The organism is Pseudomonas sp. Pseusp18, assembly GCF_059506005.1.
Window position 1 is genome coordinate 579,288 of the sequence record NZ_CP169240.1, and the last position, 56,561, is coordinate 635,848.

The window sequence follows — 56,561 nt, forward strand, 5'->3', positions numbered from 1 at the left end:
GTTGTTCGGCCTTGGCGCGGAAGATGCTCAGGCAATCTTCGATCAGGGCATTGAGGTCGAACTGCACGTCGTCCAGCTCGATCTGTCCGGACTCGAGTTTGGAGATGTCGAGAATTTCGTTGATCAGCGTCAGCAGTTCGTTGCCGGCGCTATGGATGGTTTGCACGTAGTCGCGCTGCTTGACCGACAGCGGTGTGCCCAGCAGCAGTTCGGTCATGCCCAGCACACCATTCATCGGGGTGCGGATTTCGTGGCTGATTTTCGCCAGGAATTCAGCTTTGGCGTTTATTTCGGCATTGCTGGCAGCCAGGTCGCGACTGACGCTGAAACGGTCTTCGGTGATGCTACGCTGTCGCTCGCCCAGGGCCACACTCATCAACAGGCCACTGATACAGATAAACACCAGAAGGGTGATGATCAGGCCTTGCGGGGCGACAAGGGTCAGCCCCTGCAGCGCCGGCAGGATAATCAACGTGCCAAGGTTGAACACCACCATGGCCGCCACGAACAGGCGGGCCGGGCGATAACCTTTTTGCCAGTGATGGGCGCTGACGAACAGCATGCTCAGGCCGGCCAGGGCAACCAGTGCGTACGTGATCAGGTTCAGCGGCAGGGTGTTGACGAACAACAGCAGCAGGCCGCAGGCCACGATGAACAGGATGTCCCCCAGCAGCAGCTTGTTCAGCGGGTGTGGGCCGAGCGGGGCGAAGAAGCGGTAGGCGAACATCAGGCCGCAAGGTGCGGTCAGCAGCAAGGCAAGATAGGCACCGGGTGTTTGTACGACGGACCAGTTCGGCAACCATGGGCGGGCCAGGTTCAGCAGCAGCACCAGGCTGAGCAGCAGCAACCCTTCGCACGCTGCCAGCCAGAGGCTGCTACGCGAGCGGGTGTAGGTGTAGCGGGTCAGGTTATGCAGGATCAGCATCCCGAGACAGCCAAAGAGCAGACCGTAGATCAACGTCTGGTTCTGAGTGGCTGCGCTCATGACCGCCGATTGCAGGGTGATGTAAGGCCGAAACTGGTGTTCGGAGACCAGTCGCATATAGATGTCGAGGGTTTTGTCGCTTTGTGGCAGCGGCAACATGAAGTCGTTGCTGGGCAGGGGGCGCTCAGCCTGAGGCTGCCCGGTGCCGGTATTCAATTGATCGATCAGCTGGTCGCCGTCGAGCACATACAGATTGAGGTGCGACAGGTCGGGGGCGAACACCCTCAGCAACTGTTCGTGTTTGCCGGGTGCCAGCCTGAAACGCAGCCACAGCGCACCCTCGGGCCCGGCTGCGGTGAGGCGGTCGAGTTCGACGGGACTGAATTGATTGGTGTAGCGGCCGGAGCGGATGTCGCTCAGCTGTAGATCGCCCTGTTCGTCGAGCAATACCGCCCAGCCACTGCCTTGCGTGGCCTGGGCCGGGAGCATGCAGAGCAAGGTCAGCAGAGTGACGGTGAAGCCTATGGCAATCCTGAGCCAGCGCACGGCGAAATCCCTTCGTAGGTTGATGCCAGATTATAACTATGCGCGGCGCCGGAATAGTCCGGCAAGGGCTGCAAGCCCCTGCCTGGCCGAATGGATGGCTTATTCCTGATTTTCGCCACGCTCGCGGGCAATGGCGCGGTAGCCAATGTCCTTACGATAGAAGCAGCCTTCCCAGTCGATTTTAGCCGCCAGTTTGTAAGCCTGCTGCTGGGCTGCGTCGACGCTGGTGCCCATGGCGGTTGCGCACAGTACCCGACCACCGGCCGTCACCACCTGACCGTCCTTGAGTGCAGTGCCGGCGTGGAAGACTTTGCCTTCCAGTGCCGCGGCTGCATCCAGACCGTTGATGGCAACGCCTTTGGTGTAGTCACCCGGGTAACCGCCAGCGGCCAATACGATACCGACGCTCGGACGTGGATCCCACTGTGCTTCGACCTTGTCCAGCGCTTGCGCCAGGGCCGCTTCGACCAGCAACACCAGGCTCGACTGCAAGCGCAGCATCACCGGTTGAGTCTCAGGATCGCCGAAACGGCAGTTGAACTCGATAACTTTTGGGTTACCAGCCTTGTCGATCATCAAGCCGGCATAGAGGAAACCGGTGTAGACGTTGCCTTCCTCGGCCATGCCGCGCACGGTTGGCCAGATCACCAGGTCCATGACCCGCTGATGGACTTCGGCGGTGACGACCGGTGCCGGGGAGTAGGCGCCCATGCCGCCGGTATTCGGACCGGTGTCGCCGTCGCCGACGCGTTTGTGGTCCTGGCTGGTGGCCATCGGCAGTACGTTCTTGCCGTCGACCATGACGATGAAGCTGGCTTCTTCGCCGTCCAGGAACTCTTCGATGACCACGCGGGAACCGGCATCGCCAAACGCGTTGCCAGCGAGCATATCGCGCACCGCGTCTTCAGCTTCAGCCAATGTCATGGCCACGATCACGCCTTTGCCGGCGGCCAGGCCATCGGCCTTGATCACGATCGGTGCGCCTTTTTCACGCAGATAAGCCAGGGCCGGCTCGATCTCGGTGAAGTTCTGGTAGTCGGCGGTCGGGATCTTGTGGCGTGCCAGGAAATCCTTCGTGAAGGCTTTCGAACCTTCCAGTTGCGCGGCACCCGCGGTCGGGCCGAAGCAATCCAGGCCACGGGCGCGGAACAGATCGACAACGCCTGCTACCAGCGGCACTTCCGGGCCGACGATGGTCAGGGAAACGTTCTTCTCGGCAAAGTCAGCCAGCTGCTCGAGGGCCAGCACGTCGATGGCGACGTTCTCGCACTTGGCTTCAATGGCTGTGCCTGCGTTGCCCGGGGCAACGAACACTTTCTGCACGCGCGGATCCTGAGCCACTTTCCAGGCCAGGGCGTGTTCACGGCCACCGCTGCCAATGATCAAAACATTCATTTCAAAAACCTCAAAAAACTATGAGTGGCGCTGCAAACCCCTGTGGGCGCTGTAGGAACTGTAGGAGCTGTCGAGTGAAACGAGGCTGCGATCTTTTGACTTTGCTTCAAAAGCCAGATCAAAAGATCGCAGCCTCGTTTCACTCGACAGCTCCTACGAGCTCCTACGAGCTTTTACAGGCTCCTACAGGGGGAGCGGTCTATCAGTGACGGAAGTGGCGCATGCCTGTAAAGACCATGGCGATGCCGGCCTCGTCGGCAGCAGCAATCACTTCAGCATCACGCATCGAGCCGCCTGGCTGGATCACCGCAGTGATGCCGACCTTGGCCGCATTGTCCAGACCGTCGCGGAACGGGAAGAACGCATCGGATGCCATCACCGAACCGGCGACTTGCAGACCGGCGTGTTCAGCCTTGATCGCGGCGATACGCGCGGAGTTCACGCGGCTCATCTGGCCGGCGCCGACACCGATGGTCTGACGGTTCTTGGCGTAGACGATGGCGTTGGATTTGACGTACTTGGCGACTTTCCAGGCGAAGATCAGGTCGTTGATTTCCTGCTCGGTTGGCGCGCGCTTGGTCACCACTTTCAGGTCTTCGCTGCCGATCATGCCGATGTCGCGGCTCTGTACCAGCAAACCGCCGTTGACGCGTTTGTAGTCCCAGGCCGGAACGCGGTCAGCCGACCACTCGCCGCAGGCCAGCAGGCGTACGTTGGCTTTGGCGGCCACGATGGCGCGGGCTTCTGCGCTGACGGATGGGGCGATGATCACTTCGACGAACTGACGCTCGACGATGGCCTTGGCGGTTTCAGCATCCAGCTCGCGGTTGAACGCGATGATGCCGCCGAACGCCGACTCGGTGTCGGTGGCGTAGGCCAGTTCGTAGGCTTGACGGATGCCGCCTTCGGCGTCCGGGCTCACGGCCACGCCGCACGGGTTGGCGTGCTTGACGATCACGCAGGCCGGTTTGACGAAGCTCTTCACGCATTCCAGTGCGGCGTCGGTGTCGGCCACGTTGTTGTACGACAGCTCTTTGCCTTGCAGTTGGGTCGCCGTGGCGATGCCGACTTCGGCAGGCTTGGCTTCAACGTAGAACGCCGCGCTCTGGTGCGGGTTCTCGCCGTAGCGCATTTCCTGAGCCTTGATGAACTGGCTGTTGAAGGTGCGCGGGAATTCGCTGCGGCCTTCTGTGCTGAGGGTTTCAGCCGCCTGGTTCACGGTGCCCATGTAGTTGGCGATCATGCCGTCGTAGGCCGCGGTGTGTTCGAAGGCCTTGAGCATCAGGTCGAAACGCTGAGCATAGGTCAGGCCGCCGGCCTTGAGGCTTTCCAGTACGTTGGCGTAATCGCTGGCATTCACCACGATGGCCACGTCTTTGTGGTTTTTTGCCGCCGAACGAACCATGGTCGGGCCGCCGATGTCGATGTTCTCGATGGCGGTCGGCAGGTCGCAGCCTGGCTTGTTAATGGTGGCTTCGAACGGGTACAGGTTGACCGCTACCAGATCGATCGGCTTGATGCCGTGCTCGCTCATGATGGCGTCGTCGATACCGCGACGACCGAGGATCCCGCCGTGGATTTTCGGGTGCAGGGTTTTCACCCGGCCGTCCATCATTTCTGCGAAACCGGTGTAATCCGCGACTTCCACTGCGGCAACACCATTGTCGCGCAGCAGCTTGAACGTCCCGCCGGTGGAGAGGATCTCTACGCCCAGGGCTTCGAGCTCTTTGGCGAATTCAAGGATCCCGGTCTTGTCGGAAACGCTGATCAAGGCGCGGCGGATCGGCAGGCGGGTAGTCTGGTCGGTCATCTCAATTTCCATCAAAAGCAAAGGAGTCAGCAAAAAAGGCGACCGGTTTTACGCGGGCGCCTTTCTGGTTTGATTGAATGCTTACAGCAAATCGTACTGCTTGAGTTTCTTGCGCAGGGTGCCCCGGTTCAGTCCGAGCAGCTCACTGGCCTTGGTCTGGTTACCCTTGACGTAGTTCATCACGCATTCGAGCAGGGGAGCCTCGACTTCGGAGAGCACCAGGTTGTACACATCCGTGACGGCAGCGCCCTCAAGGTGGGCGAAATAATTGTGCAGCGCCTTCTCGACACTCCCGCGAAGGGTCTGACCTTCTTCGCTCGGTGTATTGAGGTGCTGTTTCAAATTCACGTTGTCGCTCACGGGTGTTGTTCCACTCACTAAAGTCTCGGTCATCATCGTCATGCGGCCACCCCTTCTCCGTCCCCTGTCAGGCTCTTGTAGCGTTCGGCGAAGAAGCCCCGAACGTAGGCGCATTGTGCTTCCGTATCTTCCAAACGATTGAAGTGGGCGCGAAACTCCCTGGCGCCCGGCAAGGTTGCGAGATACCAGCCCACATGCTTGCGAGCTATGCGCACGCCCATGACGTCGCCATAGAAGGCATGCAGCGCGGCCAGATGCTCAAGCAGAATACATTCCACCTCGATCAGTTCCGGTGCCGGGAGTTTTTCACCGGTACGCAGATAATGGTCGATTTCACGAAAAATCCATGGCTGCCCCTGGGCAGCCCGACCCACCAACAGGCCATCGGCACCGGTCGCGTCGAGCACGTACCGGGCTTTCTCGGGCGAATCGATATCGCCATTGGCGAAGACCGGAATCGACACCGCCTGCTTGATCGCGGCAATGGTGTCGTACTCAGCTTCCCCGGTGTACAGGTCGGCACGCGTGCGGCCATGTACGGCCAACGCCGTGATGCCTGCCTGTTCGGCGATCTTCGCCACCGTCAGACCGTTCTTGTTCGCCCGGTCCCAGCCGGTGCGAATCTTCAGGGTGACCGGCACATCGACCGCAGCCACCACGGCCTGCAGGATCTCGGTCACCAATGCTTCATCTTTCAACAGTGCAGAGCCGGCGGCCTTGTTGCAGACCTTCTTCGCCGGACAGCCCATGTTGATGTCAATAATCTGTGCGCCCAGTTCGACGTTGGCTCGGGCCGCATCCGCCAGCATCTGCGCATCTCCGCCGGCGATCTGTACCGAGCGGGGCTCGGGATCGCCTTCGTGGATCATGCGCATCCGCGATTTGCGGGTGTTCCACAAGCTCATGTCGCTGGTGACCATTTCCGAGACTACAAGTCCTGCGCCCAATCGTTTGCACAGCTGACGAAAGGGCTGGTCGGTGACACCCGCCATGGGGGCGAGGATCAAGCCGTTGTGCAATGTATATGGACCGATGCGTACCGCCGACATAGGACTTCCCTGTTGTGGGGCCGGATCATGAGAGTTCGAAAAAGGGTTGGCATGATACCCGCTCTCGATGACTGGATAAAGGCTGAATTGAACAAAATCTGAACAACTAATTCGTTATCGCCAGCGGTTTGGTTTGAACGGCTAAAGTCAGGAAACCGCCGTCAAGCCTGCAACGCTTGAGTGTTTCACTCGGGCGAATGGAAGCTCAGGCTGTAGTTCACCGCTTTGGGGCCTGGGTCGAGAATGTCCAGCGCGATGTGGATCGGCGTTTGCGGCGGCATTTCGGCCAGGCCTTCGAGATCGCCGTTGAGGTACTCGCCGGGCTTGAAGCGACGGCTGGCGATCAGGTGGCCGTTGAGGTCGGCAAAGCGCAGCTCCAGCAGCGGGAACGGCTGGGAGAAGGGTGCACGGTTGTAGATGATGGCATCGACCACCAGCGCACCGTTGAAGTCCGGGTGGCTGCGGACCACCAGATTGCTGCTTTTGACTTTCGCGATGTCGACCTTGGACGGCACTGTGCAGCCGATGTGCGGGCACAGTTGCTGGAACCACGGACGATACTGGTCCTGGCGCGCCAGTTCATCGAAGTGGTAGGCGACGTATTGGCCAACGAGGCCGGCGGCGCCGAGCAGGATCAGCAGCAGCCAGAAAAAGCGCCGACCCCAAGGGGAGCGGCGTTTTTGCCAATCCAGTTGCAACGGATCGTCGGTCAGGTCCTGTAGCACTTCAGCGCGCATGGCCGGTTCGCTGCGTTCGCGTCGCTTGCGCAGGGGCTCGACGGAGGGCAGGTCATCGTCGATCTCATCGTCATCGGTTTTCGCCGACAGGCTGCCAAAAGGGATCGGGGCGTCGAGCGGGTCATGCAGGCGCAGTTGCTGTATCTCGGGCTCATCGTCCAGTGGCACGGGCTCCATGGACAGCGAAGGCTCGGTGCGCGAGTGTTTGCTTGGCTCGATCGTCGATTCGACCATCGGTGCTGGTGTCAGCGCGTCGGCGGCTTGCGCGCGATCGGCGGCCGACTCACTGAAGAGACTGTCGGGCCAAGGGGCTTCGTCGTGTTCGGTGCTGTCGCGATGAGCGCTGAGGCTGTCTTCGCGGGGGCGACCGAATTCCGTCGTCGGCTGGATTTCCCGCTGTTCGAGCCGGGCGAGTTCTTCGTCCAGATCCAGGCTGTCCAGGTCCATTTCGGCCGCGGTCCATTGCTTTTGGCTGATGGCTCGCTGCACTGGCGGTTCTACGGGCGCCGATGCAGCCGGTTTTACCGCTTCCTTGCCGGCCCGTTGCTCAAGCAACTGCCTGGCGGCGTTGAACACCTGCAAGCATGAGCCGCAACGAACCACTCCCCGGGCCACGCTCAACTGAGCATGGCTGACGCGGAAGCTGGTTTGGCAATGCGGGCACTGGGTGACGAAGCTATCGGTCATGCGGCAATCCGGTTTATGCAGGCGCTCATTCTAGCGCCGACGGCCAGTGATGCGTACCCAGCCGTCGCGATTGGCGATCGGATCCAGATCGAAATCCCGGGCATAAGCGGCAGCGACCTCTTCGCCCTGTTCGGCGAGGATGCCCGACAGCGCCAGGCGACCGCCGGGCTTGACCAGGCTGGACAGTTGCGGCGCCAGGGACACCAGCGGGCCGGCAAGAATGTTGGCCACCAGCACGTCGGCTTGAACCTGCGGCAAATCTTCCGGCAGATAGAGCGGCAACAGCTCGTCGGCAATGTTGTTGCGTCCGGCGTTGTCGCGGGAGGCCTCCAGGGCCTGCACATCGATATCGGTGCCGACGGCTTGTTTGGCGCCCAGCAACAGGGCGGCAATCGCCAGAATTCCCGAGCCGCAGCCGAAATCCAGCACGTTGCAGTCTTTCAGGTCCTGGCCATCGAGCCATTCCAGGCACAGCGCGGTGGTCGGGTGAGTGCCGGTGCCGAACGCCAGGCCCGGATCCAGCAGCAGGTTTACCGCGTCAGGCTCGGGTGCGGCGTGCCAGCTCGGGACAATCCACAGGCGCTGGCCGAAGCGCATCGGCTGGAAGCCATCCATCCAGCTGCGTTCCCAGTCCTGGTCTTCGATCACTTCGCTGTGATGCTCGGGCAGCGGGCTGCCGGTCAGCAACTCGAGGTGGGCCAGTACGCTGGCGGCGTCGGTGCCGCCTTCGAACAGGGCCAGCAGGTGTGTGTGCGACCACAGCGGGGTGGTGTTGAGTTCCGGCTCGAAGATCGGCTGATCTTCGGCGTCCATGAAGGTCACCGACACGGCGCCCACTTCAAGGAAAGCGTCTTCGTAGGTTTCGGCTTGTTCTGGGCTGATGGCGAGACGGACTTGCAGCCAAGGCATGGCGGGCACCTTTGAAAAATATAGATTGCAGCCTAGCGGGCTGCGAGAAGCGCGCAAGTTTACGCGAGCGCGCGGCAGAAGACGACCGGGTTGCCATCCAATAGCGGAGACGTCGGTCTCTGTGGCGAGGGAGCTTGCTCCCGCTGGAGCGCGAAGCGGTCCCAAAATGGCAGATACGGCTCTGTCTGACACCGCTCGGATGAATGGTCTTGCGGCTGCTGCGCAACCGAGCGGGAGCAAGCTCCCTCGCCACAAGGTTTCTGGGCGGCATCTTCAGAAACAACAAAGCCGCCCGAAGGCGGCCTTGTCATGTTCCGGCTGAAGCTTAGTGCTTGTCGCCAGCCAGCTTGTGCTCGAGGTAGTGAATGTTCACCCCCCCTTTGCAGAAGCCTTCGTCACGGGTCAGATCACGGTGCAGCGGGATGTTGGTCTTGATCCCGTCGACAACGATCTCGTCCAGCGCATTGCGCATGCGCGCCATGGCTTCGTCACGGGTTGCGCCGTAGGTGATCAGCTTGCCGATCAACGAGTCGTAGTTCGGCGGAACGGCGTAGCCACTGTACAGGTGCGAATCGACGCGAACGCCGTTGCCGCCTGGTGCGTGGAAATGCTTGACCGTGCCTGGGCTCGGCATGAACGTTTTCGGGTCTTCGGCGTTGATCCGGCATTCCAGCGCGTGACCGCGGATGACCACGTCATCCTGGGTGAACGACAGCTTGTTGCCGGCGGCGATGCTGAGCATCTCCTTGACGATGTCGATGCCGGTGACCATTTCCGATACCGGGTGCTCTACCTGGACACGAGTGTTCATCTCGATGAAGTAGAAGCGGCCGTTTTCGTACAGGAACTCGAAAGTGCCGGCGCCACGGTATCCGATGTCGATGCAAGCCTTGACGCAGCGGGCGAGGACTTCTTCGCGCGCGTTCTCGTCGATGCCCGGTGCCGGCGCTTCTTCGAGAACCTTCTGGTGACGACGTTGCAGCGAGCAGTCGCGGTCGCCCAGATGGATGGCGTGGCCCTGACCGTCGGAAAGTACCTGAACTTCCACGTGGCGTGGGTTGGTCAGGAATTTTTCCAGATAGACCATCGGGTTGCCGAACGCTGCGCCCGCTTCGGAGCGGGTCAGTTTCGCCGAGGAGATCAGGTCTTCTTCTTTGTGCACCACGCGCATGCCACGACCACCACCGCCACCAGCGGCTTTGATGATCACCGGGTAACCGACTTCGCGACCAATGCGCAGAGCGGTTTCTTCGTCTTCAGGCAGTGGGCCGTCGGAGCCCGGGACGGTTGGAACGCCAGCGGCGATCATGGCGTGCTTGGCCGATACCTTGTCGCCCATCAGGCGGATGGTATCGGCTTTCGGGCCAATGAACGCGAAACCGGAGTTCTCGACCTGTTCGGCAAAGTCGGCGTTTTCCGCAAGGAAACCGTAGCCTGGGTGAATGGCGGTTGCGCCGGTCACTTCAGCGGCGGCGATGATGGCCGGAATGTGCAGGTAGGAGTGAGCGGCGGAGGCCGGACCGATGCAGACGGATTCGTCTGCCAGGCCCAGGTGCATCAGCTCTTTGTCGGCCTTGGAGTAAACGGCGACGGTCTTGATGCCCATTTCCTTGCAGGCACGCAGAATCCGCAGGGCGATCTCACCGCGGTTGGCGATCAGAACTTTTTCCAACTTCGCAGTCATCAAAGGCTCTCCGCGATTCAAACGATGGTGAACAGCGGTTGGTCGTACTCAACCGGCTGGCCGTCTTCGACGAGGATGGATTCGATCACACCGCTGGCTTCAGCTTCGATGTGGTTCATCATCTTCATGGCTTCGACGATGCACAGGGTGTCGCCTTTCTTCACGGTCTGGCCAACTTCAACGAAGGACGGCGAGGACGGCGAAGATTTGCGATAGAACGTGCCGACCATCGGCGAACGGGCAACATTGCCGTTCAGCGTTGGAGCCGCTGGAGCCGCAGGAGCAGCGGCAGCAACCGGAGCGGCGGCAGCAACTGGTGCCGGTGCCGGTGCATGCATCGGAGCCGGTGCGTAGTACTGCTGAGCCGGCGTCTTGCTGTGACGGCTGATGCGTACGGACTCTTCGCCTTCCTTGATCTCAAGCTCGTCGATGCCGGACTCTTCCAGCAATTCGATCAGTTTCTTAACTTTACGGATATCCATGAATCATCAACTCCCAAGGGTCGGTCAGGGGCGTTTAACGCTTGTTGTTCAAGCCGTTGCCTGTCTTTCAAGCTGCTCTAGTGCGGCCTCCAGGGCCAGTCGATAACCGCTGGCGCCAAGGCCGCAGATCACTCCCACCGCTACATCGGAGAAGTAAGAGTGATGGCGGAAAGGTTCGCGTTTATGCACGTTAGACAAATGCACTTCGATGAATGGGATGCTCACCGCCAGCAGCGCGTCACGTAACGCGACACTTGTATGCGTAAAAGCTGCTGGATTGATCAGAATGAAGTCCACACCTTCGCCGCGAGCAGCGTGGATGCGGTCAATCAATTCGTACTCGGCGTTGCTTTGCAGGTAAAGCAAATGGTGGCCGGCATTGCGCGCCCGCTGTTCCAGGTCCTGGTTGATTTGTGCCAGGGTGGTTGCACCGTAGACGCCCGGTTCCCGGGTACCGAGCAGGTTCAGGTTAGGGCCGTGCAAAACCAATAGGGTCGCCATCTGCTGCTCCTTTGTAATCTGTGTGCAATTGTCAGAACCCGGCGACTATGCCGCAAAGCCTTTGTGACTGTCCAGTTCTATGCAATAGGCAGCACGATGGCCGATGTTTGCGCGAAATATGTGACCGGGTGATTAAATCCGGTCATTTGCTTTCGCAACACGTTCGGCGAAGTCCATGGCGTTTATCTCGCCGATCACTCGCACATCGATGCGTTCGACGCCGTCCCTGCCGAAAAACATCAGCGCCGGAGGGCCGAACAGCTTGTAGCGGTCGAGCAGGGCGCGCTGTTCGGTGTTACTGGCGGTGATGTCGAAGCGGATCAGTCGATAGCCTTTGAGACGTTCGACGACGTTGGCATCGTTGAGCACTTCGTGTTCGATGACTTTGCAACTGATGCACCAGTCGGCGTACCAGTCGAGCAGCAGCGGCGCGCTAGAGGATTTGGCTTCGGCAAGGACACGATCCAGTTCGGCTGGAGTGGTGATGGTTTGCCAGGTGCTGGCGATTTGCGGTTGCTGCTCGTTGCTGGCGACGATGCGCGGCTGGCCAATGGGGTTGAACGGATCGGACTGACCGCTGAACGCGCCGTACCAACAGGCCAGTGCATAAAACAGCAGGAACATCCCCAACAATTGCCCCAAGCGTTTTCTCGGCGGTTTATAGACGAATTCCAGCGCGCCCATGAACAAACCGACGCCACCGGCGAGCAGGCCGATCAACAGCAAGGTGATCTGGCCCGGCAATACCCGGCTGAGCAAACCGATCGCCAGCCCCAGCAGCAGCACACCAATCGCGTTTTTCACGTAGATCAACCACGGCCCGCTTTTCGGCAACCAGGCCGCGCCGCCAGTCGCTACCAGCAACAGCGGCGCGCCCATGCCCAGGCCGAGCATGAACAGTTTCAAGCCGCCACCCAGCGCATCGCCGCTGGCGCTGATGTACAGCAGCGCACCGGCCAAGGGGGCCGAGACGCAGGGCGAAACCAGCAGGCTCGACACCACGCCCAGCACCGCCGCGCCCCACAGCGAGCCACCCTCGGTACGCCCGGCGATCCGGTCCAGGCGGCTGCTGATGGCGTAGGGCAGTTTCAGTTCGAACACCCCGAACATGGCCAAGGCAAACACCGCGAAAAACAGCGCGAACGGCACCAGCACCCAGGCCGATTGCAAGCGCGCCTGAAGATTAAGCTGTGCGCCGAACATGCCCATCAAGGCGCCCAGCAGGGCGAAGCAGATGGCCATCGGCAGCACATAAGCCAGCGACAGGTTGAAGCCACGTAAACCGCCGATCTGTCCGCGCAGGACCACCCCGGAGAGGATCGGCAGCATCGGCAGCACGCAGGGGGTGAAGGTCAGCCCGAGGCCTGCGAGGAAGAACAGCGCCAGTTCGCGCCAGCCCCAGGCTGTGGTCGTGGCACCGCTGCCATCAATACTCAGGCGTTCGGTTTCGGGCGGGTAGCACAGGCCTTTGTCGGCGCAGCCTTGATAGGTCACGGCCAGCGTAAAGGCGCGGGAATCGGTGCGTGGCAGTTCTACGTCGAGAATGCCGTGGTAAACCTCGACATCGCCGAAGTATTCATCGTGCTTTTGTTCGCCCTTGGGCAGTTGAGCCGCGCCGAGGCCAACGTCGGCCGGATCTGCGCGAAACTGGAAGCGATGGCGGTAGAGGTAGTAACCCTCGGTGGCGACGAAACGCAGCTTGATCGATTGTGGCGTACTTTCTACCAGGCTCAACTGAAAGGCTTCGCGCACCGGCAGAAAGTCGGCGCTGTTGTTGATCGAACCCAGGGTGGAACTGGGGCGACTGTCCAGCAACCCGGCGGCGGAGGCCGGGAGGGCGAGCACTAAAAACAGCAGGCAGAGCAAACGGCGCATGACAATCTCGCGTATCGGAGGTGCGGGCATGATAGCTGAGTGTGCAATGTATGCGACTACGCCGATCTCCCGTAGGCGCTGCCAAAGGCTGCGATATTTTGACTTTGATCTTCAACGCTCGATCTGCCGCCAGGATCAACATCAAATGATCGCAGCCTTCGGCAGCTCCTGCAGGGGGGCAACTAGACGCGGAAGGCTTGAACGGCGGTATGCAACCGTCCGCCCAGCACCAGCAAATTCTCCCCTTGCTCACGCCCCTCGCCGATACGCAGCAAGTTATCCCCACCCAATTGATGAATCCGCTCACTGTGATCGCGGATTTCGCTGACGGCGCCGCTCTGCTGGGCAGTGACATCGGCGATGCGCACGGCGGTGTCGGAAATGGTCTGGATCGCTCCGACGATTTTATCCAATGCACCGTCGGCGGCCTGGGCCTGGTTGGCCGTGGCTTCGGCGTGTTCGACTTGGGCGCGCATGCCTTCGACCGATTGCCGCGCGGCGGTTTGCAGGCCGGCGATCAGCGTCTGAATCTCGGCGGTGGCACCGGCGGTGCGTTGCGCCAGTGAGCGAACCTCTTCGGCCACCACCGCAAACCCCCGGCCCATCTCCCCGGCGCGGGCCGCCTCGATGGCGGCATTCAGCGCCAGCAGGTTGGTCTGGTCGGCAATCGAGCGAATCACCGTCAGCACGCCGCCGATGGTCGCCGACTCTTCGGCCAGATGTTCGATCATCTGCGCGTTGCCTTGCACTTCACCCACCAGCGCATGCAGCCCGGTGAGGCTCAGGCCGATGACTTTCTGACCGTGCTCCACCGCCAGCCCTGCATGACGACTGGCGTTCGCGGCCTGGCTGGCGTCACCGGCGACTTGTTGAATCGTCGCCTCGAGTTCGCCGAGGGAGTCGCGGATCAACGCGGTGTCGCCGGCCTGATGCTCGGCGCCGCTGTGCAGGTCATTGCTCAATTCGGCCAGCGTCCGGCTGCTGCCGGCGACCTGCTCGGCGTTGAGGCGAATGGTTCCCACCAGGTCGACCAGATAGGCGCGCAAGCGATTGAGCGAGGCTTGAATGTCATGCAACTCGCGGTTGGTCGCACCCAGTTGAATGTCGCGACTGAAGTCGCCCTCGGCCCAGATCGAAAGCGCCGGGGCTAGATTGGTCAGGGTTCGGGCCAGGCGTCGCTGCAAGGTATCGATGAGCAATGCGATCAGCAGGATCAGCCCGATCATCACGCCCTGCATCAGCCGCACTTCGCCCTGGATTTGCCCGTGCTGGGCGCGCACTACTGGTTCCAGCCCGGCGGTGGCCTGTTGCACGGCGGTGATTTTCAAGTGAGTCGCGGCGCTGAGGTCGGCGCGTTTCTGGATCTGTTCGCGCGTGCGCGCCAGTTCAGCCGGGTAGCGGGTGAGCAGGCTGTTGAGTTCACGCTTGAGGCTGACGCCGGCATCTTCGGCGACGGTTTTTTCGCCGTTCTCCAGGCCCATCATGGCGGCGAAATCATCGGTGTTCGATTCACTGCTGGCGGTCACCCCCAGTAGCGGCAAGGTGTTCAATTGTTCAGCCTGAATGCGGATGTTGGCGACTTCGCGCTCGACATCGGCGGCCAGTTCGCTGCGCCCGCTGCTGACCAGTTTGTCCCGGGCCAGAGACAACTTGCCCAGATGCTGGGAAGCGGAGAGCAAAGGCGTCAGGTACGCCGCGTTGCCATTGGCGTATTGACTGAGCTGATCGAGGCTGGCGCCGAGCTCGCGTTCAGCTTGCAGCAGCAGGGCTTGTGGATCACCGGCGAGTTTGCCGGCAGCCAGCAAGTCAGTCTTGCTGAACTCTTCCAGGTTCGACAGGCTGGGGCGCAAGGTGTCGGCCAGGCTCGGAGGTAATTCGCCGAGCTCTTTTTGCAGGCTGTCGATGGCCTGGCTGGCGCTGCTCAGGCGCAGGGCATCGCCGCTGGCCAGGTAATCCTCGACGTTGCGCGCCACTTCATTTTGAAACTGCTGAGACAGGCCCAAGTAACGCTCCATCAACAGATAGGGGCGTTCCAGGGCTTTTTGCGACCACCAGAGGGTAGCGCCGAGGGCCACGCAAACGGCGACCAGAAGGAGAGTATTGAGATTGGTCAACAGCTTCAGGCGCATTGCGGACTACCAATGGCAGAATGGTAAGTACCTGAAGTTATTGCGTTTCTGTTACAGCGTTATGACCGAGTCGGTCGATTCCGATGAAAAAGTGGCACTTTGCTTTGACTCCCGCGCGGCTTGCACGCGGTTGCGTCCGGCGTCCTTGGCGCGGTACAGCGCCTCGTCTGCCTGTGTGGCCATCATCAGGCTGTCGGAGCCTTCGTGCAGTTCGACGACGCCGGCACTGAAGGTGCACCAGAGGTCCAGGGGTTGCGCGGGGTAGTGAATTTCGGCAAAGCGCTGACGGATTTCATCGAGCACCTTGTAGGCCGATTCAATATCGGTGTCTGGCATGACAATGGCGAACTCTTCACCGCCGTAACGGCCGATGAAGTCGGTCTTGCGCAACCGTTGCTTGAGGAACAGCGCCAGGCTCTTGATCACCCGGTCGCCCATGGGATGGCCGTGGCTGTCGTTGACCCGTTTGAAGTGGTCGATGTCGAGCATCGCAAAGCTCAGCGGCTTGTTTTCGCGACGGGCACGGAATGAACAGTCTTCGAGCAGCTGCAGAATATGGGTGTGGTTGTACAAACCGGTCAGGCTGTCGCGCACCATCCGCGCTTTCAGATTGCGCGCCCGCGCCGCGCGGTTGCGCACGGTGGTGATCAGGTGTCGCGGCTTGATCGGTTTGGTCAGGAAGTCGTCGCCGCCCTCACTCATGGCGTCGAGCTGCTTGTCCAGATCGTCTTCGGCCGACAGATAAATGATCGGCACGCTGACATAGCGGTCGTTATGGCGGATTACCTTGGCCAGTTCCGTACCGGTGCAGGCCGGCATGTACATGTCGAGGATGATCAGGTCAGGCTGGAAATCCGCCAGTTCGGCCATGGCCTGGATCGGTTCGATCAAGGTCCGTGTGACGATCCCGGCGCTGTTGAGCAGGCGTTCGGTGTGCAAGGCCTGTGCGCGGGAGTCGTCGATGATCAGCACTTTATAAGGTTCGTACTGGGCGACGCAGGTCAGCACTTCGATCTTTTCCAGCAGGCTCGAGGCTTCGAGGGTACCGGTGAGAAACTCCTGGCCGCCGGCGCGCACGGCAGCGAGGCGAGTCGGGGTGTCGGTTTCGTGCAAGCTGAAAAACAGCAACGGCAAGGGCTGCTCCAGGCCTTGCTGGGCTTCGGCCGCCAGTTTCAGGCCGATGCCGGCACCGCTGAAGTCGACGTCCATGACAATCGCCGCCGGTAACCGCTCGACCATCGAGGCGCGGAACGCGGCGACACTGCCCAGGGATTGGGCGCTGAGCCCGAAGAACTCAAGTTGCTTGGCCAGCCGTTCGGCCCGGTCGTGATCCTGCAGCATCACGTAGATCGGCTTGCGCAGCGGTGGCAGAAAGGTGTGTTCGAGCTGATCGCCATGGCGCAGGCCGGTGCGGGACAAGCGCTGCATCAGGCGGTTGAGGTCAGTGATCAATCCGCTGCTCAGGCGTCCGCGATTGGCGTCGACGGCCTCCAGCGACTGGCCGATATGACGGGCCAGCAGGGTGTGTTCCGGTTGTTCGAAACGTTCGGCAAAGCGCAGCAGGCGCAGATTGGCCTCGCTCAGCTCCGACAAGTCGGCGATGGACCATTCGTTGCGTTGCAGGCGTTGCCATATCTCAAGAATCTGACGTGCCTGATGAATTACCCGCTGGGCAAAGTGGTGCTTGAGGCGCTCACGGCTGGGGTCTTCTGGCTCGGTCATATCCTGACTACTAGTTAGGGTGCATGCTGAGATCGACTGGTGGCTCTATGCTAGCACCTCTTTTCAATTGCATGAGTGTCCTGCGTCAATAATCTGCAAAGCGACATCATTCAGTTCCCGACCGACTGGTCGCATAGGCTCAACGCTGTGCTTCATTTATAGTGACGGCTTCGATTGCAGTCATTGTATGGCTCGCTGTGTCCCGCAGGATTTAATGCGCGGCAAATAAGGCACGATGGCGTAGGGTTGTAGTCGAACCGATGAACTCAAGTGATTGAAAGGATATCGCCATGCTGGACTGGAAGAACCGCACGGGCAGCGCGCCTGAGCGTGCCGCTGAACCGAAATCGGCCACCCGCAGTTATTTTGGTGGCCTGTTGTTCAGTCGGGCGCTGGCCACTCTGATTTGCCTTTACCTGTTGGTGGCTATCGCGCTGGGCTGGTACTGGAGCCAGGAGCCCGCGCTGTTCCCGGTTCAGCAAAATGCCCAGGTGGCAGCCGAGAAAGAAGGCAAGCAGATGGTGGTCGGGTACACCACGGTGGAAACCCTCAAGACTGTCGCCGGTACCTTGCTGACCAAACCGGGTGGCTATATTTCCAACGACCGTTTCCCGCCGGGCCTGTGGATGGACAACATGCCGAGCTGGGAATATGGCGTGCTGGTCCAGGTCCGCGACCTGAGCCGTGCGCTGCGTAAAGACTTCGCCCGTTCCCAGTCGCAGTCCGCCGAAGACGCCGACCTGGCCAAGGCCGAGCCGCGCTTCAACTTCGACAACAAGAGCTGGGTGCTGCCATCCAGTGAGTCCGAGTATCAGGAAGGCATCAACTCCCTGAGCCGCTATCAGGCACGCCTGTCGGGTCCTGACCAGAAGAGCGCGCTGTTCTACGCCCGCGCCGACAACCTGAACAACTGGCTGGGTGATGTAGGGACTCGTCTGGGCTCGCTGTCGCAACGGCTGTCGGCCAGCGTTGGCCGGGTCAAGCTCAACACTGCGCTGAAAACCGAAGTCCCGGCGCTCGGTCAGGTGCCGCAGGTTGACGAAGAAGTCGTTGAAACCCCGTGGATGCAGATCGATAACGTGTTCTACGAAGCCCGTGGTCAGGCCTGGGCATTGTCCCATCTGCTGCGCGCCATCGAAGTCGACTTCGCCGATGTGCTGGCGAAGAAAAACGCTACGGTCAGCGTGCGCCAGATCATCCGTGAGCTGGAGGCTTCGCAAGAGCCGGTCTGGAGTCCGATGATCCTCAACGGCAGCGGCTTCGGTGTGCTGGCCAACCACTCGCTGGTCATGGCCAATTACATCTCCCGGGCCAACGCCGCGGTGATCGACTTGCGTCAACTGCTCAATCAGGGCTGAGTCATGGTAGATAGCGCTAAAGAGGCCGCCCACCGCGCGGCCTCCGATGCCGAACAGATCGCCTGGGTCGACGAGCAGGACAACCTGCTCGGCGCTCTGGTGCGCTCCGACTTGCGCGAGCGCGGGCTGATCGGGCGCGGCACCTACATCATGCTGTTCAATTCTGCCGGTGAGCTGTGCGTTCACCGGCGCACCCTGAGCAAAGCGATTTATCCCGGTTATTGGGACGTGGCGGCCGGCGGCATGGTGCTGGCCACCGAGACCTACGCCGAATCGGCGGCCCGTGAGCTGGAAGAAGAGCTGGGGGTGAGCGGTGTGGAACTGACCGCCCACGATCACTTTTTTTTCGAGGACACCGGCAACCGGCTCTGGTGTTCGGCGTTTTCGGCGGTGTGGGACGGCCCATTGATCCTGCAACCGGAAGAGGTGCTGGAAGCGCGCTTTATCCCGATCGATCAGGTCCTGCTGGAAATCCAGCAAAAGCCGTACTGCCCGGACTCTTTGGCAGCTCTGAAGCGCTATCTTCGCGCACAAGGGGATGACGTCGCAAAAGAGCTGTAAATTGGCGCCGATTGGCTCTTAGCAAGTCGGCTTTTTGCCGTTACACTGCGCGACCTTTTCAAACTGAACCGGCATTGCTTTTTGTAGGAGCTGTCGAGTGCAACGAGGCTGCGATCTTTTGATCTGGCTTTTGAAGCAAAATCAAAGGATCGCAGCCTCGTTTCATTCGTCAGCTCCTACGCGCATACACAGTGTTGTAACCGTTTCAGTAGCGCTGCCCCTGCCTGAGTGGGGCTTCGCGGTCGATAACCTTGCCCAAGGTTGCGATCAGTCTTTGTCCTCCCAAGAGGATTGCCGGTGGCCAAAAAAGCCGCATCCTTCGCCGCCCTTGGTGGCCTGGTATTTTCCACCGACGCAGGTCGTCATTGCCCGGAATGCAGTAAACCGGTGGATGCCTGCATCTGCAAACAAACCGTTATCCCGGCCGGCGACGGCATCGCTCGCGTGCGTCGCGAAAGCAAGGGCCGTGGCGGCAAGACGGTGACGACCATCACCGGCGTGCCGTTGGCCGAAGACGCGCTCAAGGAACTGGCCACTACGTTGAAGAAACGTTGTGGGACCGGTGGGGCGTTGAAAGACGGGATCATCGAAATCCAGGGCGATCATGTCGAGCTACTCTTGGCTGAGCTGATCAAGCACGGTTTCAAAGCGAAGAAGTCCGGCGGCTAGCAGCCTCTGTGAAAACCACCTGCGGCTTGATCCAGTCCTGATTGCATTCTGGTCTGGCGTCGTCTCCATGGTTTTCACAGAGCCTGTTCATGACCGGTTTCTAAACTCACTGCGGTCAGCGAGGTCTACCCCCTCGTTGACGAAACGTCATTTTCATTCTTTAGACTGCGCCGGCCTGAACTCAAGGCGACGCTCTATGACTTCTTTATAGGGGACTTCGATGTCCGTAAGACGCACACGCAAAGACGATGGCAGCCAATGGACAGTTGCGGACAGCCGCAGTGTTTACGGGATTCGCCATTGGGGGGCCGGGTATTTCGCGATCAATGACGCCGGTCGCGTCGAAGTTCGTCCGAACGGCCCGACCAGTTCGCCTATCGACCTGTTCGAGCAAGTCGACCAACTGCGCAAAAGCGGTTTGTCCTTGCCGTTGCTGGTGCGTTTCCCAGACATTCTGCAAGACCGCGTGCGTCAGCTGACCGGTGCGTTCGACGCCAACATCGAGCGCCTGGAATACCAGAGCAAGTACACCGCGCTGTACCCGATCAAGGTCAACCAGCAGGAAGCGGTGATCGAGAACATCATCGCCACCCAGAACGTATCGATCGGTCTGGAAGCCGGCTCCAAGCCTGAGCTGCTGGCGGTACTGGCGCTGGCGCCGAAGGGTGGCACCATCGTCTGCAACGGTTACAAGGACCGTGAGTTCATCCGTCTGGCGCTGATGGGCCAGAAGCTGGGCCACAACGTGTTCATCGTGATCGAGAAAGAATCCGAAGTCGGTCTGGTGATCGAAGAAGCGGCGTCGCTCAAGGTCAAGCCTCAGGTCGGCCTGCGTGTGCGTCTGTCGTCCCTGGCGTCGAGCAAGTGGGCAGACACCGGTGGCGAAAAATCCAAGTTCGGCCTGTCGGCGGCGCAGCTGCTGTCGGTGGTCGAGCGTTTCCGTGCCGCTGGCCTGGACCAGGGCATTCGCCTGCTGCACTTCCACATGGGTTCGCAGATCGCCAACCTGGCGGACTACCAGCATGGCTTCAAGGAAGCGATTCGTTACTACGGCGAACTGCGCAACCTTGGCCTGCCGGTCGATCACATCGACGTCGGCGGCGGTCTGGGCGTGGACTACGACGGTACTCACTCGCGTAACGCCAGTTCGATCAACTACGACATGGACGATTACGCCGGTGTCGTGGTCGGGATGCTCAAGGAATTCTGCGACGCGCAGAGCCTGCCGCACCCGAACATCTTCTCTGAAAGTGGCCGCTCTCTGACCGCCCATCACGCGATGCTGGTGGTGCAGGTGACCGACGTCGAGAAACACAACGACGACGTGCCGAAGATCGACAACAAGGAAGAACTGCCGGAAACCGTGCAGTGGCTGGTTGACCTGCTCGGCCCGACCGACATCGAAATGGTCACCGAGACCTACTGGCGCGCCACGCACTACATGAGCGATGTGGCCACCCAATACGCCGATGGCAAGCTGACCCTGGCGCAAAAAGCCCTGGCCGAGCAGTGCTACTTTGCCGTTTGCCGCCGCCTGCACAACTCGTTGAAGGCCCGTCAGCGTTCCCACCGTCAGGTGCTCGACGAACTCAACGACAAACTGGCCGACAAGTACATCTGCAATTTCTCGGTATTCCAGAGCCTGCCGGACACCTGGGCCATCGGCCAGGTCCTGCCGATCCTGCCGCTGCACCGTCTCGACGAAGAGCCGCTGCGCCGTGCGGTGCTGCAAGACCTGACCTGCGACTCCGACGGCAAGATCAAGCAGTACGTCGACGAGCAGAGCATCGAGACCAGCCTGCCGGTGCACGGTCTGAATGACGGTGAAGACTATCTGCTGGGGATCTTCCTGGTGGGTGCCTACCAGGAAATTCTTGGCGACATGCACAACCTGTTCGGTGACACCGACTCGGTGAACATCTATCAGAATGCTGACGGCAGCGTTTACCACGCCGGTATCGAAACCCACGACACCATCGAAGACATGCTGCGTTACGTGCACTTGTCGCCGGAAGAGCTGATGACCCACTACCGCGACAAGTGCGCCAGTGCCCGCATCAGCGCCAGCGAGCGCACCCAGTTCCTCGATGCCTTGCGTCTGGGCCTGACCCGTTCGTCTTACCTGTCTTCTTGAGGTAAGGCTCCGCGCCCATCAGGTTGTCTGAAATTTCTCCGTAGGTTGCGGAAATTTCAGATGACCTGGTGCGGGGCTTCTCTTTTTTCACGCGAAATGACCCACATACCTAGCAATCCAAGCGATGTGGTCTTCTTTTCACGTAGGTCATTTCCTAAGTTGTACTTCGGCACTCTACTCGGCCATGTCTCTCAGCGAGAATCCCCGGCCGCCCCTCCTGTAGAGAATCGCCGATGTTCGATCCAGTCAACGAACCGTCATTTCGTCTGGATATAGCGGGTCTTGCCGACCCCTTTGAGGTCTTGGCCTTTACCGGTAGTGAAGCGATCAGCGAGCCTTTTGCGTTCGACGTGGATCTGCTGAACGATGACCCGACGCTGGACCTTGCAAGCCTGCTGTACCGCTCGGCCTTTTTGCACTTCGGGCCGCAGGGGGAGGGCATTCACGGGCAGTTGCTTGGCCTCGTTCAATCTGGTCATGGCGATGAGCCCAGGCTTTGTCGTGTACGTCTGGGCCCCAGGCTTGCTTGCCTGGCCCAGCGCTTCAATCAGCGAATTTTCAGCGATCGCTCGGTGCCGGACATTCTCGCCCAGGTTCTCAAGGAGCACGGCATTGCCGGCAAGGATCGTCGTTTCGACCTGAGCGGCGATTATCCGCCCCGTGATTTCTGCACGCAGTATCGGGAATCGGACCTGCAGTTTCTCCAGCGTCTATGCGCCCAGGAGCGGCTTCATTACTACTTCGAGCACCGTGCGCGTGGGCATTGTCTGGTCTTGGGCGACGGTCCGGGGCAGTTTCGCCGTGGTGAAGAGAGGGGCTTCGAGGATGTGAGCGAACGACCGGGAGTGCATCAGTTCAAGCTTCATGGCTGCGGGCAGATTGCCGAGGGGCAGACGAACCTGCCAACGCTGCGCAGCGGTCAACTGATGCCGTTGTCAGGTCATCCGTATGCGGACTGGAATCGTCTCTGGCTAGTGACCCATGTCGAGCATCAGGGAGGACAACAGCCAGATTTTTTGTATCGCAACCAGCTGCGCGTCGTTGCGCAGGAGGTGCCTTTCATCGCGGCTCATCCCGTTGTGAAACCCAGGATGCACAGCCTGCAAAGGGGATGGGTAGTCGACGTCGGTGAATCTCGCCCCGATCCCAGCAGATCGGTCGCCGTGCAGTTTGACTGGCTATATCAGGGCGAAGGCGCAGCCCCCAGCCACTGTTGGTTGCCGTTGTCTGGCGAGCTGGAAAGCGCGGGTGTCATGCCCTTGAGTGAGGGCACGCAAGTGCTGGTGAGCTTTATCGAAGGTGATCCTGATCAACCCTTGATCAGCGGATTTCTTCCCGGAGCACCGTCCAGCGCAGAGCCGGGCATGGCCGAGCTGCTATCCGCCTCGACCACTGAAACCAGCCGCGCGGTTGATGGTTTATTGGGCTTGCTGCAATCCAGCGAACCCTTGGTACTCCTGTGTTTGCTGCCAGGTGGGGGCAGTTTCAGTCATTGCGCGCAATCCTTATGCACTTGCCGGGCAGCGACGCAGCTTGGCCAGAGCGGTGCGGCATGATTGCCGTTCAGGCGCCCGACTCGACCCCGCAATGGCTGTTGCTCGATGTGCCGGGCGTGCCTCGGGCCGGTGCGATGTTGCGGCAACAGTTTGCTCATGTCCGATGGTTCTGGCTGTTCGAAGGCACCGAGTTTCATCCGTTGCGTGAGCACGGGCCAGTGTTGGTCGACCTTCGCGAATGCCCGGCACTCGCCGAGCTGTACTCAAGTGAGCCGCACACATGGGGCGGGTTGCTGCTGGTCAGTGAAGCCTCTTCATCACAACTGCTGGAGCATTTGCGCCACATGCTCACCGTCACCTTCAGCCTGCATCACCGGGCCTTGTTGTGTTACTACAACCCTCAAACGGCGAGTTACTTTTTCGATGCCTGCGATGCGCAGGAGCTGAGTCGCTGGCTCGGTCCGATCGATCAGCTACGCTGGTTCGGCGGCACTTGGGCCGATCGGGCCATTGGCTGTCTGGGCTGGCAACAGTTGTTCAATCCACGGCTTGCCGTCAGGCCGCTGGCCATCGAAGAAAACCTCAGCTCGCGTCAGCGAGACAGCTTGCAGACCTGCCTGCTGGAGCAGCATGCCTGGCGCTGGAGCCGATCCACCGGCACCGACTACAACAGCTTGTGGGCTCACCTGCAGGAAGGGCTGGCGCTGGGTTTCAGTGAGCGCCCGGTGCTCGATGGCTGGTTATGGCTGCGCTTGCAGCACCCTGACGCCGTGCCGGGGCAACCGTTATCGGGAACCACCCAGCAGGAGCGTCTCGATAGCCTGCGCAACCTGTGGCAGAACGATCAACCCTGAACGGGTTGAAGGTATGTCGCTCGTCATCCTTTTAACCAGCCGTCGTTCTTGCGCAAGTACCAGGCGAATGTGCCAAGGGTCAGGCTGCGCAGCACCATGAACAACAGGAAGGTTATCCACAGTCCATGGTTGCCCAAGCCTTGCAGCATCCAGGCGAAGGGCAGCAGCAGGATCACGGTCAACAGCATGCCGTTGCGCATTTCCCGGGCACGGGTGGCGCCGATGAACAGGCCGTCGAGCAGGTAACTCCAGACCGCAATCAGCGGCAGCGCGGCGAGGTACGGCAGATAGATGAAGGCGGTGTCGCGCACGCTCTGAATGTTGGTCTGCATCTGGATGAACAGGTGCCCGGCGAACAGAAACAGCAGGGCAAACCCCAGGCTTGCCAGCAGCGACCAACCGCACGCCACCACCAGTGAGCGGCGCAGGGCATCGCGGTCGCGAGCGCCGATGGCGTGTCCGCACAGGGCTTCCACGGCGTGGGCCAGACCGTCCAGTGCGTGGGCGGTCAGTAGCAGGCCGTTGAGCAGCAGCGCATTGGCGGCGACCGTGGCATCTCCCAGTCGTGCACCCTGCACGGTGATCAGGAAGAACACCGACTGCAACGCCAGGCTGCGGATGAAAATGTCGCGGTTGACCGCCAACAATGGGCGCCAGCTCTGCCACAACGCCAGCGCGGCCCAGGCAATATGGCCGGGATAAGCGCGCAGGGCTTTGCGGGTCATGAACAGGCCGATCAACGCGCCGGTCCACTCGGCGATCACCGAGGCCCGTGCCGCGCCGACCACTCCCCACTCCAGGCCAAGCACAAACCACAGGTTGAGTGCGATGTTGACCAAGTTGGTGCTCAGCAGAATCGCCAGCGGAGCCCGGGCATTCTGGGTGCCGAGAAACCAGCCGACCAGCGCATAACTGGCCAGCGCCGCCGGCAGCCCGAACAGCCGTGTGTGGAAAAACTCGCGGGTCAGTTGATCCAGCTCCGCCGACGGTTGCATGAAGTGCAACGCGACCCCGCTCAACGGCACGCCCAACGCTCCCAACAGAATGGCCAGGCCCATGGCCAACAACAGACCTTGCAGCAAAATCTGCCGCAACGCAGCGCCATCCCCACGCCCGGCCGCCTGGGCGGCAAATCCGGTGGAGCCCATGCGCAGAAAGCCCATGGCCCAGGCAAGAAAGGTATACAGACTGGCGCCCACCGCGACGGCGCCGAGCTGATGAGCATAGGGCAGGTGACCGATGACGGTACTGTCGACCAGCGCCACCAGCGGTACGGAAATGTTCGAGAGAATCATCGGGGCGGCGAGCGCCCAGACGCGGCGATGGGTCGGACGGTCGCGCCAGTCGGCAATCAGGTTGGACATGCAGGCTCCTTGGGGGCGCCTGCATTGTAGCGACGAACTCGGAATTCGCATCGATCCATTGTGGGAGCGAGCCTGTGGGGCAGCCTTAGTGAATGATCCAGCTCAGCAACCACAACCCCAGCAGCAACCAGATAATCCCCATGATGATCGACGCGTTCATGAAGGCGCGGATCGCCGACCACAGCAGCATCAGCCCGAGGATCAAGGTGATGATGCTGATGATCGAGGTTTCCATGCCCAATGCCTGGGCCAGCCCTTCGACAAAATTGCTGCCGGCGTTGCTCAACAGGTTGAACAGGCCACTGAGGGTGTCGATGATAAAACGGATGACCGAACCGATTGCCTGGCCGAGCCATTCGAAAAAGCTGTCTACCTGCATGTGTACGTCCTGATGGAGTGGTGGCGTGGTTGCCGGATCCGAGCCTTGGGCTATTGATCGTGCTCCGGGGTTCCCGTGGAAGCTGCCGAAGGCTGCGATTTTTTTGAGTATGGCGCAAGTACGCAGACACAACGCTGCCACTTGCCTTCACCCGTCATCCCCCTGAAGCTATACGCCTTCAGGAGAGCCCGATGAACCTTGTTGAACTGACCGAACGCCTGCACGCCATTCGTGACCGCAATGACTGGCGGCAATTTCACAGCCCGAAAAACCTGGCCATGGCCGCGAGCGTGGAAATGTCCGAGCTGGTGGAAATCTTCCAGTGGCTGACCGAAGACCAGTCGCGCCAGTTGCCGGCGGACAAACTGGCCCATGCCGGGCAGGAAATCGGCGACATCGTGCTGTATTTACTGCTGCTGTGCAGCGAGTTGGGGCTGGACATGAATGAAGTGGTACGTAACAAGCTCGCGGACAGCGAACGGCGGTTCAGCTGATGAGCGACCGTCATTTCGATCAGTTGGCGACCCGCTTCGCTGAAAAAATCTACGGTGGCGCAAAAGGGGCGATCCGCCTCGCGGTGCTGCAGGCCGACCTGGCCGAAACCCTGCCGGACCGCCCGTTGCGCGTACTGGACATCGGCGCCGGCCTGGGCCACATGTCGTTGTGGCTGGCCCAGCGCGGTCATCAGGTGACCCTGGCCGAACCCGCCGAGCCGATGCTTGAAGGCGCTCGCCAGCGTTTCGCCGAAGCCGGGCAGACGGCGACGTTCATTCAAGCGCCGTGGCAGGAGTTGCTCGGTCAACTCACCGAACCCTATGACCTGGTGCTGTGCCACGCCGTGCTGGAATGGCTGGCCGAACCCCATGCGATTTTGCCGGTGCTGCATCAGTTGACGAAGCCGGACGGCTGGTTGTCCCTGGCGTTCTATAACCGCGACGCGCTGATCTACCGCAACCTGCTCAAGGGCCATTTCCGCAAGATGCGCAAGAACGACATGGCTGGCGAGAAGCAGAGCCTGACGCCGCAACAGCCGCTTGATCCACGGGATCTGGCAGCGCAACTTGAGGGTCTGTGGCGGGTCGAAACCCAGAGTGGAGTGCGGGTTTTTCATGACTACATGCCGGTGGAATTCCAGGCCCGCGCCGAACTGCTCGACTTGCTGGAAATGGAACTGGCTCACCGCCGTCACCCAAGCTTCGCCGGGCTTGGGCGCTACTTGCACTGGATCTGTCGGCCGATCTGACCGGAGTGCGCAATGAATAGTCGTTCAGGTTTACTGGTGATCTGTCTGGGGTTGGCGGCCTGTCAGGGCAGCAACCCTTACATCGCGACGTCCAATCCCTTGCCACCGGCACCGCCCCAGGCCGCCGGCACTTTCGACCGCAGCGCCTACCCGGCGGCGCCACGGGATTACGGTCGCTACCGCAGCTGGGCCTGGCTCAACGGGAGCCTGCCTGCGGGCACGGCCTGGGCCGATTCGGAGCAGGTGGCCGAAGTCGTCAGCAATGCCCTTGACCAGCGCGGCTTGCGCCCACTGCACGACAACCGCCCGGCGGACCTGTTGGTCAGCGCCGACCTGCATCTGGAAACCCGCTTGCGCCAGGTGCAGGACGGCTCTGGTTACGGTGGCGGCTATGGCGGCGGGTATTACGGCGGTGGTTACAACCGCTATGGCACGGGTTACGGCATGTACAACAGCGTGCCGGTCGTCCGTACTTATCAGGTACAGGTTGTGGTGGTGCGGGTCGATCTGTTCGACGCAAGCACCGGTCAACCGGTGTGGAGTGCCAGTGCCGAAACCAGCAGTCAGGGCAACCAGAGCGAGCGTGCCGATGCCCTGCGCGAAGCTGTCGAAAAGGCCATGTCGGCGTATCCTCCTAGTTAGCTTCCTGTTCAGGAAGCGCCCCGCAGGTGCATGTCTTCAATCGGAGAAAAATCATGTTCCGCCGTCTCGTTTTACTGGCTATCGCCGCGCTGCTCACTGCCTGCGCCGCCAACGAGGTCAATCATGACTTCGATGCCAGCCGCGACTTTGCCGCCTATCGCAGTTGGAGCTGGAAAGAGCCCGCCGTGCAATACCGTCCCGACGACCCAAGGATCAAGAGTGACCTGACCGAGCGACGCATCCGCCAGGCCGTTGCCGATCAACTGGATCAGCGTGGCTTGCGTCCGGCCGCCGCCGGCGCCAAGGCAGACCTTAAGGTGCAGACCTACCTGATCGTTGAAGATCGCCAGCAACAAGTGACCACCTCCTATGGTGGCGGTTATGGTGGCCCATGGAACGGTTATTGGGGCGGGCCGATGTACAACGAAACCCGCAACGTCAGCTACAAGGTGGCGACCATCCAGATCGACCTGCTCGATGGCAAGGACGGCAAACTGGTGTGGCGTGGCAGCGACGAGCAAACCCTCAGCCGCACACCCAAGCCAGAGGACCGCAGCAGTACGATACGCCAGACGGTCGGGCGCATATTGGCTAACTATCCACCGCGCTGAAAACACCACAGCCCCCAAGGAGCGAGCCTGTGGCGAGGGGGCTTGCCCCCGTTGGGGCGCGAAGCTCCCCTAAAACCAGCAACCACAATCTTGAACTTAGAAAGTGGTGACTGGTTTTACGACTGCTTCGCAGCCGAACGGGGGCAAGCCCCCTCGCCACACGAGCCCGCTCCCACAATAAGCCCATTCCCACAGGGAGTTTTTGTTGGTGGGATGGCTAGTTGCCAGCAATCCGGCAAACCCTTGTCTACACTGCTGTTCATCAATGGAGGTAGCCCTCGGCGGTGCGCCGGCAAAGGAGTGCGCCATGTCTCCCTGCTTGCAGTTTCGTAGCCCGGCCCGGCAACGGGGAGCGATCGGTTTGATGGCAGTGCTGACCCTCGGCATGGCCCTGGTGTTCCTGCTGATCGTGGTCGACAGTGGCCACTTGTACCTGGAAAAACGCAGCTTGCAGCGGATAGCCGACATGGCCGCACTGGAGGCTGCCACGCGCAACGGTGATTGCGCCGTGGGTGCCACAGCCACCGCTTATGCCACTGCCAGCGTAAATCGTAACGGCTTCACCCTTCCTGACCCCACGCGCAGCCTGGCGGTAGCCTGTGGCACCTTGAGCCTGGACGCCAACAGTCTTCGGGTTTTTGTGGCTAACCCAAGCAGCAGCGAAGCCATTCGGGTGATCGTCAGTCATTCGGTGCCGCAGAGTTTCGCCGGTGGCGTTGGCGCCCTATTCGGCGGTGCGCCGGCCGGGGCCACCCTCAACCTGACGGCGACCGCCGTTGCGGGGCTGCCGCCACCGCTGGCTTCGCTGACCCTGCGCACCACGGCGCTGAGCATCGATAGCAGCAAGTCGGCCACCCTCAATGCGCTGTTCGGCGGTTTGCTCGGCGGCAGTCTGAACGTGTCCGTGGCAGGGTGGGATGGGTTGGTGAACACCAACATCAGCCTGCTGGGTTACCTTGACCGACTGAAGGTCGACCTCGGCCTCAACGCCGCCGGGTATAACCAGGTATTGGGCGCTTCGGTGGCCGTCAGCCAATTGATCCAGACCGCCGTCAATGTGCTGGACCCCGGCGGCACCCTCGGCGCGACGGCGACCATTGTCGGTCTGCAAGCCCTCAAGGTGGCCGCTGGCTCCACGACTGTGGTGTTGGGCAATCTGCTGCACGTCGAGAACGGCAGCGACGTCTCAACGTTCGCGACGACTGTGAGTGTGTTCAACCTGATCGAAGGCGTCGTGCAACTGGCCAACAAGAAAAACGGTGTGGTGGCGACAGTGCCGATCAATCTGGCAGGGCTGGCGCAAATCACCGCTCGGGTGCAGGTGTTGGAGCCGCCGCAACTCTCCGCGATCGGCAATCCGAAAAACGCCGCGCTGGATCCGCTGGGGCCCAATCGGATCTACGTGAGAACCGCACAGCTTCGCACGTTGTTGTCGATCGACTTGCCAGCGCTGGACGCCATCGCGGCGCTGGTCAATGCCGCGGCGGATCTGGCAGGACCGCTGACCAACACCCTCAACGCCTTGCTCAATCTCGACCTGGTGGCGGTGCTCAATTCACTGACCTGTGCCATCGGCGTGCCCTGTCAGACGCCCGACGTCATCGTGCTACCGGGGCCGATACGGCTCGACGTGGCGCTGGACGTCGCCAGTGCCGATAGTTACGTCACGGCTTACAGCTGCGTCAGCAACACCAACAAAACCCTGACCACCAACACCAGAACATCGCTGGTGAACCTGAAAATCGGCCGGATCGATGCCGCCAGTATGTTCGGCAGCAACACCGCACCACCGACGGTCACGGTGCAGCCGTTGAAACTGATCGATATCGGCATCAAAACCTGTCGCAGGTTTTTGTTCGTGCCCATCACCTGCGATCCGCGTGTGCCAGGCATCGGTGGTGGCATCGATGTCGTTGCCGACACCAGTGTGGCGGCGAACACCAACATGCCCCATGTCTACTCCGCACCACCGGCCAACAGCCTGCCGGACATCAACCAGCCGCCGTTTTACTACTCATTTTCCACCAGCAGCATTGTCAGCAACTTGCTCAACACCCCGGTCAACCTTCATGTCGATATGTATGGCCCGTCAGGCAGTCTCGTCGGCGGTCTGGGGGCGATCCTGAGCAGCGTGACCAGTTTGCTGGTCAGCGCAATCAACGGCGTGCTCAACCCGTTGCTCGACAGTCTGATCAACACTGTGCTGATAAGCCTTGGGGTCGACTTGAACAAGGTTGACGTCGGCGCCAACCTCAGTTGTCACTCAGGGCGCGCGTCGCTGGTGATCTGATCGCCCGTGACAATCGGCAACTCGATACAGAATCGCGCGCCTTCGGCTGCGTTTCTTACGCTCAACCGTCCGCCCATGTTCTCGACGATGCCGTAACTCACCGACAACCCGAGCCCGGTGCCGACGCCCACCGGTTTGGTGGTGAAGAATGGCTCGAAAATCCGCTCCAGCAACCGTGGGTCGATGCCGCCGCCGTTGTCCTCGACCCACAGCCGCACTGAATGCTCATCACGTTCGGCGTACAGCGAAATCCACGGTTTAAACGCCGGGTCGGCCTCGCGTTTGCTCAGCAACGCATCCCGTGCATTGACCATCAGGTTGATCAGCACCTGTTCCAGCTGATCGACGTAACCGCGCACCTGCACATCAAAACCGCTCTCGCTGACCCGCAGCTCGATGCCTTTGCCACGCAGGCCTTCGGACAGCAGCGCCAGCGTGCCGTCGATGGCTTGAACCGGATTGAACGGCTGCTGCTCGACCTCCGAACGCCGGCCGAACACCCTCATGTGATCCACCACCCGCGCGGCGCGCTGGACTTGGGCGTCGATGCGATTGAGCTTGTCAGTCAGGTAATCGATTTGCGCGTCGCCATTGCTCAGACGCTTGAGCACATTGACGATGGCCATGCGCATCACGTTCAGCGGCTGATTGATTTCATGGGCAAGCCCGGTGGCCATTTCGCCGAGGGTGGCCATTTTCGCGCTCTGGGTAAGCTGCTGCTGGGCGCGCCTGACCTCAGTGTTGTCGCGGCCCACGGCTTGAATTTCCAGCAAACGACCCTGGTCGTCGAACACGCCGCGATCCGACCAGACCCACCAGGCGTGTTCCCGTCCCGGCAGTTGCAGGTTGATCTCCGCAGTGCTGACCGGGAACTCCGGGCTCAGTCGACTGAGGCGCTGGAGGAACGCTTCGCGCTGCTCCGGCGACATCCAGCTGCCCAGGTTCACCCCCGGCAGCTGCTCGGGCTGGCATTCCAGATAGGTCGCCAGAGGCCGGTTGCCGAAGGTCAGCGTCAGGTCGGGGCGGTAGCGGCAGATCATCGCCGGGGAATCTTCCACCAGAATCCGATAGCGCTCTTCACTCTGTTTGACTTTCTCGGTGGCCAGGGTCGCCTCGGTGACATCCAGCCACAGGCCCACGGCTTCCACCGGCAACCCGAGGTCATCGCGCAGCAGTTTGGCTTCGTCGAGCAGCCAGTGGTAATCGCCGTGACTGTCGCGCAGTCGATAACGGGCGCTCACCGAACCCTCGCGCAGCAGTTGCCGGGTACGCTCGAAATAGCCGTCGCGGTCTTCGGGATGGACCCGCTCCACCAGCGAGCCTGCGGCGCAGTCGGCGAGCGACCAACCGAGCAGCGGCAACAGGCTGTCGCTGAAAAACGTCGGTTGCAGCGCACCTTCGACATAGCGCTGCACGTAGATCACCGCCGGTGAACTGGCGATCAAGTTGTCCAGCCGGGCATGGGCGGCAGCGGCGTTCTGCTGCTGGTTTTTGATGTCGCTGATGTCGAGCATGAAACCCACCAGCCGGCGGTTTTTACCGATGCCCAACGCCTGGCCTTGCAGTCGATACCAGATCGGCGTTTGTGTCGTGTCGGGGCGATGCAGACGTACGCACAACAGCAACGGCGCGCCTTCGTCCTGCAAGGATTGCAGGCGAATCGTCAGCTCTTCACGGTCGGCGGGATGAATCTGTTCGAGCCAGTCGTGCAGCGGAAAACGAGCGCTCGCAAGGTTCAGCGTACTGGCGAGCGACGGCGCCAATTGCACTTCGGCATGGTCGCTGAAGACCTCCCACCAACCGGTACCGAGCAAGGCTTGTAGAGATTCCAGCCGTTCCAGTTGCAGGTGGTGCTGATGCTCGCGCAAGCGCTCAAGCAGCGGGCCGGCCAGGGCGGCGGTGAGTTGCAACCAGTCGCGCTCGCTCAAGTCGGGAGCACGTTCTTGCACCGGGTAGAAACCACAGAGCAACCACGCGACCACGCCCAGGGCATTGCGATAGGGCACCGCGAACCCTTCGGCATTGCCGAAGATGCTTTGCAGGCGTGGGTGCTCGCTGGGTGTCAACTGTTGGGGGACTGAGCCATTCAAACTGTCGAGGCCGGTGCCCAGGTGTTGATGGGTTTCCCACAACCTTGGTGCATCGAAGGCCGCGTACTGCTGGTGAATCAACCAACCCTCGGCCTGTTCATCGAGCAAGGCCATGGCCATGCACGGAATCTGAAAACGCTGGGCCAGGCCTTGCAGTTGTTCGGCCAGTACCTCGGGCAGGCGCGTCAGGCTGCACAGGCGCAACTGCTCGCTGACCTGCGCCGCGAGCAACTGGCACTGTTCACGACTGCGCGCTTGTCGACGTTCGAGCAACAGATCGCCGATGTCGATCAACTGCAACAACCATTCTTCGCCCAACGGCTGCACCCAGCCGCGCAGGTGCAGCGGTTGTCCGGCGAGGCTGAAAAAATCCAGGTCCAGGCTCTGTCCTTGCCATTCGGCCGGCGAGCCTTCGACCGACAGGGTGCTATGGGGCATGAGGTAATCGAGCAGGTGCGGTGGTGACTGCGTGTCGGTTATTTGTTGCGCCAGCAGATGACGCAGCGGACCGCTCAGCTGAATCACTCGACCTTCATCATTCAGATGCAGCTGCAAGCCGACACGTTGCACGCTCGCAGGGTCTGGCGTGTTCGGGGTCTGTGGCGGATGGCGATTGAGCAGACGCCCGAAGAGTTTGTCCCCGGAGCTCAAAACTGCAGGCTCGATTGGGCCGTGAGGGTCGCCGGCAGATTGGGCACCGAACCGATTCCCGGCAGCACCAGAAACGGCAGCACTTGATTCAGTTTACTGGTGGGGTAGTTGATGCTGACCGTCAGCACGCCGCCGGTGTAGGTGGCGCTGGCGTCGGTGGCCACGTTGAAGTTCAGTGCGGCGGGAATCCAGGCCAGCTGCCGGGTCAGTTCGGTGGTGGCAACGGTTCGTACGGCGGTGTCGTAATTGGCGGTGCTTGGGTCCAGCGCCACGCTGCGACGCACCGCTTCGGCCGTGGATTTATTGAACGATTGCATCAGTAACAGCGGCAGGCTGTAACTGACCAACCCATAAAACACGGCGAAAAAAATCACGAACACCAAGGCGAACTCAATCGCCACGGCACCTTTTTGTTGGCGGGGGAGGCCTATTTTCATGAGTGCGTCTACCCTGACAATTACTGCGTAGTGTCAGCATAGAATCATTCAGCCAAAACGGACGTTTTTTACCGGATGCAGAGCCTTGTCCTACTCATCTGGCTGACGCTTTGCGCAGCACAGGATGCCCGAGAGCGCCACATCGCCAATGGCCTGACCGTCGGTGCAGGTGTGCTGGCGCTTATCTATCTGTTGTGGACAGGGACTACGTGGCTGGGGGCCGAGGCGGTGCAGGGCGGCTGGGCTTTGTTGTTGGCATTGGCCTTCACCTTGCCCGGTTATGCAGTGCGACGCATGGGGGCAGGCGACGTGAAGCTGATGGCGACGCTGGGTCTTGCGACGGACGGTACGCACCTGCTCGGCGGTTTCATCGGCGCCGGGGTGGCCAGTGTGCTCTGGCTGCTGCTGGCGCCAAGACTCTGGCTGCATATGGGGCAGAGGCTTAGAGCGCGTCTTCGTTACCTGGAGCCTGGCGCGTCAAAAAAACAGCCCTTTGCGCCGTTCGTGCTGGTGGGTGTGCTGCTCACACTGGCCTGGATGCATTAATCGCAGGCGTCCCCTGTTCTATGTACATAGTTGGAAAGTGCGTCTACTTTCAAAACTGTTGTTGTACAGCCTGTGGTGTCGGTGCAGGAGCAGCCAAGCCAGACTTGGCATGGAGTGGCACGTGAACAAGCTTACCTCGGCAGTAAAAGTTCTTGTGGTTGATGATGAGCCGTTGATTGTCGAAGAGCTTTGCGAGTTCATCGAGCTCAATGGTTATCGGTGTGTGCCTTGTGTCTCCGGCCATCAGGCGATCGAGCGTTTCAGCGAAGACGTGAATATCGGCTTGGTGCTGTGTGATTTGCAGATGCCTGACATGGATGGCATCCAGCTTGTCCAGGCGCTGCAGCGGTTGTCCGGCAAGCATCGGGCATTCGAGGCGATCATGCTCACCGGGCATGCGAACAAGCAGGATGTGATCAAGGCTTTGCGTATCGGGTTCGCCGATTACTATCAGAAGCCGATTGATCTGGCTGAGTTGCTCGAAGGTTTGCAGCGTCAGGAGGTGGCCTTGCAGGAGCGGCAGAGAAATCTGCAGTTGGGGCATTTGAGTCAGAAGCTGCAGTATCTTTGTGAATCGATCGATGAGCTTTATCAGGATCTGGACAAGGTTCGTCGGGGGGCGTCCCCGGAACCTGTGTCAGGTTCGGTTGACGGTGTGGTCGGTGAACCGGAGCGGGTGGTGGGGATGCCGGCGGTGTTCAATCAGTTGTCGCCGCGGCAGTTGGAGGTGGCGCAGTTGGTGGGCAAGGGGCAGACCAATTATCAGATTGCCTGTGAGTTGGGGATTACCGAGAACACGGTGAAGCTTTATGTGTCGCAGGTGTTGCGGTTGACGCATATGCATAATCGTACGCAGGTGGCGTTGGCGTTGTCGCCCGGGAATGCTGGGGGGCGGCGGGTTTCTGCGCATTGATCTTGGCGGCCTTTGGGCCGACCATGTTCTTGTTTGCGGTGTGTACATATCCGTTTCTGCGGTAACGGCTACTTATGGTTTCGCCCTGACGGCGAGTCCCTTTTGGCAAACGCCCCAAAAGGAACCAAAAGGTCTCGCCCCAAGCGTACGGCCCCTCGCTAAGGCTCGGCGTTCCTTCGCTCCGGTATCCATCTGGGGGCATCGCCCTACGGTTGGCTTCGCTTCAACCTACATGCGATGGGTTCGACTGCGTCGAACGGCGCTGCGCGCCAATCCCCAGATGAACACCTCCACTCAGCCTCCCGAAGGGGCGGGCAGATCAAAATCAAAGGCGGCAGGCGAGCTAACGCTCGGCCTGTTGAGTGGTGAGGGGCGGGTGTACGCCGTTCCCCTGTAGGAGCTGCCGAAGGCTGCGATCTTTTGATCTTGGCGGCCTGACAGCCGACCAATCGGTTAACGAATGATCGTTCCCACGCTCCCGCGTGGGAACGCCGCCAGGGACGCTCCGCGCTCCGCTTTTGAATGTTTAATTGATGTCTCAGTGCGCAGATCTTTTCCCACGCATTTTTCAGGTTGCCCGTCGGAAGCTGCGTCTCTAGCCTTTGTCCGTCGCTGACAATTCAGCGACCGGGCGTCGCGGCCTGAAATAGCTTACTTGGTGCATAATCATCGTCCCCAACCGCCGTTCCTTCGGAGTGTGTCGTTTGGTCTTATGGTGGCTGTGCGCGGGATACCTTTGGGTATGCCGGGTTTCCAAGTAGCTCGGTCCGCGAACCTGCGTACAGCTGCCACCCCCATCGCATCGCGGCGATTAGTGGCAACTCCATTACTTACTTGGAGCTTCACCATGTTCAAAGCCACACCGAATCCGCCTGAAGTGGACAGCACTTCCCCCTACGAATCCCCCGATTCCAAAAAACTCAACGAAGCCGCCGAACGCGCGCTCGACCACTACCTAAAACCACCACCCAAACAACCCGAAGGCCGCAAACCAAGCAGGATGTTTCTGGTCGCCCCGGACATGGACAACGAAAGCTTGCTGGCCCATGTCTGCGAATCACTGGCCTCGGCCAGCGTCATGACCAGCGACATTGCAGTCTATGTCGACGCCCCACAGCGGCATACGCTCCTGGCGATTCAGCAGGTGATCATGCTGGCCGAGCTGGCGGTGAATCGGGTGCTGGATAACGTCGACGTACTAAAAGCCGCGCCACACAGCTGACCCCTTGTAGGAACGACCTGTGGCGAGGGGGCTTGCCCCCGTTTGAGTGCGTAGCACTCACAAGATCTTTGGACCACCAGAGATTTTGGGGCAGCTTCGCAGCCCAACGGGGGCAAGCCCCCTCGCCACAGGCTCGTTGGTCTTTCAAGAACCAAACGCCCGCGCCAGCGCGGTGAAGCTTGGTCCGGCCAGCACGATCAGCAATGCCGGGAAGAGAAACAACATCATCACCACGGACATTTTTGCGGACATCTTGGAGATGTATTCCTGCAAGCGTGTCAGGCGTCGGTCATCGAGCAGCAGCTTGAGCGCCAGCAGTGATTTCATCGCGCCGCCGCCTTGGTGAATCAGTTGTTGAAGGATCACGCAGGTGTCGGTGAATTCGTCCACCGCGAGCAATTGGGTGGCCTTGTTCAGTTCTTCGCCCAGTTCCAGACCGGAATCGACCCGCGCCAGTATCAGGCGCAATTCGTGGGTCAGGGTCGGTAGCAGTTGTTTGCCTTCGACGCTCAACACTCGCAGTGACTGTTCCACCGCCATGCCGGATTCGAACAGGATGCGCAGCAGTGGAATGAAGGTTGATACCTCGATCGCCAGTTGTTTTTGCCGCTGCTGCGCGGCGGCGGCGAGCAAGCGTTTGGGCAGCAGGTAACCGAGGGCTGTGGCGAGGGTTGGAGTGATCCAGTGGTTGTTCACCTGCGGGAAGAACAGGCCCTGAATCAACAGGCACAGGGCCAACGCCAGCACCGGTGTGCCGATCTGGCAGGCGGCGAACAGCGAGCGTTGTCGGGCGCTGCGCCAGCCGAGGCGGTTGAGCAGGGTCTGGGTTTCGTTGTCCAGTTGGATCGAACGCTGACCGATGCGGCTGTCGCCCAGCAGTTGTAGCCAGTGACTGACGCGATGGTCGCTCAGCGGTTTGCCGTCCAGCCGTTGGGCTACCTGGCGTGCACGCCGGTGCTGGTCCAGCAGGCCACTGAGCAGCAACAGCGTGGCCGCCAGAAACAGCAGTGCGCTCAGCAGCAGGGCGATTTTCATACGCTTCGCAACATGCGCCACAGCGCCAGGCAGCCCACGACCTGCAAGCCGAACGCGGTCGCCAGCATCATTTGTCCCGAGCCGCTGTTCCACATGGCCAACAGGTATTTCGGATTGGACACCAAAAAGTAACCGGCAAGCCCCACAGGCATCAGCCCCAGCACCACGGCCGTGACGCGGGTTTCGCCGGTCATGGCGCGCAGTTGGCGCGCCGCCTGGTCTCGTTCGCGGATCATTTTGATCAGGTTTTCAAACAGCTCACTGGCATTGCCGCCGTAGCGGTGATTGACCTTCAGGCCCAGGGCGAACAGGCGAAACTCGTCTTTCTCATACAGCTCGGCGAGGTCCGAGATGGCGTCCGGCAGGCTGACGCCCAAGTGCACGTTGCGTTGAACCCGAGCCATGGCGTCTTTCAGTGGCGCTTCGGCGGCGTTGATGGCGCCCAGCACTGCATCGGCCAGGGTGCGTCCGGACTTCAGGCTGCGCACGGTGTGGTCGAGCAGCGTCGGCAGTTGTTCGATCATGCGCTTGAGTCGGCGCTGATATCGCCAGCTGATGTACAGCCGCAGAGCCAGGGGCGGCACCAGTAGCAACATCAACAAACCGATCCAGCCCGCGAGGGCAAACCCCAGCAGGGCGCCCAAGGCCCAGAGCAGCAGCCACGACCCGATGCGCTCGGTGGGGCGCCCGAGGCCGGCGCGTAGAAAGGTCCGTTCCAGGCCAGACCAGGATGATTTCGCCACGGTCAGTTGCGGTTGCCCCTGGGTCAGGCGGCCGAGGGTTCGGTCGATGCCGGCCTGGCGCAGACTGTTGTAGAACAAACGGATCGACACCCCCAACAGCGTCAGGCAAAGCAGGATGAGCAGCGCCGGTTTGAGCATGCCGTGACCCTCAATACGCCAAGGGAGAGAGTGCCGACTCGCGACGCAGTTTGTCGCCGGCGGGGTTGGCCGCCTCGCGCAGAAAACCGCGGCCGGTGTGTCGGTCGAAGCGGAACAGGGTGTTGGTCACGTAGACGTCGTCACGAATACCGACGACCTCCACCACTTCGCTGACGCAGCGGCGGCCATCGGGCAGGCGCGTGAGTTGGATCACTACGTCCAGCGCCGCGCAAATCATTTGCCGCAGGGTGCGTTCGGCGATGAGCCGCCCGGTCAGGCCCACCAGCGTCTCTAGGCGCAAGAGTGCATCCTGGGCGTTGTTGGCGTGCACGGTGCTCATGGAGCCGTCGTGCCCGGTGTTCATGGCGGTGAGCACGTCGACCACTTCGACGCCGCGAATCTCGCCGAGGATGATCCGGTCCGGGCGCATCCGCAGCGCGTTGCGAATCAGGTCGCTGGCCTTCACTTCGCCGTGGCCTTCGGCATTCGGCGGTCGGGTTTCCAGGCGTACCACGTGAGGATGGCCGAGTTGCAGTTCGGCGACGTCTTCGATGGTGACCAGCCGTTCGTGAGGGGCGATCAATTGGCTGAGAATGTTCAGCAGTGTGGTCTTGCCGGTGCCGGTACCGCCGCTGACCAGGATGTTGCAACGCTTGCCCACAGCCTCCTGAATGAACTCGAAGATCGCCTGGTCGATGGTTTGCATCGCCATCAGGTCGGTGCTTTTGAGCATGTCCTTGCGGAACTTCCGAATCGACAGGCATGGGCCGTCGAGGGCAATCGGTGGAATGATCGCGTTGACCCGACTGCCATCGGGCAGGCGTGCATCGACCATCGGCGAAGACTCATCGAGCCGTCGGCCCAGGGGCGCGAGAATCCGTTGCATGACCCGCTCGACGTGGTGGTCGTCGATGAACCGCAGGTCGCTGAGGTGCAACACTCCCTCACGTTCGACGAACACCCGGTGCGGGCCGTTGACCAATATTTCGGTCACCGCCGAGTCGCGCAGCAGCACTTCCAGCGGACCGAAACCGGTGAGTTCGTCGACGATTTCTTCCGCCAGCCGTTCCATCTCGTAGCGGGAAATCGCCAGGTGCAGACGGGCGATGTATTCGGCGACTTTGTCGGTGACGAACTGCGACAGCATGGGCCGCGACCCTTCCAGCAGGTTTTTTCCGGACTCTTCGATGGCGTCGATGATGTAGCGGTGCAGCACCAGTTTCAGGCCTTCGTGGTCGGTATTGCCGGTCGGCCCGTGCGAAGGCGCGCCGAAGAGTTTTTCCCCGCTCATTGCACGCCCCTCAACCGGTTGAACCAGCCGGCCTTGGGCTTATCCGGGCTTTCGGAGCGTTTGGCCAGCTGCTCGCCGAGGGCGCGCAGGCTTTGGGTCAGGCCCTCGCGCGGGGCCAGCTCGAACAGGCTCAGCCCTTGATTCTTGGCGTTGAGTCGCACTTCCGGGCTGTAGGCAAACACCGCGATCACCTCCATGCCGAAAGTTTTGCCCAAGGTGTCGGAGTCCGGCGCGACGCTGCGCAGGTAGCGGTCCACCAGCAATCTGGCGTGGTCGAGCTTCAGGCCTTTTTCGCGCCAGCGGCTGAGCACCTCAAGGTTGCGTCGGCAGTCGAGCACGTTTTGATCGGTGTACCACAGCAACTTGTCGCAATGGCTGACGAAGGTGCGCAAGGCTTCGCTGTCCGACTGGCCGGTGAGGTTCACCACGATGTGCTGGAAATGTTGGCGCAAGGCACTGAGCAGCATGTACAGCTCGGCGGCGCTGGTCTGTTCGAGCGGTTCATCGTTGCTGGCGTAGGCGAGGATTCGCAGCCCGGCGTCGCAGGTGGTGAAGGCGCTGTCGATCAGCGTTGCGTCGAGGCGCCTGAGGTGGCGCAATGCATCGCCGAAATGAAACGAACTCTCCAACCCCAGCAAGGCCAGGCTGTCGCCACGGGGCAGCCCCAGATCCAGCAGCAGCGTTTGCTGGCCGCTCTTTTGCACCACGTGCGCCAGGTGGTGGGCGAGCAACGCGCCGTCGGCATTGTTCTGTGCGCCGTAAAGTACGGTCAGGCCACCTTGTGGAATCTGTTGGGTGTTCGGCGCCACGGTCGGCAGGCGTTTACTCAGACGTCGCACCAGGCCGGCGACTTCACTGGACCGCGAGCCGTAAGAGACAAAATCCCGCGCTCCGGCGCGCATGGCATTGAGCACCAGTTGGTTGTCCATGCCATCGCCCAGGGCCACGATCGCCAGCATCGGTTTGGCTTCCAGGGCTCCCTCGATCAACGCGCTCTGGGCCACCACATGCTCATGGTCCAGGCCCACGAACACCAGGCTGGCGAAGGTCACGTCCACCAGCGTCAGGAGCTCGTCGAGGTTGCCGCCACCGGCGCTGATCACCCGGCCCAAAGGGGCGAGCGCCCCTTGCAGCCACTCCAAGTCGGTGTTGTTGCGTGTGATCGCGAGGAAGGTCTGGCTCAGGTTCTGGCTCTGGCTCATTGCGATAATCCGCCGTGTTTATCGACGTGGCCGTTTTCGAGGAAGTGCTGCGTGAAACATCTACGCATGGAGAAGCGTCCTCGCTCGATTCAGGGCGTTTGTTGGGTGACGGCATTGCCGCGAATGACTTCCACGCTCGGCTTGCGCGGTGCTGCGCCTCTGGGGGCGGGGGATTGTGGAGTGCCGGCCAGGGCCAGTTGACTGAACTGCACCAGCTCGCGGTTGGCGTTGGCCAGGCTCGCCGATGAGTCACCACGGCCGGCCCAGTATTGGCTCAGGCGTTGTTCCTCGGCGCTGCGCACAGCCAGACGCAAAACCCCGACCTGTGCCGCGAGCATCAGGCGGCTCAAGAGGGATTCAGGGACGGCGAGCAACACGGTGCGGGCGCTGGTGCGCAGTTGTTCCTGCTTGAGTTTCTCTTCATGGCTGAGTGCCGGGTTGGCAGGCTTGCCATCGTTCGTCAGCCCCAACTGCTCGCCGACCCCGAGTACGCGCAACGCCGGGACCACGACCTGGGCCGACTGCTGGAGGTTGTTGGTGTCCATGCGCAGAAACAGCAGCACATCGACATAATCGCCGGGGCTCAGTTGGCCGCCGACATTGATCACATCATCCGCCGCCACGGCGAGGGCGCGTTCATCGGCGCGGATCATCCGCGCCAGCGTACCGCCGGCTTCGAAACTCTGATCATTGAGCCAGCTGCCGGCGGTGAGCGCGTGCCAGGGTGTACGGCCAATGGCTTGTTCGAGACGGGTCAGGCTGCCAACCGGGGCGGTACGCAGTTTTTCCAGGGTCACGTCGGCGGCGGTGATCTGCTCGAACGGTGCGATATCACGCAGCAGCACCACCACCGGTTGGCGGGTCGGGTCATCCACCGAGACCTGTATCGAGGGCGTTGATGTGCCGATTTGCGCGACAGGCTCGGGGGCCGGTTGGCGACTCAGCGCCAGCCCCCAGTAACCGGCAATGATGGCGCCTGCCAGGAACAGCCCGGCCAGGCCCAGGGTGACGCGGCTGTTCATGAAGGCTCTCCCCCTTTCCTGCGGCGTAACGCCCCCAAGCCTTCTAACGAGATGACTTCGTAATCAGGCAGTTATGAACGTGGGACTGTTTCGCTATTTGACGGTAGCGCAGGTAAAGCAAAATGCCATCACTGAGCGGTAAATATCTGACAAAAGTAACGGACTGATGCCCAAAGTACTGTTTTGTGACGTTAATCAACCGGTTACTGCTTAAGTATTAATGCGTTCTTACAGTTGTTGGGCATGGGTTTGCCGACAATGCTGATGCTGGCATATGGGAATCATGTTGCGGCAGTGCAACAACCGCTGTCATTCAGGAGACGCGTCATGTCCTTCTCTAAAACGGTTCAGAAGATCAAATCCCACATCGCTTTTTACAAAGACCTTGCCAAAGACACCGAAGGTGCTTCGGGCATCGAGTACGCAATCATTGCAGGCATGGTGGCCGTGGTGCTGGCAACGTTTGTGGCACCTATCTCCACGGCGGTCACCACAATGTTCAACACGATTTCAGCTGCGCTTTGATTTGAAGACTGGCACAGGCAGTCATTTGCCAATCCTGCAAAGGGCTTCTAACGTCATGGCTTAGTCCATTGCAGGTGTTGCCCCATGAACGCTCCAGCCCTCCCTCGGCAACAGCTTCTTCTGGTCGATGATGAGGAGGATGCGTTACTGGAACTGGCGGAGTTGCTGGAGGGCGAGGGTTTTACGTGTTTTACGGCAACGTCGGTCAAGCTCGCCCTGCATCATTTGACTCGTCATCCTGATATTGCGCTGGTGATTACTGATTTGCGGATGCCGGAGGAAAGCGGCATATCGTTGATCAAGCGTCTGCGTGAGCACACGGCTCGTCAGCATTTGCCGGTGATTGTGACGTCGGGGCATGCGGATATGGAGGATGTGAGTGACATGTTGCGGTTGCAGGTGCTGGATCTGTTTCGCAAGCCGATCTATCACGTGCGTTTGTTGGATACGTTGAATAATTTGTTTCCGCAGCCTCGGGGTTTGCTGAGTTCCTGAGCGTACTGTGGCGAGGGGGAAAGCCCCCCTCACCACAATCCATCAGGCAACCGGCCGCCACTGCCCCACCATATGCTCGATCTCCCCGGCCCCCATCAACTGGAAGTCGCCACTGGACCCCTCCGCGCTGGACATCAGCGTCACTTCGCTGGGCAAACGCACCGGTTTTCTGAACTGCACCGCAATCTCGACGTTGGCCGTCGGCAAATGATCACTCAGGGCTGCCAGGGTGCGCGCCTTGTTCCACAGACCATGGGCGATGGCGCTGGGAAAGCCGAAGAGTCTGGCGCTGATCGCGCTCAGGTGAATCGGGTTGTAGTCTCCAGACACTTTGGCGTACCGGCGACCAATGTCCGCCGGTGCTTTCCAGTGGGCCACTTCGGTCAGCGACAAGGTCGTTGCAAACGCTTGCTCGACAGGCTCGCCTGCCAGTTTGACCCTGCGACAGAGCATCTGGCTTTCGGCTTCCCACAGCAGCCCCAATTGGTCGTCGAGCGTCGTCACTAACTCGAAGGTCGCGCCCTTGGCATGGGGTTGCAGGTTCTGCACCTTCACGCTGACCCGCACGCGACTCACGCCGCCCATGGGGCGCATGACTCGAATGCGATTGCTCAAGTGAATCAGCCCCAGCAGCGGGAAGGGAAACGCCTTGGCGGTGAGCAGTTGCATCTGCAAGGCAAACGCCAGGATGTGCGGATACGTCGGTGGCAGCAGCCCGTTGTCGGCGAAACCACACACTTTGCGATAAGCCTCCAGGCGTTTCGGATCGACGTTGACCCAACAGTGATAACCCAGCTCAGGCAGTGCGGTGCCGGTGATTTTGCGTCGCGTTGCCGCTCTTAAATACAGCGTCTGCAGGCCCGGTTCGCTATTGAGTGTGTGCCAGTCGGTGGTCATGGTCAGGCTCCCAACACGCTTTGCCCGCACACGCGCAGCGCTTGCCCGGTAAACGCTCCGGTGCCCGGTTGTGCCATCCAGGCCACGGCTTCGGCGACGTCTTGCGGCAGGCCGCCCTGGCCCAACGAACTCAAGCGCCGCCCGGCTTCGCGTACGCCGAAGGGCAGGTGCGCGGTCATCTGGGTTTCGATGAATCCTGGCGCCACCGCGTTGATGCTGATGCCGCGCCCTGCCAGCAGTGGCGCCCAGGCCTGGGCCAGGCCAATCAGCCCGGCCTTGCTCGCGGCGTAATTGGTTTGCCCGCGATTGCCGGCGATGCCGCTGATGGACGCCAGCAGGATCACTCGGCCGTTGTCGCGCAAGGTGCCGCTGTCGAGCAGCGCCTTGGTCAGCACTTGCGGCGCGTTGAGGTTGACTGCCAGCACCGCGTCCCAGAATTCCGGGGTCATGTTGGCCAGGGTTTTATCCCGGGTGATGCCCGCGTTGTGCACCACGATGTCGACGCCATCCGGCAACTGTTCGATCAGTTGCGTGGCGGCGTTTTCGGCGCAGATGTCCAGGGTGATGCTGCGCCCGCCGAGGCGCGCGGCCAGGGCATCGAGATCGGTTTTGGCCGGCGCCACGTCGAGCAGGATCACCTCGGCGCCGTCGCGGGCCAGGGTTTCGGCGATCGAGGCGCCGATGCCGCGGGCCGCGCCCGTCACCAGTGCCTTGCGCCCTGACAACGGACGGGTCCAGTCCATCACCTGCGCCGCACACGCCTTCAAGCGTATGACTTGCCCGGAAATGAACGCACTTTTGGGCGAGAGGAAAAACCGCAACGGGCCTTCGAGTTGATCTTCGGCCCCTTCGCCGACATAGATCAGCTGCAAGGTGCCGCCGCTGCGCAGTTCCTTGGCCAGCGAACGGCTGAACCCTTCCAGGGCCCGTTGGGTGCTGGCGGCGAACGGGTCGCTCAAGGTCTCCGGCGCCCGACCCAGAATTACCAGATGCGCATGGTGATCGAGGTTTTTCATCAGTGGCTGGAAGAACTCGCGCAGCTGTTTCAGCTGATCGACCTGCACCAGGTCACTGGCGTCGAACACCACGGCCTTGAGTTTCTGGCCGTGGCCGGGAATCCACGCGGTGGCCAGGGTCGGGTCGGTGCCGTAGCTGTAAATCGTGTCGGTCAGGCGGTTGGCCAAGGCGCTGACTTTTTCCGCCAGCGGGCCACCGCCAATCAACAGCGCCCCCTCGACAGGCCGCAGTCGGCCTGCTTGCCAGCGTTCCAGCCGTACCGGCGACGGCAGACCCAGGGCACCGACCACACGATGGCCGATGGACGAATTGGCGAAGTCGATATAGCGGTCAGACATGAATCACGCTCCAGAAGCCGGGGTTAAAAGTGTGGACCAGGAATGGCAATTAGTCGTTCGATCCACGAGATAAGGCCTACGCTTGAACATTGCAGGTTGGTTTGAGCTTGGGTTTAGCAGGTCTTTCAGGAATTGCAGCCCGCTCCCACAGGGATGTGTGTTCACCATTGACTATCAGAAGGAGCTTTTTTCATGAATCAGCTGCGTCGCGTCGCGATTATCGGTGGTAACCGTATTCCTTTTGCCCGGTCCAACGGGCCGTACGCCACTGCCAGTAACCAGGCGATGTTCACCGCAGCGCTGGAAGGCCTGATCGAGCGCTATAACCTGCACGGTGTGCGCATGGGCGAAGTGGCCGCCGGGGCCTTGCTCAAGTATTTGCGCGACTACGGCCTGACCCGCGAATGTGTATTGGGCTCGCGTTTGTCGCCGACGACGCCGGCCTACGACATCCAGCAGGCCTGCGGTACGGGGCTGGAGGCGACGTTGTTGGTGGCGAACAAAATCGCCCTGGGGCAAATCGAATGTGGCATTGCCGGTGGTGTCGACACGGCCTCGGACGTGCCGATCGGCGTCAACGAAAGCCTGCGCAAGATCCTCTTGCAAGCCAACCGCGCCAAAAGCACCGCCGACAAACTGAAAGCCTTCCTGCAATTGCGTCCCCGACACCTGATCCCGGACTTCCCAAGCATCGGCGAGCCGCGCACCGGCCGGTCGATGGGCGAACACTGTGAATTGATGGCCCAGACCTGGGGCATCCCGCGTGACGAGCAGGATCGGCTGACCCTCGAAAGCCATCAGAAACTGGCGGCGTCTTACGCCGAAGGCTGGCACAACGATTTGATGACGCCGTTCCTCGGCCTGACCCGGGACAACAACCTGCGCCCGGAGCTGACCCTGGAAAAACTCGCCTCACTGAAACCGGCCTTCGAGAAAAGTGCCAAGGGCACCCTGACCGCGGGCAACTCTACGCCACTCACCGATGGCGCGTCGGTGGTGCTGCTGGGCAGTGAGGAATGGGCGAAGGCGCGTGGTTTGCCGGTGCTTGCCTATTGGCGCGATGGCGAGGCGGCGGCGGTGGATTTCGTCAAGGGTGCCGAGGGGCTGCTGATGGCACCGGTGTATGCGGTGCCGCGTTTGTTGGCGCGCAATGGCCTGACCTTGCAGGACTTCGATTACTACGAAATCCACGAAGCGTTTGCCGCGCAGGTGTTGTGCACATTGAAGGCCTGGGAAGATCCGGAGTACTGCAAAACCCGCCTCGGCCTCGACGCACCGCTGGGTTCCATCGACCGCAGTCGCCTCAACGTCAAAGGCAGTTCATTGGCCGTCGGGCATCCGTTTGCCGCCACCGGTGCGCGGATCGTCGCCAACCTGGCGAAGCTGCTGGACGCGGCGGGCAAGGGCCGAGGGTTGATCTCGATCTGCGCCGCCGGCGGTCAGGGCGTGACGGCGATTATCGAGCGCTGATTATTGAGGGCTAAGCACTGCCGCATTTTGCTGTGCGGCCAGTTCCCGGTTGCGATTGGCGTAACCCTCGGCCATCACCGAGCACACGATCAGCTGCAACGGGTGGTAGATCATGATTGGCAGCAGGATCAACCCAAGGCCGGGGTTGGCGCCGAAGATCAGCGCCGCCATCGGCGCTCCGGCCGCCAGGGATTTTTTGCTGGCGCAGAACACCGCGGCGATCTCATCGGCGGGGCTGAATTTCAGCGCGTGGGCGGTGCGGGTGGTCATCCACAAGATGATCGCCAGCAGAATCGCACTGCCGATCAGCGCCGTGAGAATCACGCTATTGCCCTGTTGCTGCCACATCCCCGAGACCATCGAGTTGCAGAACGCCGAGTACACTAGCAGCAGGATCACCAGTTTGTCGGCGATGTTGGTGTAGCGCTTGTACCGGGCGAAAACTTTTCCCAGCAACGGCCGCAATAATTGCCCAAGCACCAGCGGCAACAACAGCATCGCGCACAGATCGAGCAGGGTTGAACCCAGGTCGATGCCGCCAGCGCCGCTGCCGACCACGAAACTCACCAGCAACGGTGTCAGGAAAATCCCCAGCACGCTGGACAGGCTCGCGTTGAGAATCGCCGCCGGTACGTTGCCGCCCGCGCTGCCGGTGAGGGCTACGGATGAGGAAATGGTCGAGGGCAGGGCACAGAGGTAGAGGAAACCGAGCATCAGCAACGATGGAATGTGTGAGCCCAGCAGTGTGTCGCTCAGCAGCCAGATCAACGGAAACACCGCAAAGGTGAAGGCTTGGACCATCACGTGCAGCTTCCAGTTTTTCAGCCCGTGGCGGATCTGCTCGCTGGAGAGGTTGACCCCGTGCAGGAAGAACACCAGGAACACGCCGATGTTGATCACCCACTCGGCATGCATCCCGCCGCCGGTGGCGCCGAAGGTCGGGAAGAAATACGCCAGCAGCGTGGCGATCAGCATGCCGCACAAGAACCAGTCGGTGACCACGCGTTTGAGGTGTTTGAAGGCATGCATAACCGGCACCGAATCCATTTGTAAGAATTGATGACTTAGCCTAACGTCGGCCCTATCAGCCGTCTTGCGACATAAGGCCAATCAATGCCGACTAACGGACAACTTACCCTCGAGCGGACCATCCCGGCGCTGACGGTGTTGCCGCGTCCGTTGTATGCGCGGGCGGAAAGCCTGAACGCCGGTTCGTGGACGCCGCCTCATCGTCATGATTGGGTGCAGTTTTCCTACGCCATCAGCGGTGTTCTCGGCGTGCACACCGCTGAGGGCAGTTTCTTTGCGCCGCCGCAGTGGGGCATCTGGATTCCGGCGGATCTCGAGCATCAGGTCGTGACCTCGATGCGTGCCGAAATGCGCAGCCTGTACGTGCGCCGCGAGGACTGCCAATGGGCGGACGGGCGTTGCCGGGTGCTGGAAGTCACGCCATTGGCCCGGGAGCTGATCAAGCGCTTTTGCCAGTTGCCGGTGGAGTATCCACAGGGCGACAGTCAGGAGGCGCGATTGGTGGGCGTGCTGCTGGATCAGTTGGCGAGTCTGCCGGAGGTTGGGTTTTCCTTGCCGTTGCCCCGGCATGAGCGACTGCTGGGTTTGTGCAACGAACTGATCGAAAGTCCCGAGTGCACGGTGACCTTGCAGGAATGGGCCGAGCGTTTGGGCATGTCGGAGAAAACCCTGATGCGGCTGTTTCAGCGCGAGACCGGGTTGAGCTTCCGCAGTTGGCGGCAGCGCATGCGGCTGCTGTCGTCGTTGAGTTTGCTGGAGGAGGGGGACAGCGTGACCAATGCCGCGCTGTCTTGCGGGTATGACTCGACGTCGGCGTTTATTGCGGCGTTCAAGGGGTTGTTCGGGTTTACCCCTGGTGAGTTGTTCAAGCAGTAACACTGCTAAAAGATCGCAGCCTGCGGCAGCGCCCACAGGCGCGTAGGAGCTGCCGAAGGCTGCGATCTTTTGATCTTATCTTTTGATCTTGTCCTTTGAACCTCAGGTCCTGAAGCGGCGAACCAACCCGTCCAGCTCATTCGACAACCCTGCCAGGCTCTGAGAATCCAGCCGCGCCGAGTTTGCCAATTCCGCCACCAACTGCGCATCGCCATGAATCTGGCTGATATGCCGATTGATGTCCTCGGCCACCTGATGCTGTTCCTCAGCCGCCGTGGCGATTTGAGTATTCATGTCACGAATCACATCCACCGACTCACGGATCTGCCCGAAGCTGCTGCGCGCTTCACCGATGCGGGTCACCGATTGCTGAGACACCTCCAGGCTCGCATGCATCTGCTGTGTTACCTGACTGGTGCGCTTGGCCAGGTTGCCCAGCAGGCCGTCGATTTCCGCCGTGGAATCGGCAGTTCGTTTGGCCAGGGCGCGAACTTCATCCGCCACCACCGCAAAGCCACGACCCTGTTCACCGGCCCGGGCTGCTTCGATGGCCGCGTTCAGGGCCAACAAGTTGGTCTGTTCGGCGATGGAACGGATGGTCCCGAGGATCGACTGAATGTCGTTGCTGTCGCGCTCAAGCTGTTGCATCGATTGCGCCGACTGTTCGATTTCCTGGCTCAAGCGATCGACACTGCTCACCGCGGCATCGATCTGCTGCTGGCCTTCACGGGCCTGGCGCTGACCGCTGTCGGCCGACTCGGCGGCCTGGCTGCAAGAGCGCGCGACTTCGTTGGCGGTGGCGACCATTTCGTGGAACGCCGTGGACACCATGTCCACCGCTTCACGCTGACGCCCGGCGGCTTCGGCCATGTCGCTGGACACTTGGGTCGAACTCTTGGAGGTGGCGAGGATCTTGGTCGCGGCGCCGCCGATGCTTTGAATCAGGTTGCGGATCGCCGCCAGAAACTGGTTGAACCAGTTGGCCAGTTGCGCGGTTTCATCGCTGCCACGGATGTGCAGGTTCTTGGTCAGGTCGCCTTCGCCCTGGGCGATGCCTTCCAGACCGCTGGCCACGCTGCGGATCGGCCGCACGATCAGGCTGGCGAAACTGGCGCCGACGATGGCGAAGAACACCGCCAGTACCGCCGCGATGATCGCGATCAGCCAGGTCAGTTGAGTGGCCGAGCTCATCACGTCGGTCTGCTTGATCAGGCCGATAAAGGTCCAGCCCAGTTGCTCCGACGGCCAGACGTTGGCCATGTAGCGCTCGCCATTGAGCTCAACCTCTACCAGCCCTTTGCCGGCCTTGCCGAGTTGCGCGTAACCGTCGCCGAGGCTGCTCAGTGCTTTGAAATTGTGTTCCGGCTGCTTGGGATCGACCAGTATGGTGCCGGTGTTTTCCACCAGCATCAGGTAGCCGGTTTCGCCGAGTTTGATCTGTTTGACGATTTCAGTGAGCTGCTTGAGCGTCACGTCGATGCTGACCACGCCGCCATTGCTGCCCAGTTTGTTATCGATGGTGCGCACGGTGCTGACGTAGGTCGCGTCATCCTGGGCCCAGTAATAGGCCTCGGTGCGAAGCGGCTTGCCCGGCTTGGCCTGGGCCGCCTTGTACCACGGGCGCTGGCGCGGGTCGTAATTGCTCAGCTTCGCATCGTCCGGCCAGGACACGTAACCGCCCGCCGCCGTCCCGAGAATCGCGTAGGCGTAGGCCGGGTGGCTGTTGCCAAGGTCCTGGAGGAGGGCGAAGACCTTCTTGTCCATTTCGCCTTGGGGAATGCTCTCGGCGTTGGCACTCATGTAGGTCTTGAGGCTGTCGTCGGAGTTCTTGATCAGCGGTTGGGTCGCCAGGTAGTCAACGTTCTGGCTGATGCCATCAAAGAACAGCTGCATGGCATTGCTGACCTGACGAATCTCGCGGCCACTGCCGTCGACAAAATTGTCCTTGGCATCACTGCGCAAGTTCAGCACGACGAGGGTGGCGACCAGCACCACGGGCAAGCAGGCGATGATTGCAAACGCCCAGGTCAACTTCTGTTTGATGTTCATCCGCGCTCCAGTTTTTCTTGTAGGCCCACGCAGTACTGATGACTCGCGGATTATTGGCAGCCGAAAACGTTTGATACGCCCCGATCCTTGAGCGCGCCTTCTTGATTGTTGTCGAGGCGTTTGTCAGACAATTCCTTTTCTCTCTAATGACTTCGGCCGGGGAGAGGGGAAATTGAGGCCTGTTGAGAAAAATCCTGCGAACGCCAGCGATCGAGGTTAGATTCTGTCGCAAATACCTTGGCACTCCGTCGTCAACAAGTGGTTCTCGCTCAGCTATGATCCGGGGTGGTCGATGAGTTTTGCCCGATTAATCCGGCACATTGTGTGCATCTTGATGTTCATGGGAACGTTCATAGGTCGGCAACCCCTCCCCCGAATGAGAGGATTGCCGTATAACGAATGACTTTCGCGTGTTTGGTAATAAAGGACCCACAATAAAAGCTGATGAAGACTCCAAAACGCATTGAACCCCTGATCGAGGACGGTCTGGTCGACGAGGTGCTGCGCCCACTCATGAGTGGTAAAGAAGCAGCTGTTTATGTGGTGCGCTGCGGCAACGAGCTGCGTTGTGCCAAGGTCTACAAGGAGGCGAACAAACGCAGTTTTCGTCAAGCGGCCGAGTATCAGGAAGGCCGCAAGGTGCGCAACAGCCGGCAGGCTCGCGCAATGGCCAAGGGCTCCAAGTTTGGCCGCAAGGAAACCGAAGACGCCTGGCAGAACGCCGAAGTGGCGGCGCTGTTCCGCCTGGCCAGTGCCGGGGTGCGGGTGCCCAAGCCGTATGACTTCCTCGAAGGCGTGCTGCTGATGGAACTGGTGGCTGACGAGTACGGCGATGCCGCGCCTCGCCTGAACGATGTGGTGCTGGAGCCGGACCAGGCACGCGAGTATCACGCTTACCTGATTTCGCAAATCGTGCTGATGTTGTGTACCGGTCTGGTGCACGGTGACCTGTCCGAGTTCAACGTGCTGCTGACGCCGACTGGCCCGGTCATCATCGACCTGCCGCAAGCAGTGGATGCGGCGGGCAACAACCACGCGTTCAGCATGCTGGAGCGGGACGTGGGCAACATGGCGTCGTACTTCGGTCGTTTTGCACCGGAGTTGAAACGCACCAAGTATGCCAAGGAAATGTGGGCGTTGTACGAAGCCGGCACCTTGCACCCGGCCAGCGTGTTGACCGGCGAGTTCGACGAGCCGGAAGAACTGGCGGACGTCGGCGGGATCATGCGCGAGATCGAGGCGGCCCGTCTCGACGAAGAGCGTCGCCAAGCGATTCGGGCGGCGGACGATGCGCCACCAAGCAAAGCCGAAGAACCGCCTCCGCCGTGGATGCAGTGATCGGTTGACCCAAAACCCGGCTTTGGCCGGGTTTTTTACACCAGCAATACCCCGCACACTCAAGGACTGAATGTGAACTCCATCCGCAATGCTCAGTTGATCGTCGCCGCCCGGCTGATTTCGGACTTCGGCGCTTTCCTCAACATGGTCGCCCTGGCTACCTACGTCTACCTGCTCAGCAATAACGCCATGAGCGTCGGCATCTTCCTCGCCAGCCGTGTCGCCGGGGGGATCCTGGCCAGCCTGATCGGTACCCGGTTCTATCGCCGCTGGGCCGGGCGCCTGCCGCTGATTGCCTTCGATCTGCTGCGTGCCGGTTTGCTGGGGCTGCTGCTGGTGCTGCCGGTCAGCCAACAAGCGTTGCTATTGCCGCTGATCGCGTTTGGCCTGGGGTTTGGTAATTCGATGTTCGCCATCGGCCTCAACAGCCAATTGCCGCACCTGATCGAAGAGGCGCAATTACTCAAGACCAACGCCTGGATAACTTCGGCGTCGTCTGCGGCGATGGTCAGCGGGAGTCTGGTGGCTGGGTTGTTGGTGGCGGGATTTGGCTTTGAAACGGTATTTGCATTGAACGTGGTCACGTACCTGCTGGCTGCGCTGCTGATTGTGCCACTGCGGTTTTGCGGACCGGCCCCCAGCTGTGATGAACCTCTTCACAAACAGGGCGAATGGCAGGCCTTGCGCCAGGGTTTGCGCACGGCGCCGGTACTGGCGGCGATGTTGGCCGTCGCCATGGCCGACACCTTGGGCAGCGCCGCGCACAACGTCGGTCTTCCGATCATTTCAAAACTGCTCACACCCGAGTCGGCCAGCACCACCCTGGGCCTGATGCTGGCGGTGTGGGCCTGCGGCAAGTTCATCGGTGCGCGAATCGCCAGTCGCCTGAAAGGCACGGACAACGCGCACCTTGAGCGGCGATTTTTCTTTGGCGTGTTGCTGATGTCCTGCGGATTCATCCTGACGTTTCAGCAGCAGACCCTGTACGGTTTGCTGCTGTTTTCGTTGCCCGCCGGGATAGGCGACGGGTTCTCGGAGGTTGGCCTGATGTCGCGCCTGCAACGTGAACCGGACAGCCTGCGCCTGCCGATTTTCAGTTTTCTGACGCTGCTGCAAATGACCGGGTTCGGCGTCGGCATGTTGATCGCCGCGCCGTTCTATTCCTGGTGGACACCCGGCGCGGTGGTGCTGTTGTTCCACGGCATTCCCCTCACCCTGTTGCTGGTGGTGAAGGGGTTGGCGCTCAAGAATGAGCGGGTTCGACGCAGCAACCCGAGGCCAGCTCCTTGAGAATCGGGCAGTCCGGGCGGTGGTCGCCGTGGCAGTGTTCTACGAGGTCTTGCAGGGTGTCGCGCAACTGACCAAGTTCGCGGATCTTCTGGTTCAGCTCATCGATGTGTTGACGGGCCAAGGCCTTCACATCGGCACTGGCGCGCTGGCGATCCTGCCAGAGGGTCAGTAGTTTGCCGACTTCTTCCAGTGAAAAACCCAAGTCCCGAGAGCGCTTGATGAACGCCAGGGTGTGCAGGTCGTCGTCGCCATAGACCCGGTAGCCACTGTCGGTGCGATGGGCCGCCTTGAGCAGGCCGATGGATTCGTAATAGCGGATCATCTTCGCGCTCAGACCGCTCTGGCGGGCCGCTTGGCCAATGTTCATCGATCGTCCTCCGGGTCTTTGGGTTTCCAGGTTTTCAACAGTAACGCATTGCTGACCACGCTGACGCTCGACAGCGCCATGGCCGCGCCGGCCAGCACCGGGTTGAGGAAGCCGAATGCCGCCAGTGGCAGGCCGATCAGGTTATAGACGAAGGCCCAGAACAGGTTCTGGCGAATTTTCGCGTAGGTCTTGCGGCTGATCTCCAGCGCCGCCGGCACCAGCCGTGGGTCACCGCGCATCAGAGTGATGCCGGCAGCGTGCATGGCGACATCCGTGCCGCCGCCCATGGCAATGCCGATGTCAGCAGCAGCCAGGGCCGGGGCGTCGTTGATGCCGTCGCCGACCATCGCCACCACGCCGGTTTTTTTCAGCGCGGCGACGGTGGCGGCTTTGTCCGCTGGCAGTACTTCGGCGTGAACATCCTTGATGCCCAGCGCTTGGGCGACGACTTTGGCACTGCCGCGGTTATCGCCGGTCAGCAGGTGGCTGCTGATATTGCGGGCGCTTAGGCGTTGCACCGCTTGCAGGGCGCCGGGCTTGAGCGTGTCACCGAAGGCGAACAGGCCCAGCACCCGAGGTTCGGGGCTTTGTTCGATCAGCCAGGACAGCGTCCGGCCTTCGGTTTCCCAGGCGCTTGCGGAGTCGGTCAATGGCCCGGCATTCAAGCCACTTTCTTCCAGCAAACGCCGATTGCCCAGGGCCAATCGCCGACCATCGAGGCTGCCGGCAATGCCGCGCCCGGTCAGCGATTGACTGTCGCTGACATCGGCCACGGTCAAGCCGCGCTCGGCGCAGGCATCCAGCACCGCCTTGGCCAGCGGGTGCTCACTGCCGCGTTGCAGCGCTCCGGCCATTTGCAGCAAGGCGGCTTCGTCACCCTCGATGGCACTCAAATGCGCGATGCGCGGCGTGCCCGAGGTCAGTGTGCCGGTCTTGTCGAACACCACGGCGCTGACTTCGTGGGCGCGCTCCAGGGCTTCGGCGTCCTTGATCAGAATTCCGTGGTGCGCCGCCACACCGGTGCCTGCCATGATTGCGGTCGGAGTGGCCAACCCGAGCGCGCAAGGACAGGCGATCACCAACACTGCGACGGCGTTGATCAATGCGGTTTCCAGCGGCGCACCGTACAGCCACCAACCAACCAGGGTCGCCAGTGCAATCAGCAGCACCACGGGCACGAACACCTGGCTGACTTTATCCACCAGTTTCTGGATCGGCGCTTTCGCCGCCTGCGCGTCTTCGACCAGGCGGATGATCCGCGCCAGCACGGTTTCTGCGCCGAGCGCCAAGGTCCGCACCAGCAGCCGACCTTCACCGTTGATCGCACCGCCGGTGACCTTGTCGCCCGGTTGTTTTGGCACCGGCAGGCTTTCGCCGCTGATCAACGCTTCATCGGCGTGGCTCTGGCCTTCCACCACTTCGCCATCCACCGGGAAGCGCTCGCCGGGTTTGACCATGACCAGATCGTTGAGGCGCAAGGCACTGATCGCAACCTCCTGCTCGCGGCCGTCGATCACTTGAATGGCTCGCTCCGGACGCAAGGCTTCGAGGGCGCGGATGGCGCTGGCGGTCTGGCGCTTGGCGCGGCTTTCCAGGTATTTGCCCAGCAACACCAAGGCAATCACCACCGCCGAGGCTTCGAAATACAGGTGCGGCATGCGACCGGCAGCGGTGGCCCACTCGTAAACGCTCAAGCCGTAGCCGGCGCTGGTGCCCAGAGCCACCAGCAAATCCATGTTGCCGGCACCAGCGCGCACGGCTTTCCACGCAGCGACATAGAAGCGGGCGCCGAAGACGAATTGCACCGGCGTTGCCAGCGCGAACTGCACCCACGCCGGGAGCATCCAGTGCACACCGAAAGGTTGCAGCAGCATCGGCAGCACCAGCGGCAAGGCGAGGGCGATGGCCGCCAGCAAGGCCCAGCGTTCACGGTTCAGGCGTTGTTGCTGATTGTCGGTTTGCGGGTGTTCGACTTCCCAGACGCGGGCGGAATAACCGGCCCTGGTCACGGCGCCGATCAAGGTTTGCGGATCGACCTGGCCAAGCAGTTCGAGGTGCGCCCGTTCGTTGGCCAGGTTGACGCTGACACTCTTCACCCCAGGCACCTTGGTCAATGCCCGTTCGACGCGGCCGGCGCAAGACGCACAGGTCATGCCGTCGATACTCAATTCGAGGGTCTGCTGTGGAACGCTGTAACCAGCCCGCTGCACGGCGTCCATCAAGGCCGGCAGGCTGTCACTGGGCGCTTGCACCCGAGCCTGTTCGGTGGCCAGGTTGACGCTGACGGCCGTGGCGCCGATGACTTTGCTCAAGGCACGCTCGACACGCCCGGCGCAACTGGCGCAGGTCATGCCGGCAATCGGCAGATCGAAAGTGGTGGATTCGGACATCGGTCACGCTCCCTGTAGAAATTACCTACAGGATCAACCTTGCCATGCTGGCAAGGTCAAGTGCCATGTCTCAGATCAAAAGATTGCAGACGACTCAGTACTCCAAAGCCGCAGGCTTGAGGTACATCCCTTCCTGCGTCATCGCAATCCGGAACTTCAACACATCCCCAGCCTTGAGTTTGATGTCCTGCGAGCCCGGCGCGAGCATGCCCGGGTTGCAGCCCGGCGCCTGGCCCGGCAGCAGTTTGAGGCGCAGGGACACATTGCCCGGCGGCAGGTTGAACGAGGTGCTCTGTTCCTGGAACAGCCGCCCGGCCAACTGATCCTGGATGTACACGCCGATCTCGCAGGAAGTCGATACTTCCAGGCGCTCGCGGGAAATGATCAGCACGCCGTAGTCCTCCCCGGCGGCTTGAACCGAAGGTGTCGCGGCAAAGAGGCTGAGGAAGCCAAACAGGCTGAGAGCTGACCAGCGCATGGCTGAATCTCCTGATGTCGAGTCATTGATGGGCGCAGCTTGGCCGAGCGCGACGCCGATTGCCAGCCCGGCAGCTTGTTTCAGAACTTGACCTTGCCATGGTGGCAAGCTCGAGACTGCGCGCAACCCTCATATAAGGGCTTCATGAAAGGGCTTCATTAAAGGAGATGTCCCATGCAAGTGTTCAACGTTGAAGGTATGTCCTGCGGTCACTGCGTCAAGGCCATTACTGAGGCGCTGCAAGCCAAGGATCCGGCAGCCAGTGTGCGCATCGATCTGGCGGCAAAAGAAGTCGGCGTA

The 56,561-nt window shown here is 61.0% G+C and carries 50 protein-coding genes and 1 pseudogene (2 of these 51 cut by a window edge); 21 read left to right on the forward strand and 30 right to left on the reverse strand.

Annotated elements, in window-relative coordinates; all coding sequences use genetic code 11:
- From ACEN9A_RS02455 to gcbA, 13 genes are all read right to left on the reverse strand, one after another.
- Window positions 1-1,471, reverse strand: the 5' portion of a protein-coding gene (locus tag ACEN9A_RS02455; protein ID WP_019650622.1) for a hybrid sensor histidine kinase/response regulator. Its footprint begins 1,304 nt before the window's first position; 1,471 of the gene's 2,775 nt are visible here — the first part of the coding sequence; it begins with the start codon at window positions 1,469-1,471; the stop codon falls past the left edge of the window.
- A gap of 99 nt (window positions 1,472-1,570) precedes the next feature.
- Window positions 1,571-2,866, reverse strand: coding sequence for a phosphoribosylamine--glycine ligase (gene purD, locus ACEN9A_RS02460; RefSeq protein ID WP_019650621.1), 1,296 nt, complete (start codon window positions 2,864-2,866; stop codon window positions 1,571-1,573).
- A 202-nt stretch (window positions 2,867-3,068) separates the two neighbouring features.
- Window positions 3,069-4,676, reverse strand: coding sequence for a bifunctional phosphoribosylaminoimidazolecarboxamide formyltransferase/IMP cyclohydrolase (purH, locus tag ACEN9A_RS02465; RefSeq protein WP_019650620.1), 1,608 nt, complete (start codon window positions 4,674-4,676; stop codon window positions 3,069-3,071).
- Between the two features lie 81 nt (window positions 4,677-4,757).
- Window positions 4,758-5,078, reverse strand: coding sequence for a DNA-binding transcriptional regulator Fis (gene fis, locus ACEN9A_RS02470; protein ID WP_007907419.1), 321 nt, complete (start codon window positions 5,076-5,078; stop codon window positions 4,758-4,760).
- Window positions 5,075-6,085 (reverse strand): tRNA dihydrouridine synthase DusB, encoded by a 1,011-nt coding sequence (dusB, locus tag ACEN9A_RS02475; RefSeq protein WP_018928425.1) that lies wholly within the window; start codon window positions 6,083-6,085, stop codon window positions 5,075-5,077. The genes fis and dusB overlap by 4 nt, the downstream gene beginning before the upstream one ends.
- A 185-nt stretch (window positions 6,086-6,270) precedes the next feature.
- On the reverse strand, window positions 6,271-7,509 hold the full coding sequence (locus ACEN9A_RS02480; protein ID WP_258672244.1) for a DUF3426 domain-containing protein: 1,239 nt from the start codon (window positions 7,507-7,509) through the stop codon (window positions 6,271-6,273).
- 30 nt (window positions 7,510-7,539) lie between these two features.
- On the reverse strand, window positions 7,540-8,418 hold the full coding sequence (prmA, locus tag ACEN9A_RS02485) for a 50S ribosomal protein L11 methyltransferase (RefSeq protein ID WP_019650618.1): 879 nt from the start codon (window positions 8,416-8,418) through the stop codon (window positions 7,540-7,542).
- A gap of 325 nt (window positions 8,419-8,743) precedes the next feature.
- On the reverse strand, window positions 8,744-10,102 hold the full coding sequence (gene accC / locus ACEN9A_RS02490) for an acetyl-CoA carboxylase biotin carboxylase subunit (RefSeq protein ID WP_007937211.1): 1,359 nt from the start codon (window positions 10,100-10,102) through the stop codon (window positions 8,744-8,746).
- Window positions 10,103-10,119: 17 nt separating this feature from the next.
- A complete protein-coding gene (gene accB, locus ACEN9A_RS02495) occupies window positions 10,120-10,584 on the reverse strand; it encodes an acetyl-CoA carboxylase biotin carboxyl carrier protein (protein WP_018928421.1) in 465 nt (154 codons plus the stop codon).
- A gap of 48 nt (window positions 10,585-10,632) precedes the next feature.
- Window positions 10,633-11,085 (reverse strand): type II 3-dehydroquinate dehydratase, encoded by a 453-nt coding sequence (aroQ, locus tag ACEN9A_RS02500; protein ID WP_007937215.1) that lies wholly within the window; start codon window positions 11,083-11,085, stop codon window positions 10,633-10,635.
- A gap of 132 nt (window positions 11,086-11,217) precedes the next feature.
- Window positions 11,218-12,960, reverse strand: coding sequence for a protein-disulfide reductase DsbD (locus ACEN9A_RS02505; protein ID WP_258672245.1), 1,743 nt, complete (start codon window positions 12,958-12,960; stop codon window positions 11,218-11,220).
- A 182-nt stretch (window positions 12,961-13,142) separates the two neighbouring features.
- The gene (locus ACEN9A_RS02510; protein ID WP_258672246.1) at window positions 13,143-15,089 is read right to left on the reverse strand and encodes a methyl-accepting chemotaxis protein; all 1,947 of its coding nucleotides are present in this window, start codon (window positions 15,087-15,089) and stop codon (window positions 13,143-13,145) included.
- Window positions 15,090-15,140: 51 nt separating this feature from the next.
- Entirely contained in the window at window positions 15,141-16,811 is a 1,671-nt protein-coding gene (gene gcbA / locus ACEN9A_RS02515) for a diguanylate cyclase GcbA (protein WP_258672247.1), read from the reverse strand.
- A 290-nt stretch (window positions 16,812-17,101) separates the two neighbouring features.
- Between gcbA and ACEN9A_RS02520 the strand changes: the two genes are divergently transcribed.
- The 6 genes from ACEN9A_RS02520 to ACEN9A_RS02545 all read left to right on the forward strand — a co-directional run bounded on the left by ACEN9A_RS02520 (window position 17,102) and on the right by ACEN9A_RS02545 (window position 23,883).
- On the forward strand, window positions 17,102-18,169 hold the full coding sequence (locus tag ACEN9A_RS02520; protein WP_019582276.1) for a DUF2333 family protein: 1,068 nt from the start codon (window positions 17,102-17,104) through the stop codon (window positions 18,167-18,169).
- 3 nt (window positions 18,170-18,172) lie between these two features.
- The gene (locus ACEN9A_RS02525) at window positions 18,173-18,730 is read left to right on the forward strand and encodes an NUDIX hydrolase (protein ID WP_019582277.1); all 558 of its coding nucleotides are present in this window, start codon (window positions 18,173-18,175) and stop codon (window positions 18,728-18,730) included.
- 297 nt (window positions 18,731-19,027) lie between these two features.
- Entirely contained in the window at window positions 19,028-19,399 is a 372-nt protein-coding gene (locus ACEN9A_RS02530; protein ID WP_007914613.1) for a translation initiation factor Sui1, read from the forward strand.
- A 220-nt stretch (window positions 19,400-19,619) separates the two neighbouring features.
- A complete protein-coding gene (gene speA / locus ACEN9A_RS02535; RefSeq protein WP_007937227.1) occupies window positions 19,620-21,533 on the forward strand; it encodes an arginine decarboxylase in 1,914 nt (637 codons plus the stop codon).
- 233 nt (window positions 21,534-21,766) lie between these two features.
- Entirely contained in the window at window positions 21,767-23,089 is a 1,323-nt protein-coding gene (locus ACEN9A_RS02540) for a contractile injection system protein, VgrG/Pvc8 family (RefSeq protein WP_258672250.1), read from the forward strand.
- Window positions 23,086-23,883, forward strand: a complete 798-nt coding sequence (locus ACEN9A_RS02545; protein WP_258672252.1) for a DUF4123 domain-containing protein — start codon at window positions 23,086-23,088, stop codon at window positions 23,881-23,883. Before ACEN9A_RS02540 ends, ACEN9A_RS02545 begins: the two co-directional genes overlap by 4 nt.
- A 23-nt stretch (window positions 23,884-23,906) precedes the next feature.
- On the opposite strand, the gene ACEN9A_RS02550 is transcribed toward ACEN9A_RS02545, so the two are convergent.
- Together ACEN9A_RS02550 and ACEN9A_RS02555 are read right to left on the reverse strand one after the other, a co-directional pair.
- On the reverse strand, window positions 23,907-25,247 hold the full coding sequence (locus ACEN9A_RS02550) for an MATE family efflux transporter (RefSeq protein ID WP_258672254.1): 1,341 nt from the start codon (window positions 25,245-25,247) through the stop codon (window positions 23,907-23,909).
- Window positions 25,248-25,332: 85 nt separating this feature from the next.
- On the reverse strand, window positions 25,333-25,626 hold the full coding sequence (locus ACEN9A_RS02555; RefSeq protein ID WP_018928411.1) for a hypothetical protein: 294 nt from the start codon (window positions 25,624-25,626) through the stop codon (window positions 25,333-25,335).
- A 191-nt stretch (window positions 25,627-25,817) separates the two neighbouring features.
- On the opposite strand from ACEN9A_RS02555, the gene ACEN9A_RS02560 reads away from it, so the two are divergent.
- From ACEN9A_RS02560 to ACEN9A_RS02580, 5 genes are all read left to right on the forward strand, one after another.
- A complete protein-coding gene (locus ACEN9A_RS02560; RefSeq protein WP_007937232.1) occupies window positions 25,818-26,120 on the forward strand; it encodes a MazG-like family protein in 303 nt (100 codons plus the stop codon).
- A complete protein-coding gene (locus ACEN9A_RS02565) occupies window positions 26,120-26,869 on the forward strand; it encodes a methyltransferase domain-containing protein (RefSeq protein ID WP_018928410.1) in 750 nt (249 codons plus the stop codon). The genes ACEN9A_RS02560 and ACEN9A_RS02565 overlap by 1 nt, the downstream gene beginning before the upstream one ends.
- A 12-nt stretch (window positions 26,870-26,881) precedes the next feature.
- Complete coding sequence (locus ACEN9A_RS02570) at window positions 26,882-27,511, forward strand: DUF4136 domain-containing protein (RefSeq protein ID WP_258672256.1); 630 nt, start codon at window positions 26,882-26,884, stop codon at window positions 27,509-27,511.
- Window positions 27,512-27,564: 53 nt separating this feature from the next.
- Entirely contained in the window at window positions 27,565-28,122 is a 558-nt protein-coding gene (locus tag ACEN9A_RS02575) for a DUF4136 domain-containing protein (RefSeq protein WP_258672258.1), read from the forward strand.
- Between the two features lie 307 nt (window positions 28,123-28,429).
- The gene (locus ACEN9A_RS02580; protein WP_258672260.1) at window positions 28,430-30,412 is read left to right on the forward strand and encodes a pilus assembly protein TadG-related protein; all 1,983 of its coding nucleotides are present in this window, start codon (window positions 28,430-28,432) and stop codon (window positions 30,410-30,412) included.
- On the opposite strand, the gene ACEN9A_RS02585 is transcribed toward ACEN9A_RS02580, so the two are convergent.
- Together ACEN9A_RS02585 and ACEN9A_RS02590 are read right to left on the reverse strand one after the other, a co-directional pair.
- Window positions 30,382-33,153: a PAS domain-containing sensor histidine kinase gene (locus ACEN9A_RS02585; protein ID WP_258672262.1), complete on the reverse strand. Its 2,772-nt coding sequence runs from the start codon at window positions 33,151-33,153 to the stop codon at window positions 30,382-30,384. The genes ACEN9A_RS02580 and ACEN9A_RS02585 overlap by 31 nt on opposite strands.
- A complete protein-coding gene (locus tag ACEN9A_RS02590; RefSeq protein WP_258672264.1) occupies window positions 33,150-33,590 on the reverse strand; it encodes a TadE/TadG family type IV pilus assembly protein in 441 nt (146 codons plus the stop codon). Before ACEN9A_RS02590 ends, ACEN9A_RS02585 begins: the two co-directional genes overlap by 4 nt.
- Before the next feature lie 75 nt (window positions 33,591-33,665).
- Between ACEN9A_RS02590 and ACEN9A_RS02595 the strand changes: the two genes are divergently transcribed.
- The 3 genes from ACEN9A_RS02595 (at window position 33,666) to ACEN9A_RS02605 (ending at window position 36,271) form a co-directional block, all read left to right on the forward strand.
- Entirely contained in the window at window positions 33,666-34,136 is a 471-nt protein-coding gene (locus ACEN9A_RS02595; protein WP_018928404.1) for a prepilin peptidase, read from the forward strand.
- A 109-nt stretch (window positions 34,137-34,245) separates the two neighbouring features.
- Window positions 34,246-35,049, forward strand: a complete 804-nt coding sequence (locus tag ACEN9A_RS02600) for a response regulator transcription factor (protein WP_018928403.1) — start codon at window positions 34,246-34,248, stop codon at window positions 35,047-35,049.
- 847 nt (window positions 35,050-35,896) lie between these two features.
- Window positions 35,897-36,271, forward strand: a complete 375-nt coding sequence (locus ACEN9A_RS02605; protein ID WP_413388110.1) for a DUF6124 family protein — start codon at window positions 35,897-35,899, stop codon at window positions 36,269-36,271.
- 144 nt (window positions 36,272-36,415) lie between these two features.
- On the opposite strand, the gene ACEN9A_RS02610 is transcribed toward ACEN9A_RS02605, so the two are convergent.
- From ACEN9A_RS02610 to cpaB, 5 genes are all read right to left on the reverse strand, one after another.
- Entirely contained in the window at window positions 36,416-37,306 is an 891-nt protein-coding gene (locus tag ACEN9A_RS02610) for a type II secretion system F family protein (RefSeq protein WP_064616076.1), read from the reverse strand.
- Window positions 37,303-38,187 carry a type II secretion system F family protein gene (locus ACEN9A_RS02615; protein ID WP_018928400.1) on the reverse strand — a complete coding sequence of 295 codons (885 nt, stop codon included), beginning with the start codon at window positions 38,185-38,187 and terminating at the stop codon, window positions 37,303-37,305. Before ACEN9A_RS02615 ends, ACEN9A_RS02610 begins: the two co-directional genes overlap by 4 nt.
- A 10-nt stretch (window positions 38,188-38,197) precedes the next feature.
- Window positions 38,198-39,478, reverse strand: a complete 1,281-nt coding sequence (locus ACEN9A_RS02620) for a TadA family conjugal transfer-associated ATPase (protein ID WP_018928399.1) — start codon at window positions 39,476-39,478, stop codon at window positions 38,198-38,200.
- Entirely contained in the window at window positions 39,475-40,680 is a 1,206-nt protein-coding gene (locus tag ACEN9A_RS02625) for a CpaE/TadZ family protein (protein WP_258672268.1), read from the reverse strand. The genes ACEN9A_RS02620 and ACEN9A_RS02625 overlap by 4 nt, the downstream gene beginning before the upstream one ends.
- 89 nt (window positions 40,681-40,769) lie before the next feature.
- Window positions 40,770-41,702, reverse strand: coding sequence for a Flp pilus assembly protein CpaB (gene cpaB, locus ACEN9A_RS02630; protein WP_258672270.1), 933 nt, complete (start codon window positions 41,700-41,702; stop codon window positions 40,770-40,772).
- Window positions 41,703-42,029: 327 nt separating this feature from the next.
- Here cpaB and ACEN9A_RS02635 point away from each other — a divergent pair, with 327 nt between their 5' ends.
- Both ACEN9A_RS02635 and ACEN9A_RS02640 read left to right on the forward strand, forming a co-directional pair.
- The gene (locus ACEN9A_RS02635; protein ID WP_064616077.1) at window positions 42,030-42,227 is read left to right on the forward strand and encodes a Flp family type IVb pilin; all 198 of its coding nucleotides are present in this window, start codon (window positions 42,030-42,032) and stop codon (window positions 42,225-42,227) included.
- Window positions 42,228-42,311: 84 nt separating this feature from the next.
- Window positions 42,312-42,722 (forward strand): response regulator, encoded by a 411-nt coding sequence (locus ACEN9A_RS02640; protein ID WP_018928395.1) that lies wholly within the window; start codon window positions 42,312-42,314, stop codon window positions 42,720-42,722.
- A 42-nt stretch (window positions 42,723-42,764) separates the two neighbouring features.
- Here ACEN9A_RS02640 and ACEN9A_RS02645 read toward each other — a convergent pair whose 3' ends face one another.
- Window positions 42,765-43,619 (reverse strand): MaoC family dehydratase, encoded by an 855-nt coding sequence (locus ACEN9A_RS02645; protein ID WP_258672273.1) that lies wholly within the window; start codon window positions 43,617-43,619, stop codon window positions 42,765-42,767.
- A gap of 2 nt (window positions 43,620-43,621) precedes the next feature.
- Window positions 43,622-44,974: a 3-oxoacyl-ACP reductase gene (locus tag ACEN9A_RS02650; RefSeq protein WP_258672275.1), complete on the reverse strand. Its 1,353-nt coding sequence runs from the start codon at window positions 44,972-44,974 to the stop codon at window positions 43,622-43,624.
- Window positions 44,975-45,166: 192 nt separating this feature from the next.
- Between ACEN9A_RS02650 and ACEN9A_RS02655 the strand changes: the two genes are divergently transcribed.
- Window positions 45,167-46,444 (forward strand): acetyl-CoA C-acetyltransferase, encoded by a 1,278-nt coding sequence (locus tag ACEN9A_RS02655; protein WP_258672276.1) that lies wholly within the window; start codon window positions 45,167-45,169, stop codon window positions 46,442-46,444.
- Here ACEN9A_RS02655 and ACEN9A_RS02660 read toward each other — a convergent pair whose 3' ends face one another.
- Complete coding sequence (locus ACEN9A_RS02660) at window positions 46,445-47,473, reverse strand: bile acid:sodium symporter family protein (protein WP_258672278.1); 1,029 nt, start codon at window positions 47,471-47,473, stop codon at window positions 46,445-46,447.
- 84 nt (window positions 47,474-47,557) lie between these two features.
- Here ACEN9A_RS02660 and ACEN9A_RS02665 point away from each other — a divergent pair, with 84 nt between their 5' ends.
- Complete coding sequence (locus tag ACEN9A_RS02665) at window positions 47,558-48,349, forward strand: AraC family transcriptional regulator (protein ID WP_018928390.1); 792 nt, start codon at window positions 47,558-47,560, stop codon at window positions 48,347-48,349.
- A 102-nt stretch (window positions 48,350-48,451) separates the two neighbouring features.
- On the opposite strand, the gene ACEN9A_RS02670 is transcribed toward ACEN9A_RS02665, so the two are convergent.
- Together ACEN9A_RS02670 and ACEN9A_RS02675 are read right to left on the reverse strand one after the other, a co-directional pair.
- Window positions 48,452-49,219, reverse strand: a complete 768-nt coding sequence (locus ACEN9A_RS02670) for a methyl-accepting chemotaxis protein (RefSeq protein WP_370694472.1) — start codon at window positions 49,217-49,219, stop codon at window positions 48,452-48,454.
- 90 nt (window positions 49,220-49,309) lie between these two features.
- Window positions 49,310-50,398 (reverse strand): annotated as a pseudogene (locus ACEN9A_RS02675) (cache domain-containing protein); the annotation flags it as partial.
- A 444-nt stretch (window positions 50,399-50,842) separates the two neighbouring features.
- Between ACEN9A_RS02675 and ACEN9A_RS02680 the strand changes: the two are divergent.
- Entirely contained in the window at window positions 50,843-51,736 is an 894-nt protein-coding gene (locus ACEN9A_RS02680) for a PA4780 family RIO1-like protein kinase (RefSeq protein WP_018928388.1), read from the forward strand.
- Between the two features lie 72 nt (window positions 51,737-51,808).
- A complete protein-coding gene (locus ACEN9A_RS02685) occupies window positions 51,809-53,026 on the forward strand; it encodes an MFS transporter (RefSeq protein ID WP_258672280.1) in 1,218 nt (405 codons plus the stop codon).
- Here the strand turns inward: ACEN9A_RS02685 and cueR are convergent.
- The 3 genes from cueR to ACEN9A_RS02700 form a co-directional block, all read right to left on the reverse strand.
- Entirely contained in the window at window positions 52,980-53,393 is a 414-nt protein-coding gene (gene cueR / locus ACEN9A_RS02690) for a Cu(I)-responsive transcriptional regulator (RefSeq protein ID WP_007940146.1), read from the reverse strand. The two genes, ACEN9A_RS02685 and cueR, sit on opposite strands and share 47 nt — an antisense overlap.
- Window positions 53,390-55,783 carry a heavy metal translocating P-type ATPase gene (locus tag ACEN9A_RS02695; protein WP_258672281.1) on the reverse strand — a complete coding sequence of 798 codons (2,394 nt, stop codon included), beginning with the start codon at window positions 55,781-55,783 and terminating at the stop codon, window positions 53,390-53,392. Before ACEN9A_RS02695 ends, cueR begins: the two co-directional genes overlap by 4 nt.
- Window positions 55,784-55,877: 94 nt before the next feature.
- Window positions 55,878-56,261 carry a hypothetical protein gene (locus ACEN9A_RS02700; RefSeq protein ID WP_018928385.1) on the reverse strand — a complete coding sequence of 128 codons (384 nt, stop codon included), beginning with the start codon at window positions 56,259-56,261 and terminating at the stop codon, window positions 55,878-55,880.
- Window positions 56,262-56,435: 174 nt separating this feature from the next.
- Between ACEN9A_RS02700 and ACEN9A_RS02705 the strand changes: the two genes are divergently transcribed.
- Window positions 56,436-56,561: the 5' portion of a heavy-metal-associated domain-containing protein gene (locus ACEN9A_RS02705; RefSeq protein ID WP_096481214.1), read on the forward strand. Its footprint extends 72 nt past the window's final position; the window shows 126 of its 198 coding nt (coding positions 1-126); it begins with the start codon at window positions 56,436-56,438; its stop codon lies beyond the right edge, outside the window.

Bases quoted from the DNA above. Each gene is read 5' to 3' on its own strand.
- purD (WP_019650621.1), bottom strand. From the start codon at position 2,866: ATGAATGTTTTGATCATTGGCAGCGGTGGCCGTGAACACGCCCTGGCC.
- purH (WP_019650620.1), bottom strand. From the start codon at position 4,676: ATGACCGACCAGACTACCCGCCTGCCGATCCGCCGCGCCTTGATCAGC.
- fis (WP_007907419.1), bottom strand. From the start codon at position 5,078: ATGACGATGATGACCGAGACTTTAGTGAGTGGAACAACACCCGTGAGC.
- dusB (WP_018928425.1), bottom strand. From the start codon at position 6,085: ATGTCGGCGGTACGCATCGGTCCATATACATTGCACAACGGCTTGATC.
- ACEN9A_RS02480 (WP_258672244.1), bottom strand. From the start codon at position 7,509: ATGACCGATAGCTTCGTCACCCAGTGCCCGCATTGCCAAACCAGCTTC.
- prmA (WP_019650618.1), bottom strand. From the start codon at position 8,418: ATGCCTTGGCTGCAAGTCCGTCTCGCCATCAGCCCAGAACAAGCCGAA.
- accC (WP_007937211.1), bottom strand. From the start codon at position 10,102: ATGACTGCGAAGTTGGAAAAAGTTCTGATCGCCAACCGCGGTGAGATC.
- accB (WP_018928421.1), bottom strand. From the start codon at position 10,584: ATGGATATCCGTAAAGTTAAGAAACTGATCGAATTGCTGGAAGAGTCC.
- aroQ (WP_007937215.1), bottom strand. From the start codon at position 11,085: ATGGCGACCCTATTGGTTTTGCACGGCCCTAACCTGAACCTGCTCGGT.
- ACEN9A_RS02505 (WP_258672245.1), bottom strand. From the start codon at position 12,960: ATGCGCCGTTTGCTCTGCCTGCTGTTTTTAGTGCTCGCCCTCCCGGCC.
- ACEN9A_RS02510 (WP_258672246.1), bottom strand. From the start codon at position 15,089: ATGCGCCTGAAGCTGTTGACCAATCTCAATACTCTCCTTCTGGTCGCC.
- gcbA (WP_258672247.1), bottom strand. From the start codon at position 16,811: ATGACCGAGCCAGAAGACCCCAGCCGTGAGCGCCTCAAGCACCACTTT.
- ACEN9A_RS02520 (WP_019582276.1), top strand. From the start codon at position 17,102: ATGCTGGACTGGAAGAACCGCACGGGCAGCGCGCCTGAGCGTGCCGCT.
- ACEN9A_RS02525 (WP_019582277.1), top strand. From the start codon at position 18,173: ATGGTAGATAGCGCTAAAGAGGCCGCCCACCGCGCGGCCTCCGATGCC.
- speA (WP_007937227.1), top strand. From the start codon at position 19,620: ATGTCCGTAAGACGCACACGCAAAGACGATGGCAGCCAATGGACAGTT.
- ACEN9A_RS02540 (WP_258672250.1), top strand. From the start codon at position 21,767: ATGTTCGATCCAGTCAACGAACCGTCATTTCGTCTGGATATAGCGGGT.
- ACEN9A_RS02545 (WP_258672252.1), top strand. From the start codon at position 23,086: ATGATTGCCGTTCAGGCGCCCGACTCGACCCCGCAATGGCTGTTGCTC.
- ACEN9A_RS02550 (WP_258672254.1), bottom strand. From the start codon at position 25,247: ATGTCCAACCTGATTGCCGACTGGCGCGACCGTCCGACCCATCGCCGC.
- ACEN9A_RS02555 (WP_018928411.1), bottom strand. From the start codon at position 25,626: ATGCAGGTAGACAGCTTTTTCGAATGGCTCGGCCAGGCAATCGGTTCG.
- ACEN9A_RS02560 (WP_007937232.1), top strand. From the start codon at position 25,818: ATGAACCTTGTTGAACTGACCGAACGCCTGCACGCCATTCGTGACCGC.
- ACEN9A_RS02565 (WP_018928410.1), top strand. From the start codon at position 26,120: ATGAGCGACCGTCATTTCGATCAGTTGGCGACCCGCTTCGCTGAAAAA.
- ACEN9A_RS02570 (WP_258672256.1), top strand. From the start codon at position 26,882: ATGAATAGTCGTTCAGGTTTACTGGTGATCTGTCTGGGGTTGGCGGCC.
- ACEN9A_RS02575 (WP_258672258.1), top strand. From the start codon at position 27,565: ATGTTCCGCCGTCTCGTTTTACTGGCTATCGCCGCGCTGCTCACTGCC.
- ACEN9A_RS02580 (WP_258672260.1), top strand. From the start codon at position 28,430: ATGTCTCCCTGCTTGCAGTTTCGTAGCCCGGCCCGGCAACGGGGAGCG.
- ACEN9A_RS02590 (WP_258672264.1), bottom strand. From the start codon at position 33,590: ATGAAAATAGGCCTCCCCCGCCAACAAAAAGGTGCCGTGGCGATTGAG.
- ACEN9A_RS02595 (WP_018928404.1), top strand. From the start codon at position 33,666: ATGCAGAGCCTTGTCCTACTCATCTGGCTGACGCTTTGCGCAGCACAG.
- ACEN9A_RS02600 (WP_018928403.1), top strand. From the start codon at position 34,246: ATGGAGTGGCACGTGAACAAGCTTACCTCGGCAGTAAAAGTTCTTGTG.
- ACEN9A_RS02605 (WP_413388110.1), top strand. From the start codon at position 35,897: ATGTTCAAAGCCACACCGAATCCGCCTGAAGTGGACAGCACTTCCCCC.
- ACEN9A_RS02610 (WP_064616076.1), bottom strand. From the start codon at position 37,306: ATGAAAATCGCCCTGCTGCTGAGCGCACTGCTGTTTCTGGCGGCCACG.
- ACEN9A_RS02615 (WP_018928400.1), bottom strand. From the start codon at position 38,187: ATGCTCAAACCGGCGCTGCTCATCCTGCTTTGCCTGACGCTGTTGGGG.
- ACEN9A_RS02620 (WP_018928399.1), bottom strand. From the start codon at position 39,478: ATGAGCGGGGAAAAACTCTTCGGCGCGCCTTCGCACGGGCCGACCGGC.
- ACEN9A_RS02625 (WP_258672268.1), bottom strand. From the start codon at position 40,680: ATGAGCCAGAGCCAGAACCTGAGCCAGACCTTCCTCGCGATCACACGC.
- cpaB (WP_258672270.1), bottom strand. From the start codon at position 41,702: ATGAACAGCCGCGTCACCCTGGGCCTGGCCGGGCTGTTCCTGGCAGGC.
- ACEN9A_RS02635 (WP_064616077.1), top strand. From the start codon at position 42,030: ATGTCCTTCTCTAAAACGGTTCAGAAGATCAAATCCCACATCGCTTTT.
- ACEN9A_RS02640 (WP_018928395.1), top strand. From the start codon at position 42,312: ATGAACGCTCCAGCCCTCCCTCGGCAACAGCTTCTTCTGGTCGATGAT.
- ACEN9A_RS02645 (WP_258672273.1), bottom strand. From the start codon at position 43,619: ATGACCACCGACTGGCACACACTCAATAGCGAACCGGGCCTGCAGACG.
- ACEN9A_RS02650 (WP_258672275.1), bottom strand. From the start codon at position 44,974: ATGTCTGACCGCTATATCGACTTCGCCAATTCGTCCATCGGCCATCGT.
- ACEN9A_RS02655 (WP_258672276.1), top strand. From the start codon at position 45,167: ATGAATCAGCTGCGTCGCGTCGCGATTATCGGTGGTAACCGTATTCCT.
- ACEN9A_RS02660 (WP_258672278.1), bottom strand. From the start codon at position 47,473: ATGCATGCCTTCAAACACCTCAAACGCGTGGTCACCGACTGGTTCTTG.
- ACEN9A_RS02665 (WP_018928390.1), top strand. From the start codon at position 47,558: ATGCCGACTAACGGACAACTTACCCTCGAGCGGACCATCCCGGCGCTG.
- ACEN9A_RS02670 (WP_370694472.1), bottom strand. From the start codon at position 49,219: ATGGCCGAAGCCGCCGGGCGTCAGCGTGAAGCGGTGGACATGGTGTCC.
- ACEN9A_RS02680 (WP_018928388.1), top strand. From the start codon at position 50,843: ATGAAGACTCCAAAACGCATTGAACCCCTGATCGAGGACGGTCTGGTC.
- cueR (WP_007940146.1), bottom strand. From the start codon at position 53,393: ATGAACATTGGCCAAGCGGCCCGCCAGAGCGGTCTGAGCGCGAAGATG.
- ACEN9A_RS02695 (WP_258672281.1), bottom strand. From the start codon at position 55,783: ATGTCCGAATCCACCACTTTCGATCTGCCGATTGCCGGCATGACCTGC.
- ACEN9A_RS02700 (WP_018928385.1), bottom strand. From the start codon at position 56,261: ATGCGCTGGTCAGCTCTCAGCCTGTTTGGCTTCCTCAGCCTCTTTGCC.